Below are 56,149 nucleotides of genomic sequence, written 5' to 3'. Positions count from 1 at the left end.
CATCGGAGTAGCGTCAAACGCTCACCTTGCCGCTCAAAAACGCGCGTGCTAAGATCACATTTCCGAGAATTGCGGAGAGGTGCGAGAGTGGACGAATCGACATGCTTGGAAAGCATGCGTCCCGGCAACGGGACCGTGGGTTCGAATCCCACCCTCTCCGCCAAACCACACTTCGTGTGAACCGTTCGCTCTTAGTCGCAGTATCGTGATCGTTGCGGGCGGATAGACACCTCGGTATGAGTGAGTTTTGACCCGGAGCCTCACTGATTGTGAGGATGGTATCGGACTTCAGTGTTCAGTGCCGGGTAGCAAGTGCTGTGTGCTGAGTTTCAACGACGCGAGGGTGGGCTCAATAGGGCTAGGCTCAGAACTCGTTCCTCCGGACTCAGCACCTTGAAAAAGGGGCCAGGCCCTGTGCAACGGAACCCTGTGAACCCCGCCAGGTCCGGAAGGAAGCAACGGTAAGCAATCAGTTCTGGGTGCCGCAGGATCACCTGGCCCCGCTATGCAGGATGTTGAAACGTACCCCAAAACCGTACGCCTCGGAGTTCTCAGTCCCTGCGACCTTGTCGGATAGCCTGTTTGAATATCCTGCCATGTGGTGGAAGGGCTACTGAGTAATCGCAATGGATTACCAAGTCTCTGCCCGCAAATACCGGCCCGGCACCTTCGACGATGTGATCGGTCAGCCGCATGTCGTGCAGACGCTGATGAACGCCATTGAGTCGAAGCGGGTGGCGCAGGCCTATCTGTTTTCCGGGACACGAGGTGTCGGCAAGACCACGGTTGCCAGGATTCTTGCCAAGGCGCTTAACTGCGAGCGCGGGCCGACGGGCTCGCCATGTGCCGTCTGCGTCAATTGCTGCGAGATCGCGCAGGGAAATTCGGTCGATGTGATCGAGATCGACGGCGCCTCCAATACGAGCGTGGACGATGTGCGGGAGATCCGGGAAAACGTCAAGTTTGCTCCGTTCAGAGGACAGTACCGGATCTACATCATCGACGAAGTCCACATGCTGTCGAACTCCGCGTTCAACGCGCTGCTGAAGACTTTGGAGGAACCTCCGGGGCACGTAGTGTTCATCTTCGCGACCACGGAAATCCACAAGATACCGGCGACCATCCTGTCGCGCTGCCAGCATTACAATTTTCGGCGGATCGCCCGAACCGAGATCGTGGAGCGGCTTCTTCACGTGGCGGCGCAGGATGGCATTACGGTAGAAGATCGAAGTCTCGCAGCCTTGGCTCGGGCCAGTGAAGGCAGCATGCGCGACGCCTTGAGTTTACTCGACCAGGCGATGGCATTCGGGGGAAAGACGGTTGTCCATGCAGATCTCGAACTCCTGCTGGGTGCGGTACCTCAAGAGTTGGTCCGAGCCATGATCCAAACCCTTATCGCACAGGACAGCGCTGGCGCGCTGCACGTCTTGTCGACCCTGTTGGATCGAGGACACGACCTGCGGGCCTATTGCGCGGAGATCGTTGAGTACCTGCGAAACATGCTCGTGGTCTCGGTCACTGCGCCGCATGAATGGCCGCGGTTAATCGAAACCTCTTCGGAGGACCTCGCGCAATTCGAGTCGGATAAAGGTGCGTTTAACCCTGACCAACTGCAACAGCTCTTCGCTATCTTTACCCAGGCTGAGGATAGTCTTCGGAGCAGCGCCCATCCTCGGTTCGTGCTGGAGACAGCATCGGTGAAGGCGACCCGCCTCCTTCGAAAAGGCGAAGCATCCGCGGGACAACCCGCTCGCCCGCTCGCAGCGGAGCGCCGGCCCATCCCGGCGGCGCCGCGTACGGAGAAAGGTCTCGGGCCGGAGCTGCGCGCGGGCCCTGCGTCGTCGCCGACACGTCAGGTGTCCGCAACGGCCAAAGCGGCGGCCACACAAGACCCCTTTGCCTCTACTGCGGCAAAGACGGGGACTTCGTCCGCGCAGTCCGCGAATGCAAAAGAGGACGCCGTGCGTGCCCCTATAGAGGCGGCACCTGGATCGCCCCCGAGCGGCGTTGTGGTGACGCTGGAGTGGGAGCAGTTCCAGGACGAAGTGGGGCGAGCGTTTCCCAACGTCGCACCCTTTCTCGAGAGAGGGCGTTTGGTCGGCATTGAGGGCGGCGTGATCACGATCGGATTCGACAAGCAGGCCACTGTGGCGCGAGCCATGCTTGAGAAACCGGACAACATGCAGGCGCTGACCGCGCTCTGCACGAGACTCAGCGGTCAATCGATGCGACTTCGCATCGTTGAGCAGACGGAGGAGGCTCCGCCGGGGCCCACGATGGCGCAGATCAGAGCGGCAAGGGAGCAGGATCGGCGGCTGGTGCTGTTCGAGCAGGCGCGCGCCCATCCGGTCGTGAAACGGGCGTTGGAAATCTTCGGAGCAGAACTCACCGACGTCAGACCGGTGACGCGGCAGAAAGAGGTGGAGGAATGAAGAATCCGTTTGGAAACATGGCCAACATCATGAAGCAGGCGCAGGCCATGCAGCAGCAAATGGCGAAGCTGCAGGAAGAGGCGGCGAATAAAACCACCACCGGTTCCGCTGGCGGCGGGACCGTCACCGTGACGGCCAATGGCGCCATGCAACTCGTCGGGATCAGCATTAATCCCGAAGCGGTCAAGCCCGACGACGTGGAGATGCTGCAGGATTTGATTTTGGCTGCGACGAACGAAGCGCTTCGGAGGGCCCATGACATGATGGCCGAGCAGATGAAAGCCGTGACCGGCGGCATGAACATGCCTGGATTGTTTTAGGGCCGAACGACCATGGCTGTCGATCAACAGGGATTGCTGGCGCGGCTGGTTCGGGAGCTGGTTCGCCTTCCGGGTATCGGACAGAAGACTGCTCAACGACTGGCGTTCCATCTGTTGAAGGCTGAGCGAGACGACGCGCTGCGATTGGCTGACGCGGTGCGGGCGGTCAAAGACGGCCTTTCGTTTTGCCGTCAGTGTCGGAACATCGCCGAAGGCGATTTGTGCGAGTTCTGTCTCGACCCGAAGCGTGACCGTTCGCGGATCCTGGTGGTGGAGGAGCCCAGTACGCTCTATGCGATCGAACGTGCGGGAGGGTATCGCGGCCTGTATCACGTCCTCCTAGGGGCGCTGTCGCCGCTCGACGGCGTGGGACCGTCGGACATTCGCGCCGAGGAACTCATCGACCGGGTCAAGTTGGGGGGCGTTGTGGAAGTGATTCTGGCGACCAATCCGACGATCGAAGGAGAGGCCACGGCGATCTACCTCACCAATCAACTCAAGCCGTTGGGAACTCGGGTTTCGCGCATTGCCTACGGGATCCCGGTCGGGATGGATATTGAGTATGCCGATGAGGTCACGCTGCTGAAATCCATCGAGGGCCGGCGGGAACTGTAGAAATTCCGCGCCGCGCGTTCCCGCGTCCCATTGACCCTCTTTTGGCCCCCCTGGTATAGTCCGTACTGGTGCCGTCAGGAAGCAATTTTGGTATGAAAGCACGCCCCCACGTCAGACGCACCGGCAGCGCTTCAGTGAAACCTTCCGTTCCCAAACGAAAGGTTCAATCTTCCGGCGGCGCCGGGAAGTATTCCGCCATACGCAAGGAACTCCAAAAACAGCGGGCTGCCATCTTGGAGGAGGCCGGAGAGGGTCTCACCAAGCGAGACGGTCAAGAGGCGTTTCCGGATGTCAGCGACCAGGCTTCGGCCGAGGTCGATCAGAATTTTACGATGCGTATCAAGGAGCGCGAACAGAAGCTCCTCAAGAAAATCGATGAAGCGTTGGAACGGATGAAGAAGAGCACCTATGGGATCTGCGAACGGTGCGAAGAAGAAATCCCCTACCAACGGTTGAAGGCCCGTCCTGTCACCACCCTCTGTATCGCGTGCAAGACCCTGCAGGAAGAAGAAGAACAAGCCCGCCGGTAAACGGTCCAACCCGTCAGTGTTTCAATTTTTTGACGCGTTGTTGCACGAGGGCAATGCGGTCGGCTTCCTCGGGAATGCCATCCGCCAATGCCAGGTAGGTCTCATACTCGGTGAGGGCCCGTTTAGGATTCACGGGCTCGACGGTCTCCGCCAGGTTGAAGCGAGCGATCGCATAGTTGGGTCGCAGGATGATGGCTTTTTCGAATGCCGTCTGGGCCGCCGTCTTGTCGCCGAGCTTGAGGTATACCGAGCCGAGATTGTTGAAGGTATCCGGCGTATTGGGCCGGATCGCCAACGACTGCAGCATTTCGCTTTTCGCCTTTTCGTATTGTCCGAGTCCAAAGAGCGCTTGACCGTATTTGTGGTGGACTTCCGCCTGCCACACCTTATTTGTGAATCCGCCCGAAATAGCCTTCTGGTAGGCATCCGCCGCAACACGATAATTCTGTGGTCCGCAGTATGAGAGTTGAGCGGTCTGTCCCCTGGCGAACTGCTGGAGCGATGCAAACGGCTCTTTGTCCTCTGATCCCTGTGGTTCGATCCGTTGTCCTTCTTTCTGGGTGCCGGTCGACTTCAGACGGGCCAGGAACTCCCGGCGGTAGGGAGAGAAAAGTCTGACGTAGGGATCGGTCGTGACCGAAGCCTGCAACAAGGTCGGGTGCTCCCTGAAGCCGATCACCAGATACTGCGTGGTCGTTTTCTCGTCGCCCGTTTCGTAGAGGGCGGAAGAATCGAAACTCGATTCGGTCGACAAGCCCGGAACGTGGAGATAGAATTCCGTGACCGGTTTGAGCAGAGACAGAGTATGCCGGAGCGTCGGGTACGGTTTCAGATCCAGACCGCTGCGAAACGTGTAGAGGACGCCGGCGAGAATTCCATCTTCGTCGAAAAAATACGACTCGTCGCCGTGGAGAGGGCTTTGATCGGCGGGGACCATGATCTCCTGCCCCGTGCCCCACGGCGTCACTTTCAGGGACGAGAGCGCGTGTCGTTGGAGAAAATGCTCCTTGCGCTCGCAGAGCGACTCCGATTTCAGAAGTGCAAGGTCACTTTCTGACGGAGGAAGGTTGGCTTGCCGTGGATTCGGCGTTTCACAGGCCCCTAGCAACAAGGCCAGCCCGACGAGGCATACGACAACGACACCGGTTCCGCGAGGAGGTGCGTAGCGCGCTTCCGGAAGAATCATGCAGCCGAGGATACAGAAACTCTATCTTGATTGCCAGCCGCACAACGGCCGGCGACTGCGTCCCCTTGAAGGAACGAGCCGACGGCGCTGACACGTTTAGTACAAATAGAAGGGAGTCGAATCAGCGACGCTGGTTGTCCAACATCGAGTCTTCGCTGGTGTAACCGAAGAGATAGGGCATCTTGCTCGACAAGCCGTAGAAGATCGGCCGGTTGATCCCGTAGTCAAGCGCCTGCCCGGCTGGATGGATAACAAAGGCCGTCCACCGCAATGGGTGGTCGTTCAACGGCGCGCCTGCCGCAACATCGGTGTAGACCAGTGAGGTACTGTCCATGACACTGTAGATACTGGCAGGTGCGACGTAATCCCCATTCGTATCGACCGTCTGTTTGTTGGCTGTGCACCCTGCGAGCGCCAGCAGCAGGAGGGCTCCCATGGCACGAGCTGTCGTCTTCATGTGCATCCCTCTTAGTCGGTAGAGTTCGATGTAGACGAACTGAAGTGTAACCGACCTCCGGAGATCTGTCCAGAATTCGAGAGATTTCGGTCGGGAGAGCTCAAACCGGCAGTGGCACAGCCCCGTGCGCAGCAGATGGTGGGCGATACAGGTATCGAACCTGTGGCCTCTTCCGTGTGAAGGAAGCGCTCTGCCACTGAGCTAATCGCCCACAGGCCGCGAGTCTAGCATGGCCCTGACCGCCGTTCAACGCAAGAACGCCTGTTCTTCGAGTTTTCGCGGGATCTCGCGAGGCATCTGGAGCATGATCGCCTTGACATCGTCAAAATGAGATTCCTACAATGCGCGTCCGCCTTAAAAATCCCTCTTTGGGACTCCTCTCTCATGCGTCAAGACATCGTCATTATTGGCGGCGGGTTAGCCGGATCCGAAGCAGCTTGGCAGGCAGCCAACCGCGGTGCCAGAGTGACGCTCTATGAAATGCGTCCGAAGGAGATGACGCCGGCTCACAAGACGGGGAGCCTGGCCGAACTGGTCTGCTCGAACTCGCTTGGATCCGCGGATTCCACAACGGCCCCGGGAATCCTGAAGGAGGAAATGCGCCGGCTTGATTCGCTGGTGATTCGAGCCGCGGAACAGGCGCGCGTTCCGGCCGGAGCGGCGCTGGCGGTCGATCGTCAACGGTTTTCCTCCCACGTGACTCAGGCTCTTGAGAGCCATGCCAACATTCGGATCCTGCATGAAGAGATCACCGAGATTCCTCAGGACTGCGTCTGTGTCATCGCGTCGGGACCGTTGACGTCCGACAAACTTTCGCGGGCGATCGGAGCCCTCGCCCACTCACGCCATCTGTACTTCTATGACGCGATCTCGCCGATCGTCGATGCCGACTCCATCGACATGAAGGTGGTCTTTCGTGCTTCGCGCTACCAGAAGGGGGGAGACGACTATCTGAACTGCCCGATGGACGAATCGAGGTACGACAAGTTTTACGAGGCCTTGCTCGCGGCTGAAAAAGTGCAGCCGAAGGAATTTGAAAAAACTCCGTATTTCGAGGCCTGTCTCCCGATCGAAGTCATGGCGGAACGCGGGCGTCTGACCATGCAGTTCGGGCCGATGAAACCGGTGGGACTCGTGGATCCCCGCACGGGGCGACGGCCGTTCGCAGTCGTGCAGTTGCGCACGGAGAACAGCCATGGGTCCTGTTATAACCTGGTCGGGTTCCAGACGAAGTTGACCTATGGCGAGCAGAAGCGGGTGTTCCGAATGATACCGGGCTTGGAACAAGCGGAATTTCTCCGTTATGGCAGTCTTCACCGCAATACGTTTATCAACGCGCCCCAATTGCTTCGCAACACGCTTCAGCTCAAGGCCCGCGAGTCGTTGCTGTTCGCCGGGCAGTTGGTCGGGGTCGAAGGCTATACGGATTCGGCTGCGATGGGAGGGCTCGCGGGAATCAACGCGGCTCGCGCGTTGGCCGGGGAGGCCTTGCTGTCGCCTCCGCCGACAACGGCTCACGGCAGTCTCGTAGCTCATATCACCACCTCAGATCCCGGGCGTTTTCAGCCGATGAACGCGAATTTCGGCCTCTTCCCACCGCTGGCCGCGGTGGTGAGGGATAAATCGCAGAAGCGTGGTCTCATCGCCCAGCGTGCGCTGACGGACTTTGCCGCATGGATGGCGCAATCCGGGCTTTCATAGCCTTCCTCCGCGCGGAGCGACGCGCCTCGCCCGAGACACTGCGCGGCTATACGTCGGATCTCCGTCAATTTCACAGCTTTCTCCTTGCCCATCGCCTTGCCGTGCCCCCCGTGGATCCCGGAACTCTATCCCGCGAGACCGTCCGCGCCTACCTTCGGTGGCTGGATCGAGGCGGGATACGGCGCAGTTCCCTGGCGCGGAAGCTGGCCAGTCTCCGGAGCTTCTACCGATTCCTGGTACGCGACGGATTCGTCACGCGCGATCCCACGCAGGATATCCGGACGCCGAAGCAGCCCAAGCTGCTTCCCCGGGTTCTGACGAAGGAGGAGGCGGCCGCCGTGATGACAGGTTCCCCCGTCAACCCCCCGCAATCGGCGAGAGACTGCGCGCTGCTGGAGACGCTCTATTCGACAGGCGCTCGAGTCAGCGAGGTGGTCGCGCTGGACTTGGAAGATGTCCGCCGCTCGGATGGGATCGTTCATCTACGGGGAAAGGGGCAAAAGGAACGGCTCGTGCCGATCGGGGATGTGGCGCTTCGAGCGATCGGCGCATACTTGAAGCAGGCCCCGATTCCCTCGCGACCGGCCGGTTCCTCGAAGCAGTCTCGGGTGCCCCTGTTTCGCAATCGCCTGGGAGGACGATTGACGACCAGGAGCGTCGCCCGCATCGTGGCGCAGCATTCCAGCGGCTTGACCGGCGGTTCGGTCAGCCCCCATACATTGCGCCATTCGTTTGCGACGCATCTTCTCGACGAAGGAGCGGATTTGCGGTCGATCCAAGAAATGTTGGGGCATGCATCGCTGAGTACGACTCAGAAGTATACGCATGTCACGATGGACCAACTCCTGGCCGTCTACGACAAGGCGCATCCGCGAGCCGACGCAGCCACGCCAGGCCAAGAGCGGAAGGCGGCCAGGCGGCGCTAGGATTGCCGGAGGTCGGGCCTGTGTCCGTCATGCTGATCGTGGTAAGGTAGCGTTCCGAGGACACGCCCACCGTCTGTGAGGAGTACGGAATGAACAAGCTGATCAAGAAGGCCAATGTCCTGATTGAGGCGTTGCCCTACATCCGCACGTTTCGGGGCAAGACCGTCGTGATCAAGTACGGCGGCAATGCGATGATCGAATCCTCGCTCAAAGAACGGTTCGCGCAGGACGTCGTGCTTCTCAAGTATGTCGGTCTCAACCCGGTGATCATCCACGGCGGCGGCCCTCAGATCGACAAGATGCTCGATCGACTCGGCATCGAATCCAAGTTTCTCCACGGCGTCCGGGTGACCAGCGAGGCCACGATGGAGATCGTGGAAATGGTGTTGGCGGGAAAGATCAACATGGAGATCACCGATCTCATCACCCGGCACGGCGGCAGCGCGGTCGGTCTCAGCGGTAAGGACGGTGGTCTCATTCTGAGCAAGCCGCTGACGGCCAAGGCTTGGGCGGAAAGCCTGGAGCGGGATTTTGACGGAGACGACGCCGAAAGCGATTTCGGATTCGTCGGTGATATTGAAAAGGTGGACCCCAGCCTGCTGCTGAAACTCCAGGGCGATCATTATATCCCCGTGATCGCTCCGATCGGGACCGATCGAGAAGGAAATACCTACAACATCAACGCCGATTTGGTGGCGGGAGCCATCGCCGGGGCGTTGCGCGCCGAGAAACTGGTGATGATGACGGACATCAAAGGGATTCGAGATGCGAACGGTCGCCATCTCTCGACCGTTTCCCGGAAAGATGTGCAGCGCATGGTGAAGAAGGGCACGATCACAGAAGGCATGCTTCCGAAAGTCCACGCTTGTTTGGATGCCCTCGAGCAGGGTGCCGCCAAGGCCCACATCATCGACGGGCGGACCCCGCATGCCGTCCTCCTGGAGATCTTTACCCACAAAGGCATCGGAACCGAGATCACGTCGTAAGCGGACGCGATCACTATCTTGTGTCGACCCGGCGCGTCACCATCCTCCGCCACCTTCGGGCGCTCGTGCGTGAACGCCACCCCGACACCGCTCCGCAGGCGTTGCGGCAGACTGCTGAGTACCTGGCAGACGAATTTTCCAGGTACGGCTGGGCGACGACCCGACGGACGTTTCACGCAAGAGGCCGAACCTTCGACAACATTCTTGCCGTCTCCGCTCCCATCGATCGCCGGGAACGGCAGACTGAGGCGCCACTCCTCATCGGCGCGCATTACGACACCGTGGTCGGGTGTCCCGGCGCTGACGACAACGCGAGCGGATTGGTCGTGTTGCTGGAGTTGGCGAATCTCCTGCGGAAGGTCCCGTTACCCAGGCCCGTCTGGCTGGCGGCTTTCAACCTTGAAGAAGAGGGTCTGGTCGGGAGCAAGGCCTTTGCGGGCGAGCTTCGAAGGGCGAAGCACCCCTTCCGCGGAGCGATCATCCTTGAATGTGTCGGGTACGCGAGGAACGAGGCGGGATCGCAGCACCAGCCGCCCGGCATCCCCGTCGCGGTTCCCACGGTGGGGAATTTTCTCGGCATGGTCGGAAACGAGGCTTCTCGTGGCCTGCTCGACGCCATGGCCAGGAGCGCGCGGAACCCGGAGCGGGTGCTCGAGACGGTAAGCATGATCGTACCGGGGCGCGGAGAACAACTGCCCGATACCCGCCGGAGCGACCATGCCGCGTTTTGGGATGAGGGGTTCCCAGCGGTCATGCTGACGGACACGGCGAACTTCAGAAATCCGCACTATCATCGACCGACGGACGAGATTGAAACCTTGAATCTCGATTTCCTTGAGCGAGTGGTCGACGCCGTCGCCGGGATGGCTCAGTTGCCCGTGGAGCGGGATTCGGAATGAAGAATCGTCGAGTGATCCGATCCTCGACCCGGGCGGTCATCCGGCGGATGTTCGATCGTCTAGAATATCGGACGCTCGGGGCGATCTATTGCTACGAGGGAGGCGATGAATTCTGGCGTGCCAAACGAGAGCCTTGCCGGAGGTTGGGGCTTCGCGTGGCCCATGCCCTCGTCGCACGATTGCCTCGGGTAGGACGAAGTCTGTACGTCGGAGCGGGAGTGGCGGAACTGCCGGTGCTGCTGGCGGAAAGCCTTGAACTGGGACGCCAGACCATGGCGCATAATCTTCGTCGGCTGGAAGTGGCCGCGCTCAATCGCGCCTGCCGCGGAACCGGCGTGCGGTTCAGGGCGACGGATGCGGCGACGGCCTCAGGTTCCTACGATCACATCTGGATCGTCAGCGTCTTGAACGACCCCGAGCGATTTCCCCACCTTGCCCCGTTGTCCTATGGTCGAGCCGATCCCGTGACGTTCGACCCTGTCGCGTTCGGGAAAGAACGTCGAGTCGTGCAGTCGATCGTGGATCGATGCCTGCCTAAACTGCGATTGCCCGGAGTCGTGACCACGTCGGTCGAGGAAGTGGTTTGGATTGCCGATTGGTGTCACCGGCATCGGATTCCCTATCTCGTGGAGCGGCGCCAGTATCCCGCCGCGCTGGTCGGGGATCCCATCTGTATCATGAAAATCGGAGTCCGACGGAACAGAAACCCGTCAAATCGCTACAGGCGGAAGCCGGGCGGCGATGTCGAAGCGCCGCCCATGTAGAGCCGCGCATACCTGACATAGTTCTGAGCGGACTCCCTGATCCAGGCCAATTCCTTCTCCGTCACCGAGCGCTTGACTTTCGCCGGGGAACCCAGGACCAGACTCTTTGGCGGCACGACAGTTCCTTCGGTGATCAATGAACCGGCGCCGATGACGGAATCTTCGCCGATCTCCGCCCCGTCCATCACGATGGATCCCATGCCGACCAGAACGCGATCCCTGATTGTGCACCCGTGCAGCACCGCACTGTGGCCGACCGTGACGTCATCGCCGATGAGCAGCGGATGCGTGTCGTGCGTGACGTGCAACATGGAGAGATCTTGAACGTTGGTGCGATGTCCGATGCGGATGAAGTGGACGTCGCCTCGGATGACGGCATGAAACCACACACTGCAGTCCTCCCCCATCACGACGTCGCCGATGACGATCCCGGTGTCTTCGATGAAGCAGGAGGCGGGAACGGTCGGCATCGTTCCTTGGAAGGTGCGAAGCATGGTCTCACGATAGGGGAAGCGGCCGCGGTCTGCAAGCGCTATTTGACAGCCTTTTCGGCGGTCCCGTAGACTGATCGGCTATGGCATCGCTCATTCAGATCAGCGGCGCAGGGAAGAGATCCCCGCTCGCGGGAGCCGGGTCAGCAGAAGGGGACAGGCACCGGCCTTCACGGAAGGTGTCGCCCGGAGCCAGCCCCCGGAAGACGACCATCGGCTTCGTCAATTTGGGCTGCTCTAAGAATCAGGTCGATTCCGAGATCATGCTCGGGACGCTCGTTCGCGAGGGATTTGAACTGACCGCCGATCCGAAGAAGGCCGAGGTGGTCATCATCAACACGTGCGGCTTTATCGAGGAGGCCAAGCAGGAATCGATCGACACTATTCTCGAACACGGCACGTTAAAGACGAAAGGAAGTTGTCGGATCCTGATTGCAGCCGGCTGTCTGGCGCAACGCTATCAAGGCGATCTCCTGAAAGAGTTGCCGGAATTGGACGGCGTGGTGGGAACGGGTGAGTTCGGACGGATCGCCGAGATTTGCCGGGAGCTCCTGGCGCCGAAGCGGCGGCACCGGCGCTTGTGGCTCAGCAAACCACCGTATTTGTACGACGAGCTGGCTCCGCGCCTGCGGCTCGGCGCCGGCCACAGCGCCTACGTCAAGATCGCGGAGGGTTGTAACCGCAACTGCGCGTTCTGCGCGATTCCGCTGATGAGAGGGAAGCAGCGCAGCCGGCCGGTGGAGTCCATTGTGGCCGAAGCGCATCGGCTTGTGTCCGAGGGTGTGGAAGAGATCAACCTGATCTCGCAGGACACCGTCAACTACGGCGTCGATCTCGCACTCCGCAACGGGCTGGTGACGCTCCTGCGGGAGTTGGTGGAGGTGAACGGTCTGCTCTGGATCAGACCGTTCTACCTCTATCCGCAGCAAGTCACTGATGAGTTGCTCGACCTCTATGCCGGCGAGGAAAAAATCACGAAATATATCGACATGCCGTTGCAGCATATCACCGATCGCATGCTGAATCGGATGCATCGGTTGGGAGATCGTGCGGCAATCGAACGGTTGGTGGAACGTATTCGACGGCGCATTCCCGGCGCGACTTTTCGAACGGCGTTCATCGTCGGGTTTCCCGGTGAAACGGAGGCCGATTTTGACGCGCTCAAGCGTTATGTGGAGCGTACCGAGTTCGATCGGGTGGCGGCGTTTCTCTACTCCGATGAGGAAGACACTCCCGCGGTCGCCCTGGACGACAAAGTCGACCGGGCGGCTATGGAAGAACGCCGCAACGAATTGCTGGCCATCCAAGAATCCATCGCGGCTGCGAAGAGCCGGGAAAAAATCGGCACGGTGATGGAGGTGTTGGTCGACGGACCTTCAGAAGAGACGGAGCATCTGCTCCAAGGCCGCCACCAGGGTTTGGCACCGGAGATCGACGGAGTCGTGTACATCAATGACGGGCTCGCCGCGGCCGGAGACAGGGTCAAGGTCGAGATCACCGATTCGGGAATTTACGATCTCGTCGGGCACATCGTCGACGATCGACCCTCACCGGCGCCTCGCGCACGGACTGTGCGGGAACGGGGCGCCCGCTGACGGCGCGCCCCGTTCCCGCCGAAGTCCTCATACCTTGGCGCTCAAAAACAGAGCATTGCCCCGGCGACTGATGAGGATCAGAATATTGTCGCCCTTTTTGACGGCGGAGGAAACCTTCTCAAACTCCTTCACCGACTTGATCGGCTGACGGTTGAGTTCCCGGATTACGTCGCCCGGCATCAGGCCCGCCTTGTCCGCGCCGCTGTCCGGCTCGACGCTGGTCACCACCACCCCCTGTGCCTTGCCCTTCAGGCCCAATTCTCGGGCCGTCTCCCTGTCCAGATCCTGCACGGCCAGGCCGGCGAAGGCGTAGTCCTTTTCAACGGATTCCGCTTTGGCGACCTTTGACGTGTCGGGCTGCTCCCCGATCGTGACGGTCACCTCCCGCTCATGACCTTCGCGGACGAGTTTGAGCATCGTCTTGGCGCCGACCGGCGTTCTCGTGACCATCCGCTGCAACGCCATGGCGTCTTCCACGGGCGAGCCCTGATAGGAGACGATCACGTCGCCCTGCTTGAGACCTCCATGGTCGGCGGGGCTGTCCTCTCTGACGTCGCTGACCAGCGCGCCCTTGGCGTCCTTGATGCCGAAGGATGCAGCCAGGTCGCCGTTCAAATCCTGAATGCCGATCCCGAGAAAACCGCGCACGACCTTGCCGTTTTTGATCAGGCTATCGTAAATCGGTTTGCTCATGCTGGTCGGGACGGCAAACCCCACGCCTTGATAGCCGCCTGTCTGGGAAAAGATCGCGGTGTTGATGCCGACGAGTTCGCCTTTGGTGTTCACGAGCGCGCCGCCGGAATTGCCCGGATTGATCGCCGCGTCGGTTTGAATGAAATCTTCGTATTGAGTGATACCCATGCGGCCTCGTCCCAACGCGCTGACGATGCCGAGCGTCACGGTGGAGTTGAGACCGAAGGGATTCCCCACGGCGAGAACATACTCACCGACCTGCAACTTGGACGCATCTCCCCAGATGACGGTCGGCAGGTTCCGTGCGTCGATCTTGACGACCGCGAGGTCCGTCTTCGGATCGGTCCCGACGATCTTGCCTTTGAACTCCCGTTTGTCCGGCAGGGTCACGGTGACTTCTCGGGCTCCGTCGATCACGTGATTGTTGGTCAGAATATAGCCGTCGGCCGAGACGATGACGCCCGAACCTTGTCCGCCGCCACGGTGGCCTCGCGGCTCACCAGGGCCTTGAGGTCCTCGAAAGCCCCGCGGTCCGAACGGACCGTTCGGACCGCCGAAAAATTCCTCCATACGCTCGCGCGACTCGTCCGGGCCGTTCCGACCGTCCCCTCCCTTGTCCGTCAGGACCGTCGTGATGTTCACGACGGCGGGAGTCACGGCTTTGGCCACCTCTGTGAATCCCGCTGCGGGAGGTGCCATGGGAGCCGCCGTTGCAACCGCAGCGGCGCCCGGCGATTCCGATGCGTGGGAAGCCATGAACGGCTGAGCGCTCAAGAGCAGGGTCGCGCCGAGCACAACGATACCGACCCCAAGACCAGCTTTCCTGCTGACTACATGAAGCGAGGACATTGCGACCTCCTTGCTGATAATGACCAAACGATGGGTTGACCCGCAGGAAGACACTAACAACCGGCAATGAGAAGCGGATTAGGAAGGAATTAAAAGGCGTTAAGCGAAAGGCAGCAGGACGGTAAAGGTCGAGCCCTTGCCGAGATCACTCTGCACCTCAATGCGACCGTGGTGCGACTCGACGATCCAGGCGCAAATCGACAGGCCGAGACCGGTGCCTTTCTTGGTGTGTGCACGCGCGTCATCGGTGCGATAGAACCGATCGAAAATGCGTTCGAGATCGCCGGGACCGATGCCGATGCCCTGGTCGGTGACGGTGACCTTGGCGAACTCGGGTACCGTCGTCATCGTCACCTCGACCGTTCCTCTCTTTCGGGAATATTTCACCGCATTGTCCACCAGGTTCAGGAACAGTTCGCGCAGACGCAGCTCGTCGCCGCGTACGACGACGGGCGTGATCCGCCCAAGCACCACCTGAATGTCCCGCTCCTGCCCCAGCAACGAAGCCTGTCGTGAGATGTCCTCAAGCAAGCCTTCGAGGTCGACCGGCAGGTGCTCCATCTTGACTTCGCCCATGTCGGCTCTGGAAAGGAACAGCAGTTCATCGACGATGCGGGTCATGCGATCGATCTCCTCCAAGTTGCTTTCCAATACGACGGTATAGGCCGCCGCCTCGCGAGGCCGTCTCAAGGCGAGTTCTGTCTCTCCCTTCATGACGGTCAAAGGGGTTCGCAGTTCGTGGGATGCGTTGCTGCTGAATTGGCGGATCTGGCGAAAGGACGTTTCCAGCCGAGCGATCATGTTATTGAAGGTGTCGGCGAGCCGACCGATCTCATCGGCCGACGCGGGAACGTTCAGTCGTTGGGTGAGATCTCCTGCGGCAATCCGTTGAGCGGCCAACGTGATGGCGTCGACAGGACGGAGTGCCCGCCCGGCGAGGAACCAGCCGCCGGCCAGGGAGACGGTCAGGGCGACGGGCGTGGTGACCAACAGCACGAGCAACAGCCGGTTCAGGGTCTGCTCGACCGATTCCATGGACGTTCCGACCTGGACGATGTAGAGCAAGTTACCGCGATAGATGATCGGGACCGAGATCAGCCGCAGCGGGGGTTCCTTCGGATACTTGGCCGACTCAAAAATCGTCCGCCCCGAAAAAGCCACCTCCAAGGCTTGGCGGCTCAAGGGCAACTCGTGCTGTTTCACGTTCGGCGAGCGGATGGTGATGGTGCCGGATGGACTGAAGATCTGGAAGAATTTGTCGATGCGTGCCAATTCGGGGAACTGCGACATCAGCTCTTCTTCGTTGATCAAGGGAAGAAACCCGCGTTCCTCCAGCGATCGCACCGCGGCCGCCGCGGTCTCTTCCAGCGATTGATCGACGGAGTCTCGAAGGTTGCGGGCGGTGACCAGGTAGAGGACGGTCGAGAAGATGATAAGCACAAGCGCCAAGGCGCTTCCGTACCACAGCGTAAGGCGAAGGCGCAGCGGCATCAACAGACTCCTAGGCTGAGGTCGAGGTAGAGGTTGATCAACGCCCTGCCAAAGTGCCGGAAACCCGTTGGAGCGTCCTGCTAGTCCGCCTTCAGCATGTACCCGCTGCCTCGGATGGTATGGATGAGTTTTTTCGCACGTCCACGGTCGATCTTGTTGCGCAGATAATTCACATAGACGTCGATGACGTTGGTGAAGGTATCGAAGTCCTGATTCCACACGTGCTCGGAAATCATGGGACGGGTGAGGACCCGACCGCTGTGCCGCATGAGATACTCGAGCAGCGCATATTCCTTCAAGGTCAAGTCGATGCGTTGTCCCCCTCTGGTGACTTCACGCGTCGCCGGGTTCAGGATCAGATCGTCGACCTGCAGTACTCCGGGGCTATCCGTGGCGCCCCGCCGAAGCAGCGCACGGATTCTCGCGAGCAGTTCATCGATGGCAAAGGGCTTCGTCAGGTAGTCGTCAGCCCCGGCATCGAGCCCTGCCACGCGCTGATCAACTTGGGATTGGGCGGTCAGAATGAGAATGGGCGTCTGGATCCGTTCGCGGCGGACGGCCCTCAGAATGTCCAGTCCGGACAGCGAGGGGAGCATCAGGTCGACGACGATGGTGTCATAGCTCGTCACCAGCGCCATTTCGAGCCCCTTGGCGCCGTCCTCGCACAGATCGACCGCGTAACTCTCCTCTTCGAGCGCGCGCTTGATAAAGCAGCCGACCTTGGTCTCGTCTTCGATCACTAAAATACGCATGGCTGGTGGGTGTGGATTATATCAAAACCTCCGGCTCCCGATCTTCAAGCGCGGAATGGTCGTGACAGAACACTTGGATAAGCAGGGGGCGCCGTGATAACCTCATTCCGTACGTCTGAACCGCGACGAGTCTCTCAGAAGGGCGAATCACTTCCATGTCTGAACCAGATGTCTTGAAATCGACCGATACGTTTATCCGCCGGCATCTCGGCCCGACGGAAGCCGATATTCGCGAAATGCTCGCGCTGCTCGGCCATCAATCTCTCCGCACCCTCAGTGAGTGCATCGTCCCGGGCGATATTCAACTCAATCGGGGTCTGGACTTGCCGTCGAATCGGGGCGAACGGGCGACCCTCCAGGATCTGCATGGTCTGGCGGCGGAAAACCGAGTGTACCGGTCGTTGATCGGGATGGGGTACTACGACTGCGTGACGCCCGGCGTCATCCAGCGAAATGTATTGGAGAATCCCGGGTGGTACACGCAGTACACCCCGTATCAGGCCGAGATCGCGCAGGGACGGCTGGAGGCGTTGCTCAATTTTCAGACCATGGTCGCCGATCTGACCGGTCTGCCGTTGGCCAACGCGTCTCTGCTGGACGAGGCGACGGCGGCAGCCGAAGCGATGGCGATGTGCATGGCCGTCGCGCGGAGTGCCGGACAGGACCGTCAGGGGTTCTTTGTCTCACAGGACTGCCATCCTCAAACGATCGCCGTCTTGCAGACCAGGGCCGAACCGTCGGGAATCGCGCTTCACGTGGGACGGACCGGTGCCATCGACTTCGGGAAGGAAAAGTTCGCCGGCATTCTGCTGCAATATCCCGCCACCGACGGGTATGTCGGGGACTACAGCGACGTCGTGACTCGGGCGCATGAGGCGGACATACTGGTGGTGGTCGCCACGGATCTCCTCGCCCTCTCATTGCTTCGGCCGCCCGGAGAATTCGGGGCGGACATTGCCGTGGGTTCCTGCCAACGATTCGGCGTGCCGCTCGGATTCGGCGGACCTCATGCGGCCTTTCTATCGACCAGGGAGGAATACAAACGGCAAATACCGGGTCGGATTGTGGGCGTTTCCAAGGATCGAGACGGACATGTGGCCTATCGGTTGTCGTTGCAGACACGGGAGCAACACATTCGGCGGGAGAAGGCGACCAGCAACATCTGCACCGCTCAGGTGCTGCTGGCCATCATGGCGGGCTTCTATGCGGCCTACCACGGTCCGGAGGGGCTGCGCCGCATCGCCGAGCGCGTTCACAGTCTTGCAGTCACGTTGGCCGCCGGGCTACGGCGATTGGATTTCGAGCTCGACACCGAGGTTTTCTTCGATACGCTCCGGGTACGAACGACAAAAGCGCAGGCAGATCAGGTGGTGCTTCGAGCCGATGAGCAACGCATCAACTTGCGGCGGTATGACGATGACTCCCTCGGGATGTCGCTGGATGAAATGAGCACAGAGGACGAAGTCCGCCGCCTCATGGAGATTTTTGCGGGACACGAGCGGCTGCCGTTTACCGTCCCGGACCTGGCGGGAGGTGCGGCGACGTCGTTTCCATCCAACCTGGCTCGTATGACTCCCTATCTGACTCATGAAGTCTTCAATCGATACCATGCCGAACATGAGATGCTGCGCTATCTGCACCGGTTGCAGTCTCGGGATCTGTCGCTGACCCATTCCATGATCCCCCTGGGGTCCTGCACGATGAAGCTCAACGCGACGACGGAGATGCTGCCGGTGACGTGGCCCGAATTCTCCCGCATGCACCCGTTCGTCCCGGCCGAGCAGTCGAAGGGATATCAGGAACTTTTTCGCCAACTGGAGGGTTGGCTGGCCGAAATCACGGGATTCTCCGCGGTGTCGCTGCAGCCGAACGCGGGTTCCCAAGGAGAATATTCAGGCCTGATGGTGATCAGAGCCTACCATCGAAGCCTGGGTGAATTTCATCGCGACGTGTGTCTGATACCTGTCTCCGCGCACGGAACGAATCCAGCCAGCGCGGCCATGGTGGGTTTTACGGTGGTACCCGTGGCTTGCGACAAACAGGGGAACGTCGATCTGACGGATTTGGAGGCGAAAGCGGTCCAGCATCGCGAGCGCTTGGCGGCGCTGATGCTGACGTATCCTTCCACTCATGGAGTGTTCGAGCCGTCGGTGCGTCGCGTCTGCCAGATCGTCCACACGCACGGCGGCCAGGTGTACATGGACGGGGCCAACATGAACGCGCAGGTGGGGCTCTGCCGGCCCGGCGACATCGGCGCAGACGTTTGCCATCTCAATCTGCATAAGACCTTTTGCATTCCCCATGGTGGCGGCGGCCCCGGCATGGGGCCCATCGGCGTGGCGCGGCATCTCGCTCCGTTTCTGCCGGGGCACCCGGTCACAAAGTTAGGTGGTCCTCAATCGATCGGTCCCGTCTCCGCCGCTCCGTACGGGAGTCCCAGCATATTGACGATCTCCTGGACCTACATCGCCTTGATGGGACGCGACGGCCTGACCAAAGCCACGCAGGTCGCGATGTTGAACGCCAATTACATGGCGAAGCGATTGGAGAAGTACTATCCAATCTTGTTCACCGGTGCGTCGGGGCTCGTGGCGCATGAATTTATCCTGGACCTCCGCCAGTTCAAGGACAGCGCCGGGGTCGAGGCGATGGATGTGGCCAAGCGTTTGATGGATTACGGGTTCCACGCGCCGACGGTGTCCTTTCCCGTCGCCGGCACCTTGATGATCGAGCCGACGGAGAGCGAATCAAAAGCCGAGCTGGATCGGTTTTGCGATGCGATGATCCTCATTCGCGCGGAGCTTCAAGACATCATCGATGGTCGCCAGCCCCGTACGGATAACCTCCTCAAGAATGCCCCGCACACGGCGTCCGTGGTCACGACGTCCAAATGGGATCGTCCTTACGGCCGAGAACAGGCTGCCTATCCCGCGCCATGGGTCCGGGACCGGAAGTTCTGGCCGTACGTGGGCCGGATCGACGAGGCCTACGGCGACCGCCATCTCGTCTGCACCTGCCCCCCGATGGATCAATACTGAAGTAAGGTCAACCCGCCGTCTGCATGCGCCGGATGCCTCCGTCGCCCTTCCCGCTTTGCAGTAGTCCAGTGATTGGTCCTCTCCACTTCACCGCGAAGCCCGTAGGGAGCGCCGGCTCTTGCTCGGTCTCCGGTCGTCGCGGTAGTGTGGGATATTGGATCTTCCTGCTCAAGGGAGGCTCTCATGGCCATGATCGATCGTCGACGCTTCTTGATCCGAACCGGCCTGGCCCTCGGCTCCGCCGCCCTTGCCCGCCATGCGGCGCTGGCCATGCCGGAAACAGAGCCGTCGCCCGTCTCAGGCGGGTCGGACTGGCGGAGCGTGCGAGCACAGTTCCCGCTTGCTCCCGGGCTCATCCATCTTGCGGGATTTTTCCTTGCCTCTCATCCGCTACCGGTGAGGCAGGCGATCGAACGCCATCGTCAAGGGCTCGATTTGGATCCGATCGGATATTGGTTCGAACATGAGGCGAAGCAGGAGGCGGCGGTGCTTCAGGCGGCGGCTGGGTACCTGGGCGTAGACCCGAGCGAAATCGCCCTGACCGACAGTACGACAATGGGGCTCGGTCTGTTGTATGGGGGGCTCTCGCTTGGCGAAGGGCAGGAGATTTTAACGACCACGCACGACCATTATTCCACCGAAACCTCTTTGAATCAGCGGGCGGCGCGTACCGGAGCCGGCGTGCGCCGGATTCCGCTCTATCAGGATCTGCGGGCCGTCTCGCGAGACAGCCTGGTCGAGGTTCTTGTCCGGCATGTCCGTCCCCGCACCAGAATCGTGGCGGTCACCTGGGTGCATTCCAGTACGGGCCTCAAACTGCCGATCGCGGAGATGGCCAGGGCGTTGGCGGCATTGAATGCCTCGCGGGCCAAAGAAGATCGGATCATCTTCTGTGTCGACGGCGTGCATGCATTGGGCGTTGAGGATATGCGACCCACCGAGGTGGGGTGTGATTTTTTCGTCGCAGGGACGCATAAGTGGATGTTCGGTCCGCGTGGTACGGGATTGGTATGGGGAAGGCAGGAGGCCTGGCCCGCTGCTCAAGCCATCATTCCCACGTTCAACACGGAGGCGTACGACATGTGGATGAACGTGATACCGCGGAGAGCGTTGCCACAATCCGTCTACATGACGCCGGGCGGCTTTCATTCGTTTGAGCACCGGTGGGCGCTGGACGAAGCCTTCAAGTTTCATCAGGCGCTTGGCAAATCGCGCGTGACGCAGCGGATCTACGAGCTGAACCAGCAACTCAAGCACGGGCTTGCGGAGATGTCTCACATCACGCTTCACACGCCGCTGTCACAGGAGCTGTCGGCCGGGATCGTCTGCTTCGAGGTGGCGGGCTTGCCGCCGCAGCAGGCGGTCAAGAAGTTGCGTGAAAAGGGAATCATCGGCAGTGTGACGCCCTACGCCACGCAGTACGTACGACTCGCTCCAGGGCTCCTGAATGATCCGGGCGAAATCGATACGGTGCTCCAAGAAATACACCGACTTCGCGGGTAGGGTGATACGTCTTTGGACGCCACCGTCTTGCGCAATGGGGGCTGCTCCCCTCCTTTCGGGGCATTGTGAAACGGCGTGCATTTCAGCGATAAGCAACTATCATTTTGGCTTCCTGAAACGAGGCGTTTACATGTCTCAAATCTTGAACCTGAGCGAGCATACGTCTGACGACGAGCTCCAGCGATTGACGACCCTGCTGTTGTTTCATCTCGTTGAACAATGCGGCGGGCAAGTCCAGTTCAAGCTGGAGGATGCTCAGCGAGTGAAGACGAGTCTCACCACGAAGATGGTGCAGATGCAGGTGGGTGACGAGGTCAGGCTCCGTATTATTGATCGCCTGCCGGAGTTGCAATAATCCTTAGCAGCTCCTGACGAATTTCTGAATGACAGGGCTGGGCTGCTTCCCTGCCTTCCTGCCTCCCGGAACCACCCTCCCGGACTCTTCCGGGTGGAATTCTCGCCGCCGTAGATTTCGGCGCCGACCTTCTGGAATTCCCGCGGCCGCGATCACGGATCGCGGTGCCTTGGTCAGTTCCAGCCTTCCTTCCCGGAAGAGTCTCGGTGAGTCCCGGTTCCTGCGGCAACGTCGGCAGGGAAGCGGCCCAGCCGATGGTTGGCTAAGAATCCGGATATGCTGTGAGCTGATAGGCGGGTAGACTGCACGTTCGCCATCTATCCCGACCGGCTGAACAGGACCAATATTGAACAAGTGTTGGATGTTCAGGTAGTGTTGCTTCCTCTTGGACTACTTAGGCAGCAGTGCTATGCCGCACGGTAGCCTGCAGCACATTTGATAGTTAGACCGACCGAAGGGAGACATGCCTCCGAAGGAGAGCAAGAAGGTGGCCTCGCGGTTCGCCCGCTACCTCGGGCCTGTGATTGCCGCAGTCCGGGAATTGGGCGGATCAGGACGGCCAGACGAGGTTCGGGCTGTCATTGCTCGTCGCCTGAGCATTTCGGAAGCGGAGCAGTCGGAACCACTGCCCTCCGGGGTTCAAACTCGATTCGAGAATCAGGTCCATTGGGCTAGGTTCTATCTTGCCAAGGCCGGATACATCGATTCATCGCAGCGGGGTGTTTGGACCCTCACCGACAAGGGCCGGCAGCTTGGTGACGTAAGCGACACCGACATCATCTCAATTGTTCAAGAGGTCAATGCACGGACAAGGGGTGCAGCCGTCGACGATATTGATGCAGCACCCAGTGTAACTGGCACCGTACCAATCGTCGGAAACTATCGCGAGGAGCTGGCTCGAACACTGCAGGATCTTCCGGCATCGGGCTTTGAGCGATTCTGTCAACGCCTCCTCAGAGAATCGGGGTTCCAGGAAGTGACCATCACGGGACGTTCAGGGGATGGCGGCATCGACGGCATCGGTATTCTCCAGGTCAACCCGCTCGTAAGCTTCAAGGTCCTGTTCCAGTGCAAGAAGTACACGGGTTCTGTTTCCCCGAGCCAAGTGCGAGACTTCCGTGGCGCGATGACGGGCCGTGCCGATAAGGGCATCATCATCACAACCGGCTCGTTCACGTCGGAAGCGCGCAAAGAGGCCGTTCGAGACGGTGCCCCTCCAATCGAGTTGGTTGATGGCGAGAAGTTGGCTGGAATGCTTGAGGAACTTCAGCTCGGCCTGAAGCCGAAGCGGACCTACGAACTCGACGAATCGTTCTTCAGCCAGTTCGCCAAGGATGTGGTCTAACTTCCGACCGCAGCCGACGGCGGCTGGTACCATTGTGAGCCACCCGCAGCTGAAGCGGCGCGTTAGCCACTACAGAGCAGCCATGACTGTGGCGGTTGATTTCTTCGCTGACGGGGAAGCCTATCATGCTTTCGCCGCAGAGGTTGACTCGGTACCTGTCTGAGAATCGTCAGAGGTTAATAGGTTAAAAGGCGTTACATAGCTCCATGCTTCACATCTCCTCCCATGTCATCATCCCCGACTCTGAAATCGAGATCCATGCGGTGCGGTCGCAGGGGGCCGGGGGGCAGCACGTCAACAAAGTATCGTCGGCTATTCATCTGCGCTTCGATATCGGCGCGTCTTCGTTGCCGCCGTTCTATAAGCAGGAACTGCTCAAGCTGAAGGATCACCGTATTTCAGACGACGGCGTGATCACGATTAAGGCGCAGGAGCATCGCAGCCAGGAGCAGAATCGCGAAGAGGCGTTGGGTCGCCTGCGAGCCCTCATTCAAAGCGTGGCAGTGCCACGCAAGAAGCGAAGACCGACAAAACCCACCAGGACTTCAAAGCAGCGGCGGCTGGATAACAAGGCCAAACGTGGACGATTGAAAGCTCTGAGGCGAACGCTGGAGTAGACACGACTTGCGTGGGTGATGTCGATCTGGGCCTTGCTGGGCTTGGCAGGGCTGGAATGCCGAGCACGCGACTTGTGCGAAAGCTCGGGTCCCGCACCGGCAAGGAGAGACGGTCGCGAAGCGACAGTGAGGACTGTTCGATGTTCCGTTCAGCGAAGCTCGGAACGGAACGAGTTCCGCAACTGAGTCTCGACGAGCCGCTGAGCGGTCGAGCTGAAGCACTTGGAGCGTGCTGGTGTTCCAGCCCTACGACGCATTGACAGCCACCGCTGCCATGACTCGTCGGCCGATATCTTGCGGGCGGATCGTAACATCGGCTGCCGCCTCCTCTGTAGGTGGGGGACGCCGGACACAGTGATTGCTAAGCCGATGGGTTTGCACTTGACTTGCTCGCGTCACCTCGCTGAGACTGCCTTGCAATGCAACATCGGTAATCTGCAGCACACTCGTAAAGTTAGCCCTCCACAAGAGCGGGAGCGATAATCCATGTTCGTGACGGCGGTGTTCATATGAACAAGGCTACACGGATTACGACCAACCCCCAAGTTATGGGTGGTAAACCTTGTATTCGGGGGCTGCGGGTGACAGTTGGGACCATCGTTGGTTTGGTCGCGGCCGGCCGATCGAACGAAGAGATTCTCAAGCTGTACCCATACCTGGAAGAGCCTGACATTTCAGCGGCTCTTTCCTACGCGGCCTGGCGTGCTGAGGAGATTGAGATTCCTCTGGCGTCCACGTGGAAATTCTCGTTGATATGAATCTGTCGCCCTCATGGGTGTCAGCTCTTGAACGCCACGGCTTTTCGGCAATCCACTGCTCGTCTGTCGGCGACGGGAGGGCTTCAGATTCTGTGATTATGGGGTGGGCACGGGAGAATGAGTATGTGGTGTTCACCAACGATTTGGATTTTGGCGCCATCCTTGCGATTTCGCAGGCAGCAGCTCCAAGCGTTATTCAAATGCGGGCGCAGGATGTAAGCCCTGAACATCTGGCTGATCTGATTGTTCGGGCTCTTCGGCAACATGAGGTAATCCTCCAGCAAGGAGCTCTTATCACGGTCGATGAGGCACGGCTCCGGTCACGCATTCTTCCCCTGGTTCGGTAAACGCAAGAGTTCTGCCGCGATGTACGGGCACCTTTTTCAGAACCATTTCGAGCAAGAAACGAAAACCGACGAAACCCACCAGGACTTCAACACAGCGGCGGTTGGAGAGCAAGACGAAACGAGGGCGACTGAAAGCGCTCGGGCGAACGATCGATTGAGTGCTGCTTACGCCTCAGGCGCAGGCGCCCTGCGGCGCGACTTGTCGAAGAAGCGAGGCATCCGCCGAGGGGGCCAAGCTACTCCATTGAGACCAGCGACCCCAGGATATGATAGCCGCCGTCCACGTAGATCACCTCTCCGGTAATACCCCGGCTGAGCGGGCTGATGAGAAAGAGCGCGGTGTCGCCCACTTCTCCCTGCTCGGTGGCGTGGCGGAGCGGAGCAAACTCCTTGTGATGATCGACCATCTTGCTGATGCCGGATACGCCGCGAGCGGCAAGCGTCTTGATTGGTCCGGCGGAGACGGCGTTGACCCGTACGTTCTTGGGACCCAGGTCGTGCGCGAGGTAGCGAACGGTCGATTCCAGCGCGGCCTTGGCGACGCCCATCACGTTGTAATGCTGGACCACCCGTTCGGCGCCGAGATAGGTGAGCGTGACGATCGAGCCGCCGTTGGTCATCAGCGGCAACGCCGCTCTCGTTACGGCCACGAGGGAGTAGGCGCTGACATCCAGAGCGGTGGCGAACCCTTGTCGCGTGGTGTTGACGAACTGACCGGTCAGTTCCTCCCGGGGAGCAAAGGCGACCGAGTGGACAAGGAAATCGAGGGTGCCGACCTCTTTTTGCACTTGCTGCATCAGAGCGGAGATCTGCGCATCGTCGCCGACATCGCAGGGAAAGGCTTTAGCGCCCGGCATGGTGGCGGCCAATTCCTCGACGTTCTCTTTGAGACGCTCATTTTGATAGTTGAACATGAGCCGAGCCCCCTGGCCTGCGGCTGACTGGGCGATCGCCCAGGCGATGCTGTGCTTGTTGGCGACGCCGACGACCAATCCTTTTTTCCCCTCTAATAGCATGAGGACTACTCCCCTGGTTCTGTGCCCAAACAGGTGAAACGTATCCCGTGAGGCGTGAAGCGAGAGCAACGAGCGAGATGCGAAGGACGCTTCACGAGCGACGGGATACTGAGTCTGCCGGTCGGGAACATAGCATGATTGAGAGGAGTTCTTCCAGGCTACGGGAGGCGGGATCGTCAGTTGTTTCTATTGGCCGCGGCGTGGAGTTGGGCGACGACACGCTTCGCTTCTGGAATAAAATCAGCGCGATGCTGCGCTTCGGCAAGGGTGAGGGCTTCCGACGCAAGGAGGACCGCCTCGTTATGACGGCCTCGCGCACAGTAACTTTTCGCCAGGCTCAAGCGGGCATTGACCGCTTGCGGTTCACTGGCGATCACGCGGCGAAGCAGCTGTTCCCCCCTGTCGGGATTGCCGCCCAGCATGACCGGGAGTCTGACGAGGAAGGTGCCTCTCGCGGAGAGGGCGTCCAGATGATCGGGCGCAAGTTCGAGCGTGCGATCCAATTCTCTCATCATGCGGCGAAAACCCATTACGGAGCCAAGGCTCATTTCTCCGTCGAGGCGCATCAATTCCCCGAGATTGCAAAAAAGGGCAAAATGGGCGTCAGGGGACCTGTCGTCGAGGGAGACGGCCTGCTCTCCTAAGCGCTGACCCTTTTCGAAATGAGCCAGGCGCGAGCCCCGCTCCTGCGCCAGTCGACCCAGGTGGCATTCGTCCATCGATTCATTGATGACCGTATGCAATGTGGGTTGCTCCTGTGCATGCAGGGGGGTAACGGACCATGGACCAAGGACCAGAAAAATCAGCAGGTATCGAACGATCATGAGTCACTCAGCGGAAGAAGCGAACGGTGACTATACAGGAAGGCGGCAAGTGGTGCCAAGGGAAATTGACCGGCCAAGATGAAGGGATGAGGGATGGAGAAAAGTCGTCCCAGATTTGCTCACAAGCGACGGACTACCTGCTCGCCACACGACGTAGCGCGCGGAATGTCCTGAGCATTGTCCGATAGGGATAGTGCGCGTTTCTGCCGCTGGGATTCGGCAGCACAAAGACGGAGGCATCGCCCAGGGTTGTTGTCTGTCGCCCCAGGCCGACCGGCTGCCCGGTGGGAAGAAGAAAGATCTGCCGGTAGGGAGTGATACCGAGGATCGCGACAACCCTTGGGCTGTGGCGACGGACAAGCCGAACCAACCGTGCGGTGCCGAGCGCATAGTCCCGGGTCGTCAGCGAATCGATGCCTGCGGTAGCGCGGGCTACGACGTTGGTCAAGCCTAGGTCCCACTCAAGTAAGCGAAAATCCTGCTCAGGCCCCAGTGGCTCTCCGACCAGTCGCGCGTCGAAGAGGAGTTTCCAAAACCTGTTTGAATAGCCTGCGAAGTGGTGGCCGATGGTGGCGGACCTCAGACCGGGGTTAATCCCCACGAACAAGATGCGCAGCCCCGGGCGAATATAATCTGGAAGGATGAGTCTGGTTCGAGGCAAGGAAACTCCTATGGATAATAGAGTCGCTGAGGCGGTTTAGCAGATTTCCGCTATTCTGCCACAGGGCGACGAAGGAAATGCCCTCAAAAGCGAAGGGGGAGGATTCATCTAACCGAATGAAATCTCAGTGATATGGTATCAAGGCCTACTCGGCACCAAGCTTGCTGATCACCCAGAGCGTGCCGATTGTGCGGCACATCAATTAATCAACCTTAGCGGAGGTGAGGACCTATGAAGCGCATGTTGATGGCAGTCATGGCTGTGGCGGTGGCGATCTCCTTCAGCGCACCGTCTTTCGCGGGCGACGAAAAGAAGGATAAGAAGGACGAGAAGAAGGGTGGCCACGTCCTCGTGTACGGTGAAGAGAAGAAGGATAAGAAGGACGAGAAGAAGGGTGGCCACATGGACACCTTCGGCGACAAGAAGGAAGAGAAGAAGGAAGACAAGAAGCCCCACTGATCGGTTTCTGGCGAGGCAAGCTGGCTTGAGGAGCCTTCCGCAGATGCGGAAGGCTCCTTGGCGTTTCTAGCGGGAGCCGCTTAAGAACACGAGCTGACAGCCGATCATCGTTTTGGCATCTCGAATCCTGCCGTCCTGAATCATCGCCATCACCTCCCGTAGGGACAGCTCCACCACTTCCAACACCTCGTCTGTGTCCAACTGCTGCTGGGTCTTGGTCAGACCGGTGGCTTTGTAGATGTGGATGACTTCGTCTGTGAAGCCAGGCGCGGTCAGGATGCTCGAAAGCAAGGTGAAGTATTCCGCGCGGTAACCGATTTCTTCCTCCAGCTCACGTGCCGCACAGAGTTTTGGATCTTCACCGGGATGGAGTTTGCCCGCGGGAATCTCGTAAATGAACCCACCCGCTGCATGGCGGAACTGGCGGACCAGTATGATCGTGCCGTCCTCTTTGATCGGCACCATGGCGGACGCACCGGGATGTCGAACGATCTCCAAGTCCACGGTGGTATCGTTCGGTAAGCGAACCCGGTCGATGTTCAGCGTGATGACCCGACCTTTATAGATCGACTTGATCACTGATCATCCCTGCGGCATGGTTCGTTTGTAAAATGGCGCTTTCACGACACTGGCTGGCAACACCTTGCCGCGAATGTCGATGGCGATGCCGGTACCGAGAGTCGAATGGGAAACAGGTACATAGCCGAGCCCGATGCCCTTCTGCAGGAGGGGTGAGAGGTTGCCGCTGGTGACCTCCCCGATGGTTAGCGACGAGGAGAGGTCGAGGATGGGAAAGCCGTGCCTGGGTACGCCTTTTTCGGTGAGTTCGAACGCGACGAATCGCCGTTTCACTCCGGAATTCCTTTGGGCGAGCAACGCGTCTCGTCCAAGGAACGGGCCTTTCTGAAAACTGACGGTCCACTCGGCGCCGGCTTCGAGCGGAGATGTCTGTTCATTGATGTCGTTGCCATAGAGCAGATAGCCCATCTCCAATCGCAGCAAGTCTCTGGCTCCGAGCCCCGCCGGTTTCATTCCCTGATCCTCGCCAGCTTCCAGCAGACTGTGCCAGAGCTCCGTTGCGCGCTCGGATGGCATATTCAGCTCGAATCCCAATTCTCCGGTGTAACCGGTCCTTGCGACGAAACAAGGGATTCCTGCGATACGGTCTTCATGAGAACAATGGAGTTTGAGGGCGCCGAGGTCTTTCGTGGACAAGCGCGCAAGCACCGTGCGTGACGAGGGGCCTTGGACGGCGATCTGCGCGACGGTGGACGTGCGGTCCTCGATGGCGCACTGATCCGTGGCGCGATGATGTTGCGTGGTCCACTCCACAATCTTCTCCCGATTCGAGGCGTTGACGCAGAGCAGGAAATCGGTCTCACCGGACCGATACACGAAGACGTCGTCGAGGATGCCGCCGTCCTCACGGCACATCATCGAATAGTGCGCCTGTCCGACTGCGAGTTTGGCCACGTCGTTGGTGGTCAACCGTTGCAAGAACGGGCCGCTGCCGCTTCCGGAGAGGTAGAGGCGTCCCATATGGCTGACGTCGAAGAGCCCGGCGTTGGCCCGTACGGTCTGATACTCCTCGACGACGCTGCCGTACTGGATCGGCATGTCCCACCCGGCGAAATCGACGAGCTTGGCGCCGGCTGCGCGATGCGTCTCGTAGAGCGGGGTACGGTTCATCATGGTGAAAGGAGGGATCAGTGACCGCGTCCGAGATCGTCCACGGTGGTGTCAGTTCAATCCCAGGAGTTCGACTTCGAATATCAACGTCGCGTGCGGAGGGATGACGCCCCCCGCGCCTCTGGCGCCGTATCCAAGGTTGGACGGAATGGTCAGGCGACGCTTGCCACCGATTTTCATTCCCTGCACCCCTTCGTCCCATCCCTTGATGACCCGCCCGGCGCCGAGGGGAAAGGAAAACGGCTGACCTCTGTCCACCGAACTGTCGAACTTGGTTCCGCTCTGCAACCAGCCAGTGTAGTGCACGACGGCGGTTTGCCCCGCCTTCGCGGAGGCGCCGGTTCCCGTTACGACATCGAGATATTGCAGACCTGAAGACGTGGTCACTTCCTTGCCGTCGGGGGTCGCATGCTCCATGGTCGACTCCTTTGTGTCGTGAAATAAGCGGTGTGGCGGCTCCGGTCGGCCCGTCACGCCCGTTCGGATGACTCGGGCTCCGCGAAGAGGGCCAGACTGGCCGTATAGCCGTGCAGAAAATTCCGCCCACCCACTGGACCGATCTCACCCTGGGCGAAAAATCCCGCCAAAGGAATTTGGCCCAGACGTTCCTGCACCACAGTGGTGTCATGATTCGGCCGTCCGAAGAGGCCTTCCCCGCGTCCGCAGCAGCTGAACAAGAGGCTGCCGAGCGGAGGACGCTGATGCTTCTGTCGATCCGCGGCCAGGAGGAAATGAAGATCGTCGCTGGCGGACTTCGCGTCTCGTATGTGGAACTGCACCGTCTGTCCTTCTTGAACTGTGTCGCCAATGGCGATCGCGCCAGACCGTTGGTCGGCCCCGACAAGATTCCGAACGAGGAAATCGCCCTGCTCGAATCGATCGCGATGTTCGTCGATGACGATGCCGATGTGAAGGGCCTGATGCGCATCGCGGCGCTGGGAACCTTGCAATGATTCGAACACGTCTTGAAGGCGTGTGAGGGCGGGTCGGCCGCCGAGTTCATACACCAGATTTTGCTCAGATTTGGTCACGACGAACCGATCGCCGATCGGTCTACACCCTTGGGAGATGATCGTTCGGACCGACAGGGGACCGGACAGCTGGACTCCCACGAGGCCGCCGTCAAACAGTTCGTCGTTTCTGATCAGGCGGTTCTCGCCTCGTCCATGGCCGCCTCCGACGAGACCTCCGACGGCCTTGCCTCCCGGGTACCGCTCGTGCAGCACGGTGAGCACGTCGGTCAGCGGTGTGGTGAAGGGATCGGCCAGGAGAATGAAGGTGGATTCACCGGCTGTCGGCTCCGGCCATCCCGGCATTTGAATCTGATCCTGTGCCTGTGAAAACGACAGACGCAAGGGCTTGACCGAGACGTGGGGCAAGCGCGCGACCCACAGGGTCAACGCCGCCGCCGTCTCCAGCTCTTCGGCGCCGGCGATGACGCCCTCACCGGAACAGCCGAGGCAGGTGTGAACCCGCAATTCCTCGCGAATCATGGGAGCGATCAACTCGGCGTTGGCTGCATGGTGCGGCGAGAAAAAGACGAACGCCAGATCGACCGGAGCCTGTCCGATGTGATCTCGGACCACATCTGCCAGGTCGCGCAACGCCGCTTCGGTATCCGTTTTCCTGGAGAGGGCGACGGCGAAGCGAAGGGCGGTGGAAGCTCCGGTCTGTGTTACGTAGTTCATGATCATGCACGACCGCTCGGCGGTGGGGCTATACGCCGGGATTCATGCGCTCGGCGCGGTCCTTGGCCAATTTCTTATAGTACCGCCACATGTAGTGATAGTAATCGTCGAGTTGGGCGAGAAGATAATGCAATTCAGTCGGATCTTCGGTTTCCAGTGCACGCACCATGCGGGTTTTGAGGAATTCACCGAAGGCGCCGGTTTTCTCCACCGCAGTCAGCAAGCGCAACCCGCCGCCGATCTGATATTCGTTCATCCGAACCTCCGAACGCAAGGCGCGGCGTGAGAATAGCGAGGCCGACGAGGAAATTGCAAGTCAGGGCGACCGGACACGACGCTACGGCGCGCGTCCTTGCAGCAGCGCGCGCAGCCGGGTGAGCGAAATCGCATCGCTTCGGCGATCGTCACGGCCGACGACCGTAGTGGCGGTCGTCAACGCATTGAGAACCGCTTCTTCCGTGGCTTCAATCGTTGCCGTAATCAGCGGGTTGAGATGCGTATCCGCCAAGTGAGTCAGCTGGTAGGTGCGCTCCTTCGGGTAATGGGGAATGACTCCGGCGGAGGAGAAGGCCAGCATAAAATCTCCACTGCCGTGCCGGGCTGTCGCACCGGTCCGGGCGAGTCCGAGCGCGGCCCGCTTGGCCAGACGCGTCAACTGGCGGCTGTCCAGTGGTGCGTCGGTCGCGATGACGGTGATGATCGAGCCTTCTCCGGCTCCAGGTGTCGCGGCCTCCGCGACCGGTATGCGAGGCGCCTCCGACGTCGGTTGGGCGACGTCATAGAATCGACCGACCGGCACTCCATCGACGATCAGTTCCTGCCGCCGCCCGTGGTTGGCGTTGACCAAGACCCCGACGGTGTAACCGCCCTCTTCCGCCGTCAGCCGTCGAGAAGACGTTCCGATCCCGCCTTTGAATCCATAGGAAATCATACCGGTCCCGGCTCCGACGGTTCCTTCCATCACCGAACCGGTCGAGGCGCCGTCCAGGGCCAGGGCTACATCCGCTTCCGAGACATGACGGCCCTGGATGTCGTTCAGGCGGCCATCGTCGCATTCCGCCACGACCGGGGTGAGCGTATCGTCTGTAATCCCGATTTCAGGATAGTGCCGGATCATCCAACTCATGACGCCGTCGGCGACTCGCGGAACGTTCAGCGTATTAGTAAGGGCGATCGGGTATTCCAGAAATCCGGACTCGGCGATCCAGGCTAAGCCGGTCGTCTCTCCGGTGCCGTTCAGGACGAAGAAGCCCGCCGGTACTTTCCGATGCCAGATGTCTTCGCGCGGAATAATGACGGTGACGCCGGTGCGTACCGGCCCGAATCCCGGCTTCAACGGGCCGCTGCCCGTGATCAGCGTCCGGTGCCCGACCTTGACCCCGCTCACGTCCGTGATGGCGTTGAGCGGGCCCGGCTCATAAGAACCGATCGCGATGCCGATTTCTCTGGCACGGTGTCTGGGTTCCTGAGATTCCGCGGCAAAGACGGAGCCGCAACCGGCGGCGGCAACGGACAGGGCGAGGCAGACAAGAGCGACGGAGACGCGAAATTCTTGGATCATCGATGGATTCCGCGGCCCGTTCCCTTGTGCCGCGCCATGATTGAAAACGGACCTTTCACGAACCCGTCACTCCGTTGTCGCGCGCAATAAGATCCCAGGCCTCCTGAGCCGTTTCGGCATACTGAAAGAGGTGAAGATCCTCTGAAGCGATCAAGCCGTTATCGACAAGCCATGACCAGTCGATCAGGCGATCCCAGAAGTCGCGTCCGATGAGCACAATGATAAGGTGCCGGGTCTTCCCGGTTTGGAGCAACGTCAGAGCTTCGAAGAGTTCGTCGAGCGTGCCGAATCCCCCCGGCAAGGCAACCAGCGCCTTGGCTCGGATGAGGAAATGCATCTTTCGCATGGCAAAGTAGCGAAACTGAAAACTGAGGTCCGGCGTGATGTAGGCATTCGGGTATTGTTCGTGCGGCAGGGTGATGTTCAACCCGATCGATTTGGCTCCGACGTCCGAGGCTCCGCGATTGGCTGCTTCCATGATGCCCGGCCCGCCCCCGGTGATGATCACATAGTCGCAGCGGCCGTTGACCTGACAGGTCGAAGAGACGAGGCGGCCGAATTCGCGCGCGACATCGTAATACTTGGAGAGGGTCAATTGGCGTCGGGCGATCTCCAGCCGCCGGCGCCTGATCCGATCATCCGGAAACCGTGCGGAGTCTTCCTCCGCCATGCGAAGCGCCTGACCGGCGGTGACCGGATCCGACACCCTTGCGCTGCCGAAGACTACGATGGTCGACTGAATGCCATGCTCGCGCTGGACCAATTCGGGTTTCAGTAATTCCAGGCCTACGCGCACGGCGCGCAGGTCGTCCCGCTGCAGAAATTCAAGATCGCGATCGGCAGGAATGTAGGAGGAACTCGTTGGAAGACGGTCCATACGCGGGGGATTATAGCTGGACCTGCATGGACCGGCAATGCGAAGGCTATGAAAGTGTGAAGGATGTGTTAGAAAGGATACGGCGTAAATTGCGGGCCGGCGAAGTGTCGAAGGAAACTTCGGTGTTGGACGACCAAATTGGAGTCGCAGAGCACCTGGAAGGCATCCACGCCCAACCCGAGGCGGGAAAAAATCAGGTCCGGATCGACCGGCGACCAGGGCTTGGCCAGCCAACCGAAATTGACTCGTGAGTAGCGCACGTCCAGAAACCGATAGGTCACGACGATGCCGTTGTCGGAGTCCGTCATGGAATCCGGAGCTCCGAGTTTCGCGATCACATCGGATAGGTTGGTGCGACCCGGCTCGATGAACGTCACGTCGTTCAGCGTGATCGGTGTATTCAACGTGATGCGGACGACATTGCAGGCCCCCATGGCGAGCGCCAGCGCCACGATCGGCAGCACGAGGAGTTGGCTCCGAGGTCGCGGCATCGTGATCGCCTAGTCGCCGAAGGGCCAGAAACGGAATTCCAAGGCCTCCGTTCGTCGGGACGAGATCACGTCCTCGACGAGACCCTCGCGGTTGAGCAGGATGAACAAATCGTCACTCTTGACGGAAAGGCGAGAAAAATTCAGGATGATGAGGAGCAAGCTGCCGGCTTTCGCATCGTAGCGGTAGTACTGAAACACGTCGCGGCCGTTGACCTGAAGGATCCGATCCGGGGCGCCCAGCAGGGCGAGGACTTCCGTTTTTGTGGTGGTGGATTTCTTGATGCTGTTGACGACGTCCGGTTTGATGTCGTCGCCCAACGTCCCTCGGTTGAAGGCGCAGGCGCTCACGGCGAGAAGCAGGAGCACACCGAGGTTCCGCAACACGGTCATACCACCTCCTTGTGAGCGTGCCGTCTCCATCCTTACCGTGGATGGAGATTACTGTGCTTCGGCCATGTGAAGTCCGTTTCGTACACCTCGTATCCCGACGAGGCCAAACCCACACGGCCGTACACGCGCTTGGCGGCGTGATTGGCTTTTTCCACATACAGTCGAATGCCGCACACGCCCGGGTCAGACGTGGCTTCCCGCATGACGGTGTCGTGCAGCCGCCTGAAGACGCCTTGTCGTCTCCAGGCTGGATCCACATAGACGCTCTGAATCCACCAAAACACTCCGTTCCGCCAGTCGCTCCATTCGTAGGTGATCATCAATTGACCGACCAAGCGTCGGTCGGGATGGGAGATTTCGGCGACCATGAAGAATCCGTAGGTCGGTAAGCCAAGCAACGCCTGCGTGCCGTGACGGAGACGGGCCGGATCCAGCTCGCGGCCTTCGGTTTCGAGCGCCAGGGCGGCGCTGAACCCGATGATGGACGAGACATCGGACTCACGCCCTCGCCTGATGATGAATTGGTGCGATGCATGCCTGGGCGTCATGTCGAGGATCTCGGGACGCTCAACCAGCCGGTCGTCGGCTTGTAAAAGCCCGCGGAGAACTCCATCTTCATGGCTTCTTCCGGCAAGAGATTGAGGTGATGCAACTTGTTCTCTGGGATAAAGGCCAGGTAACCGGTGAAGGGGTGAATGGCAGTCGGAACGAAGATCGTCGTCAGGGTGACCGCGGGGTCCACCTGAACCGCAGCCGGTGCCACTCCCATCACGAAACCCAGCGCCCATAAGCCGTCGCGGGGAAACGGAAAGGCCACGACCGTACTGCGACCAAATCGGGAGCGGAACTGAAAGAGATCCGTCATGCCCTTGAGCGTCAGGTAAATGCTGCGGATGAGCGGGAGGCTTTCAATCCACCGTTCCGCCCTGGTCAAGACCTGTCGGCCCAACATCCGCGTGGCCAAGGCGCCGGTCAAGAGCACCAGGAGGCAGAACAGCGCCAGGCCCATCAGCGGTGTCTCGGAAAGGCCGATATTTTGCATCAGCTCCCCGATTATCTGATTGACGGTCGAGATGAGGGCAGAAAGGATCAAGAACGTGATCCAAGCCGGCACCAGGATCAACAGGCCGGCGAGGGAATACCGCCACCAGGTGTTCATGAAGTCTCCGTGTTCGTCGTAGTGTAACAGAAACGTCTATGGAATGGAGCGATGTATGAGACTTGCACTTAGGGGAGCAGTACCCTATTCTATCGACCGATTGATCGTGACCGCACCCGTTGCAGGAGTGACGTATGACGGAAGATGGAGGGAACCGACGCTCCGCGCACCTCGATAAAGAGCTGTTGTCGATTCTCTGCTGTCCGGAAACCAAGCTCGATGTGAGTTTGGCCGATCAAGTCTTGATCGACAGGATCAACGAGGCGGTGGGTCGGGGAACCGTGAAGAACAAGGGGAAGAAACCTGTGACGGAACCGCTGGATGGAGGGCTGGTCCGGGCCGACCGAAAGCTCCTCTACCCGATTCGCGAAGACATCCCCGTCATGCTGATCGAAGAAGCGATCCCGCTCGACGACTTCGCCTAGATCCGGTTCTTCTCCACCACGGCGAACCTTACGGCCCTTGCACGACCTGGCTTACGATGCAGTCTTCGATCCGGTGGACGTTCCGCACTGCTGGCACAAATACTCGTAAAGATCCCCCGTCGGCAACACCAGGAGCAGTCGCTCGCGTGTCGGTGTGGCCACACGGCAACGGGGGCAGTAGAGCAGCGACGCATTCAGGGATCGGAACTGCTCGGGTTGCTCAGACGCCCCGGGTCGTAGCGGTTGGTTCGGCTGGAGCGACCTTCCGGGGATGACGGGACGACCGGGGCGTCGGGGTGGTATAGACATGAACAGGATTGTAAATCGGTCGTCCCGAGCGGGTCAACTTCAGGGCTCTGCTGACGGCCGTCACCACGAGAAGGGATCTGGTCGTTCCTTGGATCGAACTTGGGAATCCCGACGAGCCATCTTCCAGATAAGCCGCCCGCATTGGACGACCGCGTAGACCAAGAGCCCGCTGAGCAGGCCATAGAACCCAGCCGTACTCCAGGGCCAGAGGTCCGGGGCGTGGAGCATCACGCCGAGTGCGATATGGCCGCCCACTCCGAGACAGAGAGCGAAGATGATCCACTCGCGCAACATGGCGTTTTCGGCGCGCCGGGTGCTCTAGATGAAGCAAGGCTGACGCGAGGATTATACCGCTGGGGTCTTGGCTGATTCGATCTCTGTGGCCGTGATCAGGCTGGAGAGGTAATCGGCAACAAAATTCAGGGCTTCCTCTCGACCATCCGCCCGGCGTCCCTTCTCGCGACGCTGGACCGACAATTCGTGATCAAGATCTGATTTCACCTCGGTAAGCACCCGCTGCAACGACGAGGGAGTCAGGTTGGCGTCCATGTCCTCCAGCTCTTGGCATCGATCCAGTACCCAGTTGAGCCCCTCAATCCGCCCGGCGTAATGCTCCTGTTCGGCCGTATCGATTCGGGCCATGGCAGTGGCGAAGGTCTGGGCTTCGTACACCAGATTGTAGAAGCTCGTAACAGCCCGCTGTAACGTCGGATTCATAGCACTCCTTTAGAGGTTCAAACGCAACGAGTTAACCACCCAATTATACACGAGAGTTCGACGGCAACAAGGGAAATTTTCGGGGAACTTTTTTAGGTGAACAGCAGCGAGTGGAATTCGTTCATGAAGCCGTAATAGAGAGGCGCGAAGTCTTTGAGGCTGTCGGGACTGGTTTCTTTGAGGCGCTTGAAGAAAAATACCTGCGCCCTGGGGTCGAGTTGCTCGAGGAGATGGCTCAGTTGCGCCATCGTGTAGCTGCCGGCCGGGACACTGAGCACGTAATGGACGAGCCGTTCGACGAATTGTTGAGCCAGATATTCCGTCGGAAGGTATCCGTCCGGCAATTTTCCTGCAGCCAAAAATTCATCGAAGGGAATGGCCTGAGCGGCAAATGGAATTGACTGCTCCTGACGGAAGGTCACGCTTTCGGCCCCTCAGGGATCAACGTCCGCCTTCAATTGCTCGGATCAACTCTACTGGACCCCTCGGAGACGGTCAAGTGCACAGAAGCAGCAGAGGCGCCTGAGCCGAAAGACCGGTGTCTCGGAGCATCCAGGTCCGGTCGCCCGGGCGCTCCGCTGCTCCGTTCATCCTCAGGCTTCTTTGGTGGAGCCGATCCCTTAGACCGATCTCGTTGTCTCGTCCGGTATACCGGGCGTGTTTCGGTAGCGGGTCAGTTTCCTGTTGCGTCATGCCCGCCCCCGATCGCAGTCGAGGGCAGGCTTCGGCGGGCATCCACTGCTCGATCCAGACTCGATGCTGAGGAGAAGGCCTTGACTGGATTCCCGCTTCCGCGGGAATGGCACACGTCAGGGCGGCTGATGGCAAATTGACCCACCACCCCTGTTCCGGCTTGCTTGACAGTCTATGCGGCCCTCAGTAGAATCCACTCCTTCTCAACAACTCTGGTTTTGAGCGGGAATAGCTCAGTGGTAGAGCATCGCCTTGCCAAGGCGAGGGTCGAGGGTTCAAATCCCTTTTCCCGCTCCAATTTTTCCTGCCAGGCCGCCACAACCGACAAGGATTTCAGTACCGCTCGGTGGTCCATTCCCGCGTTGCCTCGCCGTGTTGTCTCTGGCTCATGTGCTTGAGGGGAGGCCCGTTGATCGTGCCGTCCGTTCGGTGCGGTCGACCATGGATCACAACGCTCAACGGCTAGGAAGGTTTGCCGGGGAGTCGCTGAAGCGCGCGCAGCTGCTGTTCGGCATGCGCCAGTTCCTCAGCCGTGAGTTGGATTTTACTGAATCGTCCACGGCTATAGAGTTCCGTCAGTTGCGAAACCGTTTCGGCGGCGTTCGCCCACCTGGTCGCGACCAATCTTGCGAATTCGAGCGGTGTCGTGGTGGGGGCCTTTGCGAACCCAGCCTGCCCGACCGTCTGGACCATCTGTTTGTAGATCTTGGTGATCCTCGACTGCTGCCGCTGTGTGTGATGCTCCGGCGAAGTGAGAACGCGGAGCATCTTCCGCAGCAGGATGGCAACGGTGCCGACACCCAGCAGACCCATGACGATGAGCGTGACGACGCCGTTCTCCGACGCCCGCGCCGGTAAGCGCTCCAAGACGGTGAGAACTCTGTTCCCGGTCAGATCCATCGCGGCGATCCATCGGCCGGTCAGATCGCGAACGGTGTCGCCGCTGTCTCGGAGGCCCTGAATCATCGCAAACTGGTCCCTCACGCTGTATCGGATGAAGAGGCGATCCCAGTAGAGCCGCAGTGACTCACCGGCCCGAAACAGCGCGCTCAAACTTGATGGGGCGGGGGACGCTCCCGTCGGTGGAGTAGGGTCGAACGTCGTCCAGCCTGATTGAGGAAAATAGACTTCCACCCAGGCATGAGCATCACGCTGCCGGACGGTGAAATACCCGCCGAACTGGTTCCATTCCGTGGCCAGAAATCCCGTGACCAGACGCGCTGGGATGCCGAGGGATCGCAGCATGACGACCATCGCCGTGGCGTAGTGTTCGCAGTACCCGGACTTGCGGATAAAAAGGAAATCTTCAAGGGGGTGGAGCGACGTCGTCGTTTCGAGATCGAGGCTGTAACGATAGGTATGGAGGAGGTGCTGCTGGATCGCCAGGATTTGATCGAATGGCGCGGGGGTATCCCGTACGATGTGCTGCGTCAGTTTGAGAATTCCATCGGAAAGTTCGGGAAGCGACAGGTACCGTTCCGCCACGGGGCGAGGATAGTCCATTACCACGGCATGTCTCTCATGATCGTCGACGTTGTGCACCCGCGATGTGACGGAATATCTGACGCGGGAGGAGGCGGGAAACGGCAGATAAAGCGCTCCCATCCCGTCTGATTGTACGCCGGCAAGGTCGCCGCTCAGGTACTCCGCAAAGGGGACCGCGAAGAGCACCGCGGTGTCCAGGGCTTCCAGCAAAATGTCCTGTTGGATGGAGACGGAGGCAACCTGTGCATGTCGCCCTCCGGACGGACGGACGACAAATGTCCCGTCGCCGAAGGTGCCGAGATTACGGCGTCGTATATTCCCGGCGCTCCAGGATCTCCCGTCATATTGATCGTAAGCCACACCTCGCAGATACAACCGGTCCGGTACGCTGGCGGGGCGATCTGGAAGTTCGACCCGCATGACCACCTGAGGGTCCTGCTTCACTGATCCGATCATGCCCAGGTCGACCCGTTCCGCGAAGCCCGTGGTTTTCAGTCCCTCGCCGCGGGACTTCTGAAGGATCCCGACACCGATGCGCGGTAGCAGGAAGAAGATGACGAGCGTCAGGCTGAACGTGGCGACGGCGATACCGTTTGTCAACCAGAAGAAGCGGCCGCTAATGCTCAGGGACGGCGCGGCGGGCGCGCCGGTGCGAGTTGCTGCCGTCGTACCGGCCGGATGCGCGCCCGTCAGATGGTAGAGCAGCAGCGTCCACACCGCGGTGAGGAGATACAAAACAAATACGGGAATGAACCAGGCCTCCGTCGTCGAGGCTGCGGAAGCCAGAATGGCCATAAGGCTGATCGCGTATAGTTGGCGGAAGTCGCGGCGTTCTTCCAGCGAGGTCAGTTTGATGATGAGCAGGACGACCAGGAAATGAATGCCCGCCGTCAGGAGTTCGCGAGACACCGCGATCAAATCGACAAGGAAGAACGCGAATGCCGAGAGCAAGGCCAGGCTCCGTAAACGGGCCGGGGTCACGGCATGTCGAGAGGACCGAGGAACGACCGCGATCCCTGCGGCATCGAGCACCGCAAGGGTCAACGCGAATCCCGTCAAGAGGGCGACCCAGGCAGGGATGCCGTGGCTCAGGATCACTCCAGAGAAGGCGGCGGCCGCCAACAGCAGCGAGCTTAATTTGAAGGCTTGCTCAAAAGGCATGGGTCAAGTCCTCGAGCTGTGCTCCCTCGACGATCCGATCAGCCGCGACCGTCGTCCCGCCCCCGTCCGGATCCATCCATGGGACGACGGCCAACGTATAGCCTGGATCGCCGTCCAGAAGTGCCGACACATCCGGTCCGTTGCCCTGTGACCCTGTCGGACGGCGCCGGCACAAGGCCAGCAGCCGCATCATGGCCAACAAATGCTCGGAGCCGACTCCCGGGCCGGAATCCTCTTCCCCGATGAGGAGCCGAAGAGGAAAATTCCGCTGAGTCAATTGCCAGAGCAGCGAGGCGACGAGCGTGACGCTCCGTTCGAACAAGGCATCGAGATGGTCGGGAGCCGTGCAGGACAGGATAATGGTAACACGTCGCTGGTCCTCGGCTTCGGTCTCGCGCACGATCAGCTGCGCCGTCCGCGCCGTCGTCATCCAGTGAATCGCCCGGGAGTCGTCTCCCGGTTGGTACAAACGCAGGTTATAGAGCTGCGTCCCGTGGCCCCGGCGGGGCAGGGACCGGCCCTGTCCTTCACTGACCAGCTCGTCGACAAAGCGGACCGACAGCGGTTTAACCGGCGGTCCGACCAGGACCTCGGTGGCCACAGGATAGAGCGCGCGTTTCAAGAACAGTCCGAACGGGAACAGTGTCTCGGCCCGGATCTGCTCCAGGACAATGCGTCCCCGCTTCGTCGCCAGCAGAGGGTAGGACAAGAGGACGGAGTGCCGGGCGGGCAACTGTCGGACGAAGAGCCCCCGATCGACGTCCGATCCGCCGAGGACATCGAACAGGCGCAGTGAAAAACTGGGCAGATATCTGTTGCGGTTCGTCACCGAGAGGGACACTGTCGCGGGGTCATGAGCCATGATGAGCTCCGGAGCATGTCGGTGAAACGCGAGACGCCGGAGGCAATGTTCGGAGAGGAATCCGGAGATGATGATCACGCTCAGCATCAGAGCCAGCAACAGGTAGAACAGGTTGTTTCCCGTATTGATGGCGGCGACGCCGATGGCCACGGTGAAGAGGAGAAAGCGGATGCCCTCGGGAGTCAGACGGATCGACCGGCGGGTGGCGAATAGGCGAAGGCTCGCGCAGAGGAGATCCCAGTCATGTCGGAGGCCGTGCGTCATCAAGATCTCCCTGATGCGATCACCGTAGAGAGGCCGGAGTCTGGCAGTTGTCGCGAGACGGCCGGGGCGATGGACGCCGAGCGGCGGCGAAGCGCTATGCCGTGGAATCAGGGCGAGCGTCCATTTGTGTTCAGACGGGCACGGGAACCGTGTCCACGATATCGAGAATGATGCGCTCGGCCTGATCGAAGCCGTGCGTGCGCATTCCGTGGGCGCGATTGAGCATGACTCGATGCGACAACACGATGGGGGACAATTCCTTGATGTCGTCCGGCAGGCAATAGTCTCTGCCTCGCACACAGGCCAGGGCTTTCGCGGTCTTGCTGAGAGCCAGCGCTCCTCTCGTGCTGACACCCAGGGAGAGGAGCTCACTGTGACGCGTCGCCTGCACGATGGCCAACAGATAATCGGTCAGCGTGTCATCCATATGGATCTGATCGACGCGCCGTTGCAGGGCCAGTACCTCCTCCACCGAGAGGACGGGATCGAGTACTTCCGCCGGATGCAGGGCTTGAGGCCTGTCCAGCACCTTGCGCTCTTCTTCCGGCGACGGATACCCGAGACGGAGACGCATGAGGAATCGGTCGAGCTGGGATTCCGGAAGCGGGAAGGTGCCGTGGTACTCGGCGGGATTCTGCGTGGCGATGACCATAAACGGCTGCTGGAGGGGATGGGTCTGGTTGTCGACGGAGATTTGCGCTTCGCTCATCGCCTCCAACAGGCTGCTTTGGGTTTTCGGGGTCGTACGATTGATTTCATCCGCGAGGACGATATTTGAGAAAATGGGGCCGGGCATGAATTCGAAGCCCTGTTTTTGGCGGTTGAAGATCGAGACTCCGACGATGTCGGAGGGCAGCAGATCACTGGTGAACTGGATCCGCTTGAACGAGCAAGCCAGCGATCGGGCCAGGCTGTGCGCCAGGGTCGTTTTCCCGACACCGGGGACGTCCTCCAGCAGCAGATGGCCGCGCGCCAGCAGACAGACCACCGCCATCTCGATGGCCTGTGCCTTCCCCTTGATGACGCGGGCAATATTGTCCTGAATAGCTTGAATGGTCCGGGATGAATTCATGTCGAGGATGGGGTGCGGTGAAGAACCTGGAATTGACACGGCCGTGACACCGCTGGAGTCTAACAAAGGGGGTGGAGACGGTCAATTTAACCGCTGATTTGCGCAGTGCAACGGACAGGGTGCGGCGGTGACGAGGAGGATCTGTGGAGGCTCCGCGGTCAGCGCGCGGGAATGAGCGTCAGCATCCAAGGAGGGGATTCTTCTATCATGTCGGGGAATTTGCGGGCGGTGCTGCTGGCCGGCATCCCACTGAACAAGGCGCCGCGTCGAACCCGGATCGACTGGAAGGCATAGTGGGCGGCGTGAGGAGAGTGAACGGGCAGTACGCGGGGGATCTGGCGACGCAACGGCGCACAATCGGCCAAACTCAACGATGCGCCAAGGGCAAGCTGCGAGAGGCGCGGGTAGATGTCCGCGAAGACCGTCTTGATCGTGTCTGGCGTGAAGGGGCGATTCGGCGGTCGATACTGCGGCCCCTCGAGCACCTGGGACAGGAGTTCCCAGAACACCTGATCATCCACGGCGCCAAGGATGCAGATCTGCCCCCGCCGAGAGAGGAGATCGAGCAATGCCAACGGGCCGCGGATGTCGAACTTCCACGGCGGAAAAAGCAAGGACCTCTCGCCGTGGCGTACCTCAAGCGCCGGTTCTCCGCCGTAGTCCGTCTGATGATAGAGTCCCTTGGTCCGTTGCAACTCTCCGGCAATGACGCCCTGGTCAAGACGCGTGGGTTCGTAGGCGAACGCCGGCGTCGCCGGCGCCCAGCAGGTGACGAGGGTATAGCAGGGGACGAGCTTACCGGATCGGTCCAGACGCTCCAGTGCAAACATGTCCTGACCGGAAAAGAATTGAAAGGAAAGGTCCGGGCGGGACCGCAGCCGATCCAGCGTCGTTCGATCCGGGTGCAGAGGGCCACCGAGCTTGGATTGAGCATGAAGTCGATCGACAGCATGAAGTACCAACGTCTTGCCTTCCGCTCGCACCGCCGCGGCGTAACCATCCGCCAATTCGCCTGCGAACGAGAGATCGCCGGCACCGAGGTCCAGCAGAGAGGGGGCATCGGCGGCAAGGAGGGCGGCGAATGGGCTGGCTTCGTCTAGGAGCGCGGCCTCCAGGACTGTCGCGGGCAAGGAGGAGGCGGTCGCGCGGAACTCGGAACTACCGGCCAGATCGAACCAGACGCAAAGCGCCCTCACCGCCTTGGTAGGAGGCAGTCCGGTCAGTTCCTTCAACCTGGGACCAGGGAGATCCTGGATCCGTTCGACGTGACCGAAACTCAACGCGGTCAGGATCGCCTCGCAAATGGAAGGCGGAAGGTCCACGCGACGGATCTCTTCGGTCAAACGCCGGAGTGTCTCCGGCAGCCGACCGGCCCCGACCAATTTGCGGGAGATCTCCCATTCAAGGTCGCGCTCCTGCAAGAGTCTGGTCACCTGTGAGCGAAAGTCTGCCAATGCCTGGGCTTGGGGATTCATGACGATCGGGGTGTTTCGCGGGGTCCAGGGATGAGACGCGCTTCACAGGGCATTCGGCAGCATAGCGATCCTCGCAATGGAGGGTCAAGGTCGGCAGTTGCCGTCGACGGGAACCTATGTTAGGGGTGAAAGTCATGAGAGCCATACTGGCAATGTCGATCCTTCCGTCCGGCGGTTGGTGGCGGACCGCGATCGGGTTTGTGCTCTTGTCCTGGACGACGGCCTGTGCCGGCGTCGAACGGCACGAGTCGGCTCTGTCGGGCGAACCGGCGCCCGCCTTTCAGATGGGCCAGATCATCGAGACGGTCACCGGCCGGACTCTGTCATTGGAACAGCTGGGGCCGATGCTGCGCGAACAGGAGGTCATTTATCTCGGAGAGGAACATCACAACCGGTTCCATATCGACGCGGCCCGCATGGTCATCGACAGTTTGATCACCGATGGGCGCCGGCCCGTCCTTGCCATGGAAATGTTCGGCTGGGACGGTCAGGGCGCACTCGATCAGTATCTTGGTCCTGAGAATCTCGGCCGTGAGGAGTTCCTTACGGCGGTCCGATGGAAGCAAAATTGGGGCGGTCCGTTCGAAGATTATGAGCCGTTGGTCCGGCTTGCCAAGGAGCAGCATCTTGCGCTGATCGCGATGAATCCTCCGAAGATGGTGGTGAGGAATGTGGCCAAACAGGGACTCGAGGAGGTTCGACGGAGCGCTGAGATGGAGCAGTGGGGCCTGCAGGACGAGAGCTTCGTCGAGGACCCGGCGTACCGCGCCCGCATCCTCCATCAATTGAAGGCCTGTCATGACGGCGGGCAGGACGTCATGTATCAGGCGATGTACGAGGCATCCATGGTGCGAGACGAAGGGATGGCCAAGACCCTCGCGATACAGGTCCGGCGTCTACGGGAGGGAAGTGATCGTGCGGCCGGTCCGGTGGTGAGCTACACCGGAGGCGGCCATGTGCAATACAACCTGCCCGTTCCCAAGAGGGTTGCGCGGCGGCTGGAGTGGGAGGTTCGGCAGGTGAGCCTCTATATGACGTCGTTCGATCATGGCCGCACCGAAGAGATCCGTGAGATGCTCAGCGACAAGATCGCGGACTATGTGTGGCTCACGGCCGTCAGCCCACAGGGGCCCCCTCGCCGTTGCCGGTAGTAGAATCCGGCAGCCAAACGTGAGGAAGCGCCGAATGCTTGACAGCTTTACCCGAGCCGTTTCACACTAAGCCCGGGCGGCAGGGCCACGGCTGCCGCAGCGGATACTGACCTTATGCGAAACAAGATTCCCTGTTCCGCCGAACGTCTGAGCCTCTTGGATCCTCCGATGATCCAAGGCGTCGTCGACCGTAATGCCTTCCACATCGGCAATCAGTACCTTTCCGAGAACCGCGTTCGGATCGTCGAGGCCGACGATTCCCAGATCTCCTCCGCCGTGATCGGCAATTCGGGCCTCTACGAGCAGACGATCAAGCTGAAGGACGGGCACCTCGTGTCGCGGTGTAGTTGCTCCTTGCCGGAGGAACCGATGTGCCGGCATTGTATCGCCGTGTTGCTGGAGTATCACCGCTGGGTTCAGCCGAAGTCTCAGAGCAAAAGGTCGAAGCAGCCGTCGGCCTCCCCCGTCGCCGCCGCATCGGAGGCAAACGGCGGCGGAGCGCCGGCCGCGGCCTCCCACGGCGGACCGGATCTGAAGCTCAGTGAGGTCATGGCGTTTATCGAATGGCTTCAGTCGGCGATGACGGCGATAGGAGAGGGACAGGCTCTCCCCGATTCAAGTCGGGCTTCTGGCGAGGTCGGAACTTGGATTCAGACCATTCGAGGTCTTGATGAACGACGGCGGGAGAGTGAAGACCGTCAATCGACGATGGAGTTGGAGCGGCGCGACAGAGAGGCCTACGTCGGGCGCTTGACTCAGCAATTGCAGACCTCAATGGCCGAGGTCCAGGCCGCGCAGCAGGCGAGCCAGCAGTTGCAGGAGGAAATCACCCGGTATCAGGACATGTTTGCCAAGATTACCGACCTTGCCTCGGAGGTCGCCGGCTACGACAGCCAGATTAAGTCGATTTCCGGTGAGTTGTTGGCGAAGGGGGCTCAACTCGACAAGCTTGCCGCCTCCTTTCGGGAGGTCGCGACGGCCTTGAAGACCGGTCAGCGATCCGGTTCCCAAGCCTCCTGACGCGTCCCTACCCCTCGCCCCTGTCCCCTTGCGTCCCAGCGTCCAAATTCAGTAGAATGCGGCGTCTTTTCACTTCTCGAATCTGAGGAGGACGGTATTATGAGAAATCTGATGACGCAAGTGGGTTGGACGACGTTCGTGATCCTGGCTGCAGCGGCCCCGGTGCTGGCCAATGCGCCGGCGGGTGAAGGACCGCCGGACTATTCCGGGATCACCGGTATGTATTACGTGCTGATCGGGATCGTCCTTGCCTACGGGGTTTACGATACGTTCTTGAAAAAGAACTGACGAGTGTCTTGACGACAGCGAAGCGGACATCCGGCTCGGAGGCCTCCGGCCGGTGTCCGTACTGCCGTCCCCACCGACGTCTTTCTCCTCCTTGTGCTATTTCTTCAGAAGCGGTTTCAGCGGTTCGATCATGTTTCCCACGATGATGCGGTAACCCTCGGCCGTGGGATGGATGCCATCCGCCTGATTGAGATCGGTCTCGCCCGCAATCCCGTCCAGAAAGAAGGGGATCAGCGTGAGGTGATAGCGGCGCGCCAGCGCCGGATAGATCTCTTCGAACCCTCGTGTATAGTCTTGCCCGTAGTTGGGCGGAAGTTTCATACCGGCCAGCACGACCGTAACCGAGGCCTGCTGCAACTGCTCAATGATCAGCTCAAGATTGTGTCTGGTTTCGGCGAGACTCAGCCCGCGCAGCCCGTCGTTGGCGCCCAATTCAAGAATAACCAGAGTCGGCTTGCTGTTGAGGATCCAACGCACGCGCCGCAGGCCGCCCGCAGTCGTTTCTCCACTGACTCCGGCATTGATCACACGGTAGCGAAATCCGGCTTCATCCAACCGGTGCTGGAGTTGAGCGGGATAGGCATCCTCCGCTGCCACCCCCGATCCGGCCGTCAAGCTGTTTCCGAATGCCACGAGCCTGGGGCGAGCATCGATCGGCGCTTCGGCGAGGGTCGGAGCGGCTGCCGCACCGGCGAGCGACGCGACAGCGATGACGATACAGCCGGTGGCGGTTGCGATGTGCAGAGGGACCATAAGAACTTCAGTATAATAACATCGGACGACAGACTTTGGAGAACCGGCTTATGATCGACATCGTCCGTGTGTCTATGCGGCTGACGGCGGGAGGAAGACCGGTCAATATTCTTCACGATGTGACGCTGGACATTCCGAGCAAGCAGATGGTGGCCATCGTCGGGCCATCAGGGAGCGGAAAGTCCACACTGCTGGGGCTCATTGCGGGGTTGGACCGGCCCACCTCGGGAACCATTCGGCTCAACGGCCTGGATATCACCCGGATGAGAGAGGGAGATCTCGCGAAGTATCGACGTGCGCAGATCGGCTACATTTTTCAATCCTTTCACCTGATTCCCACCCTGACGGCCTTGGAAAATGTGCTGGTGCCGTTGGAGCTTGCCGGTGCGTCGGCGGCCGGAGAGCGTGCGGCCGAGTTATTGTCCGCAGTAGGTCTGGGCGATCGACTCCATCATTATCCTGTGCAGCTGTCGGGAGGCGAACAGCAACGGGTGGCCGTCGCCAGGGCGTATGCCTGTCGGCCGGCTGCCCTGTTAGCCGACGAACCGACCGGGAACTTGGATTCAACAACGGGACAACACGTCATGGATCTGCTCCTCGCGCTCCAACGAGACCACGGGACCACCTTGGTCCTGGTCACGCATGATCCCTCGATCGCGTCATTGATGCAACGCGTCATCACCTTGCGCGATGGACGCGTGGAATCCGACGAAATCAAGACCCCATGACAGCGCGGTCGACTTCATGGTCCGGTTCACCGACGCACAATCGTCGGAACGCGAAATGGCGCTCAGTAAAGGGAAACGGGTGAGCTCCGATGTTTGAACTCCGAATGGCCTGGAGAGAAACCCGAGGCGCCTGGCGGCATTTTGCCTATTTTTTTGTCTGCATCGCGGTCGGAGTCGGAGCCTTGGTCGCCGTGGGCCTCTTCGCCGATCACGTGAATCGCGCGGTCACCAAGGAGGCCAGGGGACTTCTCGGAGGCGACATCGAAATCCGTTCGTCCCATCGGCTCACTGACAGCGGCGAGCGACTGCTGGCCGACTTGGCGGAACGACGGATCGCGTCTACGCGCGTGAGCGAATTGGTGGCCATGGCCGTGCGTGAGTCGCCCGCGGCCGGGGCGACATCACAGACGACTCAGATCGTCGAACTGAAGGCCGTTGAGGCGGCCTATCCGTTCTACGGCACGTTGAAACTGGAGCCCGCTCAACCGTTGGACCGGTTGCTCCATCCGGACCGGGAGACCTGCGGGCAGTCGGCCTGTGTGGGCGCGGTGGTTCAGGAGACGTTGCTGCTCCGCATGGGGCTCGCCGTCGGTGAGCGGTTGAAGATCGGACAGGCCGTATTCCTGATCACCGGCATCGTGCGTCTTGAACCGGATCGTATGGCGAACGCGTTCAGCCTCGGCCCGCGGGTCATCATTTCTCGGCAGGGGTTGGAGAGGGCGGACCTGATCAAGCGGGGAAGCCGTGTGCGCGAACGTCACTTGCTGAAAGTGCCCGAGGGCATCGAGTTGGAGCCGCTCCGCGCTGAGCTGCGAGTGCGCCTCAAGTCCGAGTCCGTACGCGTGACCAGCTATCGGGAAGCCCAACCGCAGCTGAAGCAGTTTCTTGCGCAGCTGTCGCGGTATCTCGGCCTCATCGGTCTGACCGCGTTGTTCATCGGCGGTGTAGGGGTTGCGATGTCCATCCGAGCGTTCATTCGCGAGAAGCTCAAGACCATCGCGATTCTGAAGTCCCTCGGAGCCGATTCCGCCGCTGTCGTGAGGATCTACCTCCTGCAGGCCCTGGGCTTGGGACTGCTCGGCAGCCTCGTCGGGATGGCGGCCGGTTACGCGCTGCAGGTCGTGCTTCCTCCTTTGTTGAGTAATGCGGTGGCTTCCGAAGTGCTGCAGCAACTTGGGGTATCGACCGGACTGTCTGCTGCGTCCATCGTCCCCTTGGTCAAGGGAGGGCTTCTGGGTCTGCTGGCGACGGTCCTCTTTGCCGCATGGCCGCTGCTGACCATCAGAGAAATCAAGCCGGCCGTCATTCTGCGGCAGGACGTGGAGACGAACGCAGATGGCGGGCGGTCCGTACGGGCGACCGGCGTTGTCCGTTGGATCATGAGAGAGCGGCTCAAGGTATTCACGGCCTCGACGTTGGGAGCCGGCTTGGGAGGTCTTGCGATCTGGCAGGCCGGAAGCTGGAACGTCGGCCTCTTGTTCATCGGCGGCTTGGCACTGGCCGTAGCGTTGTTGTTTCTGGCGGCGAAGGGCCTGCTCTACTGGCTGACGCGTCTGCCCAGGCCCGGCTCGGTCTGTCTGCGCTATGCCGTGGGAAACGTCACGCGCCCGGGCGGCGATAGTACGGGCATTCTGATTGCGATCGGTCTGGGCGTTACGATTATCGTCACCGTGTCGCTCATCGAGAAGGCGCTGGTTCGGGAAGTGGGCGAGGCCAGACCGAACGATGCCCCGACCTTCTTTTTTATCGACATACAGCCGGACCAGACGGAGGGATTCGTACGGCTTGTGGAAAAGCAGACAGGCGGCTCGAAGCCGGATCTGACTCCGCTGGTTCGATCTCGGCTTCATCGCGTCGGCGGAGAGGCGGTCACGGTCGACGAGGCGCAGGGGCAGGACGAGGAGCGCGACGAAACCAAGGAAGAGCGGCGAAGACAATGGTATGTCTCGCGCGAGTATGCGCTGACCTACCTGGAACGACTACCGAAGGGCAATGAGATCGTTCGAGGACGATGGTGGACAGCGGGGCAAACCTTCTCCAAACCGTTGGTGTCGATCGAGGAAGAGGCCGCCAAGGCGATGGGATTGGATATCGGTTCGACGGTGGAATTCGATATTCAAGGCACCACCGTCGCCGCCGAAATCTCCAGTATTCGAAAGGTGGACTGGGGGACCTTTTCGACGAATTTCTACATGATTTTGTCGCCGGGGTCGTTGGATGGGGCTCCGCTGACGTATGTCGGCACGATACATGTGGCGGCGGCACAGGAAATTCCGCTGCAGCAAGCGGTCGTGGCGGCCTTCCCCAACATGAGCGCCATTCATGTCGGCGATGTGCTGGACAATTTCGGGCGTGTATTGGACCGACTGTCGCTGGCGATCCGAGCTGTGGCGTTGTTTTGCCTCGTCTCAGGCGCGCTGGTGATGGCGGCGGCATTGGCGACGACCAGATATCGACGACTCTATGAAGCGGTGATTCTGAAGGCACTGGGAGCGACGAGAGCCTTGTTGGCCGGGACGTTCGCCGTCGAATACCTTCTGCTCGGATTGGTCGGCGGGGCCGTCGCGGTCTGGCTATCGAGCGCCTTGTCGTGGCTGATCCTGACCTATGTCTTCGAGTTATCCTGGAGCCTGCATTTGGGCGTGTTGCTCCTGGGCGTGCTGCTCACCATGACGCTGACCTTGAGCGTCGGGTTTCTCAGCACCTTTCGCATGTTGGGAGAGCGGCCGCTTTCCATCTTGCGACACGAGTAAGGCTGCTGAAACAGCCCGTCGTCGCTCGGGGGCAGGCGTTCAGCCATGGTCGTGGCCGCGAACGTGCCTTCTCCGGGTCGTATTCGATCCAGGCTCTTCCGAAGTCTCGAGCGCGGGCAAGATCCGTGGAGGGAGACGTCGTGAGCGGGATGGACTTGATCATGGGATGTCTTCCCTGTCGGTGTGGGCAAGCAGATACTCGTGAAGCGTCGAGGCGTGTCGTTCGCGGAAACGCACGGCGATGCGCAGCTGTTCCAAGTATTGCTCCAAGGTCTTTCCCCCCAGATCGATCTTTCGCGAGGAAAAGAAAGCCCTGACGTCGGCCTCGAGCGCCGGGGTTGCGAGCGCGGTGATGCCTCCGCACATGCGGCGAAGGCCTTGCTTGGGAAACTCACGGTCCATCCGGTCCCAGTGGGTCTTCACGAAGTCCCATCCGAGATGCTTGCCGTAGACGTTTCCCATGACGGCGCTGACGATCGCAGGGGCATCCTGGAGTCGAATGTGTCCGTCGAGCGTGTGTTCCAGTGTCTTCTCCAGCAATTCAGGCTGGCGGAAGGCGGTCAAGGAGAAGAGGTAGCGTCGTTCTTCCTGGGGGGTCTTGGCCGTCCGGAACCGTTCTGCAAACTCCGCGTATCGTGCTTCGTCGCCGGTAAACGCCAGGATGGAGACCAGCGCCGGGAGGAGATTGGGATCGACGGCGGCCGGATCCTGCTTGGTCGTCTCGTACAACTCCGCGGCACGCGTCTGGGTCACCGGGTCGTTGCCGAGACGGCCCATCCCCGCGGCCAATTCGCTGCGCAGTTGCCGGATCAGGTCGTCTTCGCCCGGCTCCGCCGTCCATCCGACGGCTGAGAATGCGGGGTGCACCCGTCGTCGGACGAACGCTTGGAGGGCCGGGCGCTGCTCCGGCTCAATGAGTCGGTTGAGGAAGGCGAATGAATCGAGGAGGATGGCCCACACGTTCTTGTCGCGATCCTCGGAAAATCCCGCCGTCAGGTCAAGATAGTCAACCAGCGAGGTGAGGCCGGCGACCGTGGTGGCCCATGAGTCGTTTATGAGATTGAAGCGTTCGGTCGCGGCCAGGCGAGCCACGCCGGCCGCAAGGAGTTTGCCGCGCAGCACGGGACCGTACCGTACCCGGTAGAAGCCGTGGCCGCCTTCGTTGACGAGCACGGATTCCGGCGCCGTCGCCATCGTCAGATGCGTGTCCTGTTCGGTGATGAGGAGTCTCATGGTTTCGCTCTTGCCCTCCGACCGCACGCGAAGCTGGATCGGCACGTGCCAACTCGGTGAGACAGACGATGAGGAGCGGGAGTCGGGCGACAGGTAGGTAAACCGTTCCTGTTTGAGCGTCAACGTCGTCTCGCCGCTGAGTTCGGCGGTGACCAGGGGATATCCGGGCTGAAAAATCCAACCGTTCATCATCGCCGGCACCGGGTGTTTCGCCGCATTCCCCAGGGCAACCCACAAGTCGTTGGTGTCCGCGTTGCCGTATGCGTGTCGTCGGAGGTAGTCGCGCACACCGGTGCGAAACACGTCGGGGCCGATATGTTGTTCGAGCATCCGGAGGACCGAGGCACCCTTTTCATACGTTAGGACGTCGAACATCGCATCCGCGTCCTTGGGCGCGTGAACGGGATATTCGACGGGTCTGGTGCTGAGTAGGCCGTCGACGGACAGGGCGGCGGCCCTGGAAATACAGAACGTCTCCCAGCGCTTCCAGTTCGGCTTCCACGCGTCGACGGCCAACATTTCCATAAATGTGGCGAAGGCTTCGTTGAGCCAGAGACCATTCCACCAGGCCATGGTCACGAGATCGCCGAACCACATATGGGCGTTCTCGTGGGCGACCACGTCGGCGACGCGCTCCAGCTCCCCGTGCGTCCCGTGGCGTTGATCGACGAGCAATGCGGTCTCACGAAAGGTGATGGCGCCGAGATTTTCCATGGCTCCCGACGCAAAGTCCGGAATGGCGAGCAGGTCCAATTTGCCCCCCGGATAGGGAATGCCGTAATACTCCTCGAAGAACTTGAGCGAGGCGGTGGCGATGTCCTGGCCGAACGAGGCGAGATGCTGTTTGCCCGGCACGCACCAGACGCGAATGGGGGTCCTCCCGACGAACGTCGGGGCGGTAGACTCGATGTGTCCGACCACGAACGCGACCAGATACGTCGACATGTTGATCGTGTCGGCGAATCGAACCACCTTCTTGCCCCGATCCAGGGTTTCAGCCTCGACTCGGCCGTTCGACACGGCGGCCATCGCGGGGTCGACGACCAACGTAACGGAGAAGACCGCTTTGAAGTCCGGTTCATCCCAACAGGGGAACCCCCGTCTGGCATCGGTCGCCTCGAATTGGGTGGCCGCCAGAGTCCTGGTCCTGCCCGAGGCGTCCGTATAGGTGCTGCGATAGAAGCCTCGAAGTTTGTCGTTGAGTGTGCCACGAAACGACACATGTAGCCGCCATTGCCCAGGGGTGATCCCTACGGGAAACGTCAACCGACAGCGCTCCAAGGGTTCTTCCAACTCAATCATACCGTCCAACCGTTCGCCCCGCGGCCCTTCCAATTGCGCGCCCTCGATGAGGAGGTCGGCGGCATTCAAGAGCATCGAGGTCGTGGGTTCCAGGACCGACAGCGTGACGGTTTCTTGACCGTGAAACGAGGCTGCGATCAAATCCGGCTCGAGGCGCAAGTCGTACTTGAGGGGTACCACGTGGCGCGGCAGTCGATAGGGGTCAGCGCCGCGGGTCGGCGTCTGAAGGTTCATGGAGTTCTCCTTTGGCGGTGCCGTCCTGCCCGGCCCGGCGGCTCGTACGGACGACGGCCGTAGGTCCGACGTGAGCGCAGCAGTGAACAGAACGGAACCCGTCCGGCTGATGATACGGAGCAGATCTCGTCGACCGACGAGATCACGGCCTTGTGGCATTGTACGTTTCGACGCCCTCGGGGGTGCCGACGATCAAGACATCCGTGCGGCCGACGAACAGGCCGGTGTCGACGATTCCCGGGATGTGGTGAAGGGCCGCTTCAAGTTCGCGCGGATCGTCGATGCGGGCCATGTGGACATCCACGATCAGATTCCCGGATTCGGTTCGAAAAGGCGATCCGGCTTGTTCCCGCACGGTGACGCGGCTGCGTGTGAGCGCTTCAATCGCGCGCGCGGTATTGTGCCAGCCGAACGGAACGATTTCGACGGGCAGCGGAGCGCTCTTTCCCAAGACCGGCACTCGCTTGGTGTAATCGACCAGAACGATAAACTGCTTCGCCGAGGCCGCGACGATCTTTTCCTTCAACAGAGCCCCTCCCCCTCCCTTGATCAGGTTGAACGAGGGATCGACCTGGTCTGCGCCGTCGACGGCGACGTCGATGGGCCAATGGTCGTTCTCGTCCAGTAAGGTAATGCCCGACCGGTCGGCAAGCGCGGCCGTCTCACGGGAAGTCGGCACCGCGCGCAGTTTCACGCCCGATGCAGCTTTCGCACCCAATGCGATGACGAATTCTTTGGCGGTGGATCCCGTGCCCAGACCCACGACCATGCCGTCCTTCACATAGTCCAACGCCTTCAAGGCGGCGGAGCGCTTCAACGAACCGAGATCGGTGCCGCTCATGATTGGGCCAACCGCGCCGCGGTGGCGGCGGCACCGATGAGACCGGTCCGGTCGTTCAGTACGATGTAGACCGGAATCGCACTCATCAGACGTTTGTAGCGGCCTTTGTTCGTAAAGGCGCGCATGAAGGTGCCGTCCGTAAGCTTCGGCAGGAGTTTGGGCGCGATGCCTCCTCCGACATAGACGCCGTTGAGCGTCATGGCTTTCAACGCGAGGTTTCCCGCTTCGGCGCCGAATATCGATGCAAACATGTCCAGGGTCTGCTTGGCGATCTCCGCCTGTCCCTTCAAGCCGGCGGCGGCGATTTCCGCGGCGGGATCGCCGGCCGCGATCTTCTCAGCCAGCCAAGTCGGTTCATTTCTTTTGGTATCACGGAGATACTCATAGATCATATGGATACCCGGGCCGGACACCACGCGCTCGTAACTCACGTGGAGGTAGTGACTTCGCACGTGCCGCAACAATTCGATTTCGTTGTCGTTATTGGGCGCGAAATCGGCGTGGCCTCCCTCCGAGGGCATGGGCCGGTACCGGGTGCCGTCCCAGAAGAGAATGGATTCTCCCAAGCCAGTCCCTGCCGCGATCAGCGCAATCGCTTGACGATGGGTGGGAGGGATTCCGGTATTGAGGGTGTGGAGCTCCTCCGGGCGAAGAAGCAGAATCCCATGGGCGGTTGCCTCCAGGTCGTTCAGCAGCCGGACGACGGGAATGTCGAAACGCTTGGCCAGTGCTTCTCCGTCCAAGACCCAGGGGAGATTGGTCGTGCTGCTGTGGTTTTGAATCACGGGTCCGGCGACCCCGAAGCAGGCGGCGGCGATGCGCGCCGGTTCAGGAAGAGGCGGCACGGGTTGCTCACCAGAGGCGGCTGAGGGAGCCTCGATTTCGTGAGGTGTCGTTGTAGGGGTGCGGGGGATGAGGAATTCTTCCAGAATCTCTTCCAGCGATGCGTATTCCTTGCTCGGGAAGGATTCAGTGCGGATGGGTTCGGTTCGTTCGTCCTTCCAGTCGAAGAGAGCCAGATGTGTCTTGGTTCCTCCGATATCTCCAGCAAGGATCATGACGGCCTCTCGTCAAACGGGTTTGTTCAGCTTATACGGCTTGTCAATTCGGATGCGGCCGCTTGGTCCAGCATCCAGACCAGATGCCCCTGATCCGGTGTCACCAGAGCAGCCGGCAGTGTGCGATCGGCGGCGTTCTGCGGTTCCAAGATCCGGCGAACGATCCCGGCCTTCGATGAGCCGGTGACTAGAAACAGTATCACATTCGCCCGGTTGATCACACCCAGGGTCAGGGTAAGTCGCGAAGGAACACCCTTTGGAGATCGGCCGACAGCCACAAGCCGATGGGGCTCATGCAGCGCAGCGGTGCCCGGAAACAGCGAGGCCGTATGGCCGTCTTCCCCCAACCCGAGAAGAACGACATCAAGGCGTGGGATTTCCGGCACGGCGCAGCCCGTGACGGTACGGAGCACACGTTCATAGTCGTCGGCGGCCGAGCGAGGATCCGGATTCTCGCCCGTCATTCTATGCACCTGTCCCGGGGCGATGCCTAACGGGGCAAAGAGCGAGGTGCGAGCCATTCCATAATTGCTGTCTGGATCGCTGGGGCCCACGCAGCGTTCGTCACCGAACAAAAAGACGGTGCGGTGCCAGTCCATCTGCTGCGCCTCGGTCGATCGGGTCAACATCTCATAGAGACGCTGAGGCGTCGATCCGCCTGAGAGCGTGAGGAGAAAGCGGCTGCGGAGCCGGATGGCTTGTCGGCCGTGGTCACACAGGAACTCTGCCGTGTCGTCCGCCCACCGGGCTTCTCGGCTGATGCGTATGTCGGATGGCATAGTCGCGGCATTCCTTACAACTGGAATGGGCCAGTGACTCCTGACGGAACGATCGCGTCTGTCGGCGTCACGGCAAGTGGA

At 60.4% G+C, this 56,149-nt stretch carries 56 protein-coding genes, 3 tRNA genes and 1 other RNA gene; 27 read left to right on the top strand and 33 right to left on the bottom strand.

The window, feature by feature from the left end; genetic code table 11:
• Window positions 1-73: 73 nt before the first annotated feature.
• The 6 genes from P0111_16945 to P0111_16920 all read left to right on the top strand — a co-directional run bounded on the left by P0111_16945 (window position 74) and on the right by P0111_16920 (window position 3,897).
• A tRNA-Ser gene (locus tag P0111_16945) sits at window positions 74-163 on the top strand.
• Between the two features lie 240 nt (window positions 164-403).
• An RNA gene (ffs, locus tag P0111_16940) (signal recognition particle sRNA small type) lies at window positions 404-503 on the top strand.
• A gap of 123 nt (window positions 504-626) precedes the next feature.
• Entirely contained in the window at window positions 627-2,432 is a 1,806-nt protein-coding gene (gene dnaX, locus P0111_16935; protein MDF0645717.1) for a DNA polymerase III subunit gamma/tau, read from the top strand.
• Window positions 2,429-2,752: a YbaB/EbfC family nucleoid-associated protein gene (locus P0111_16930; protein ID MDF0645716.1), complete on the top strand. Its 324-nt coding sequence runs from the start codon at window positions 2,429-2,431 to the stop codon at window positions 2,750-2,752. The genes dnaX and P0111_16930 overlap by 4 nt, the downstream gene beginning before the upstream one ends.
• Before the next feature lie 12 nt (window positions 2,753-2,764).
• The gene (gene recR, locus P0111_16925) at window positions 2,765-3,367 is read left to right on the top strand and encodes a recombination mediator RecR (GenBank protein MDF0645715.1); all 603 of its coding nucleotides are present in this window, start codon (window positions 2,765-2,767) and stop codon (window positions 3,365-3,367) included.
• A gap of 92 nt (window positions 3,368-3,459) precedes the next feature.
• On the top strand, window positions 3,460-3,897 hold the full coding sequence (locus P0111_16920; protein ID MDF0645714.1) for a TraR/DksA C4-type zinc finger protein: 438 nt from the start codon (window positions 3,460-3,462) through the stop codon (window positions 3,895-3,897).
• A 13-nt stretch (window positions 3,898-3,910) separates the two neighbouring features.
• Here the strand turns inward: P0111_16920 and P0111_16915 are convergent, their stop codons facing one another.
• The 3 genes from P0111_16915 to P0111_16905 all read right to left on the bottom strand — a co-directional run bounded on the left by P0111_16915 (window position 3,911) and on the right by P0111_16905 (window position 5,751).
• Complete coding sequence (locus tag P0111_16915; GenBank protein ID MDF0645713.1) at window positions 3,911-4,834, bottom strand: tetratricopeptide repeat protein; 924 nt, start codon at window positions 4,832-4,834, stop codon at window positions 3,911-3,913.
• 370 nt (window positions 4,835-5,204) lie between these two features.
• Window positions 5,205-5,540, bottom strand: coding sequence for a hypothetical protein (locus P0111_16910; protein ID MDF0645712.1), 336 nt, complete (start codon window positions 5,538-5,540; stop codon window positions 5,205-5,207).
• A gap of 136 nt (window positions 5,541-5,676) precedes the next feature.
• Window positions 5,677-5,751: transfer RNA gene (locus P0111_16905), tRNA-Val, on the bottom strand.
• 173 nt (window positions 5,752-5,924) lie between these two features.
• Here P0111_16905 and trmFO point away from each other — a divergent pair.
• The 5 genes from trmFO to P0111_16880 all read left to right on the top strand — a co-directional run bounded on the left by trmFO (window position 5,925) and on the right by P0111_16880 (window position 10,816).
• Window positions 5,925-7,241: a methylenetetrahydrofolate--tRNA-(uracil(54)-C(5))-methyltransferase (FADH(2)-oxidizing) TrmFO gene (gene trmFO / locus P0111_16900; protein ID MDF0645711.1), complete on the top strand. Its 1,317-nt coding sequence runs from the start codon at window positions 5,925-5,927 to the stop codon at window positions 7,239-7,241.
• Entirely contained in the window at window positions 7,214-8,167 is a 954-nt protein-coding gene (locus P0111_16895; GenBank protein ID MDF0645710.1) for a tyrosine recombinase XerC, read from the top strand. The genes trmFO and P0111_16895 overlap by 28 nt, the downstream gene beginning before the upstream one ends.
• A gap of 89 nt (window positions 8,168-8,256) precedes the next feature.
• Window positions 8,257-9,153 carry an acetylglutamate kinase gene (gene argB / locus P0111_16890; GenBank protein MDF0645709.1) on the top strand — a complete coding sequence of 299 codons (897 nt, stop codon included), beginning with the start codon at window positions 8,257-8,259 and terminating at the stop codon, window positions 9,151-9,153.
• A gap of 20 nt (window positions 9,154-9,173) precedes the next feature.
• Entirely contained in the window at window positions 9,174-10,052 is an 879-nt protein-coding gene (locus P0111_16885) for a M28 family peptidase (GenBank protein MDF0645708.1), read from the top strand.
• On the top strand, window positions 10,049-10,816 hold the full coding sequence (locus P0111_16880; GenBank protein ID MDF0645707.1) for a hypothetical protein: 768 nt from the start codon (window positions 10,049-10,051) through the stop codon (window positions 10,814-10,816). Before P0111_16885 ends, P0111_16880 begins: the two co-directional genes overlap by 4 nt.
• Here P0111_16880 and P0111_16875 read toward each other — a convergent pair.
• Window positions 10,771-11,286: a gamma carbonic anhydrase family protein gene (locus tag P0111_16875; protein ID MDF0645706.1), complete on the bottom strand. Its 516-nt coding sequence runs from the start codon at window positions 11,284-11,286 to the stop codon at window positions 10,771-10,773. The genes P0111_16880 and P0111_16875 overlap by 46 nt on opposite strands.
• A gap of 104 nt (window positions 11,287-11,390) precedes the next feature.
• Here P0111_16875 and rimO point away from each other — a divergent pair, with 104 nt between their 5' ends.
• Window positions 11,391-12,902, top strand: coding sequence for a 30S ribosomal protein S12 methylthiotransferase RimO (gene rimO / locus P0111_16870; GenBank protein MDF0645705.1), 1,512 nt, complete (start codon window positions 11,391-11,393; stop codon window positions 12,900-12,902).
• Window positions 12,903-12,929: 27 nt separating this feature from the next.
• Here the strand turns inward: rimO and P0111_16865 are convergent, their stop codons facing one another.
• The 3 genes from P0111_16865 to P0111_16855 all read right to left on the bottom strand — a co-directional run bounded on the left by P0111_16865 (window position 12,930) and on the right by P0111_16855 (window position 16,687).
• Entirely contained in the window at window positions 12,930-14,444 is a 1,515-nt protein-coding gene (locus P0111_16865) for a DegQ family serine endoprotease (protein MDF0645704.1), read from the bottom strand.
• 99 nt (window positions 14,445-14,543) lie between these two features.
• Entirely contained in the window at window positions 14,544-15,935 is a 1,392-nt protein-coding gene (locus P0111_16860; protein ID MDF0645703.1) for a heavy metal sensor histidine kinase, read from the bottom strand.
• 80 nt (window positions 15,936-16,015) lie between these two features.
• Window positions 16,016-16,687 carry a response regulator transcription factor gene (locus P0111_16855; protein ID MDF0645702.1) on the bottom strand — a complete coding sequence of 224 codons (672 nt, stop codon included), beginning with the start codon at window positions 16,685-16,687 and terminating at the stop codon, window positions 16,016-16,018.
• A gap of 155 nt (window positions 16,688-16,842) precedes the next feature.
• Between P0111_16855 and gcvP the strand changes: the two genes are divergently transcribed.
• From gcvP to P0111_16820, 7 genes are all read left to right on the top strand, one after another.
• Complete coding sequence (gcvP, locus tag P0111_16850) at window positions 16,843-19,725, top strand: aminomethyl-transferring glycine dehydrogenase (protein MDF0645701.1); 2,883 nt, start codon at window positions 16,843-16,845, stop codon at window positions 19,723-19,725.
• Between the two features lie 183 nt (window positions 19,726-19,908).
• Window positions 19,909-21,228 carry an aminotransferase class V-fold PLP-dependent enzyme gene (locus P0111_16845; GenBank protein ID MDF0645700.1) on the top strand — a complete coding sequence of 440 codons (1,320 nt, stop codon included), beginning with the start codon at window positions 19,909-19,911 and terminating at the stop codon, window positions 21,226-21,228.
• 130 nt (window positions 21,229-21,358) lie between these two features.
• On the top strand, window positions 21,359-21,583 hold the full coding sequence (locus P0111_16840; protein ID MDF0645699.1) for a hypothetical protein: 225 nt from the start codon (window positions 21,359-21,361) through the stop codon (window positions 21,581-21,583).
• Between the two features lie 463 nt (window positions 21,584-22,046).
• Window positions 22,047-22,928 (top strand): restriction endonuclease, encoded by an 882-nt coding sequence (locus P0111_16835; protein MDF0645698.1) that lies wholly within the window; start codon window positions 22,047-22,049, stop codon window positions 22,926-22,928.
• A gap of 206 nt (window positions 22,929-23,134) precedes the next feature.
• Complete coding sequence (arfB, locus tag P0111_16830) at window positions 23,135-23,545, top strand: alternative ribosome rescue aminoacyl-tRNA hydrolase ArfB (GenBank protein MDF0645697.1); 411 nt, start codon at window positions 23,135-23,137, stop codon at window positions 23,543-23,545.
• 509 nt (window positions 23,546-24,054) lie between these two features.
• Window positions 24,055-24,303 carry a DUF433 domain-containing protein gene (locus tag P0111_16825; GenBank protein MDF0645696.1) on the top strand — a complete coding sequence of 83 codons (249 nt, stop codon included), beginning with the start codon at window positions 24,055-24,057 and terminating at the stop codon, window positions 24,301-24,303.
• A complete protein-coding gene (locus tag P0111_16820; GenBank protein MDF0645695.1) occupies window positions 24,282-24,650 on the top strand; it encodes a DUF5615 family PIN-like protein in 369 nt (122 codons plus the stop codon). The genes P0111_16825 and P0111_16820 overlap by 22 nt, the downstream gene beginning before the upstream one ends.
• Before the next feature lie 236 nt (window positions 24,651-24,886).
• On the opposite strand, the gene P0111_16815 is transcribed toward P0111_16820, so the two are convergent.
• The 3 genes from P0111_16815 to P0111_16805 form a co-directional block, all read right to left on the bottom strand.
• Window positions 24,887-25,666: an enoyl-ACP reductase gene (locus tag P0111_16815; protein ID MDF0645694.1), complete on the bottom strand. Its 780-nt coding sequence runs from the start codon at window positions 25,664-25,666 to the stop codon at window positions 24,887-24,889.
• Window positions 25,667-25,842: 176 nt separating this feature from the next.
• Complete coding sequence (locus tag P0111_16810) at window positions 25,843-26,490, bottom strand: hypothetical protein (protein ID MDF0645693.1); 648 nt, start codon at window positions 26,488-26,490, stop codon at window positions 25,843-25,845.
• Between the two features lie 133 nt (window positions 26,491-26,623).
• The gene (locus tag P0111_16805; protein MDF0645692.1) at window positions 26,624-27,151 is read right to left on the bottom strand and encodes a mismatch-specific DNA-glycosylase; all 528 of its coding nucleotides are present in this window, start codon (window positions 27,149-27,151) and stop codon (window positions 26,624-26,626) included.
• A gap of 231 nt (window positions 27,152-27,382) precedes the next feature.
• Here P0111_16805 and P0111_16800 point away from each other — a divergent pair, with 231 nt between their 5' ends.
• On the top strand, window positions 27,383-27,610 hold the full coding sequence (locus tag P0111_16800; GenBank protein MDF0645691.1) for a hypothetical protein: 228 nt from the start codon (window positions 27,383-27,385) through the stop codon (window positions 27,608-27,610).
• Window positions 27,611-27,676: 66 nt separating this feature from the next.
• Here P0111_16800 and P0111_16795 read toward each other — a convergent pair whose 3' ends face one another.
• From P0111_16795 to P0111_16745, 11 genes are all read right to left on the bottom strand, one after another.
• Window positions 27,677-28,189: an NUDIX hydrolase gene (locus P0111_16795; protein ID MDF0645690.1), complete on the bottom strand. Its 513-nt coding sequence runs from the start codon at window positions 28,187-28,189 to the stop codon at window positions 27,677-27,679.
• 3 nt (window positions 28,190-28,192) lie between these two features.
• The gene (gene gcvT, locus P0111_16790; GenBank protein MDF0645689.1) at window positions 28,193-29,302 is read right to left on the bottom strand and encodes a glycine cleavage system aminomethyltransferase GcvT; all 1,110 of its coding nucleotides are present in this window, start codon (window positions 29,300-29,302) and stop codon (window positions 28,193-28,195) included.
• Window positions 29,303-29,350: 48 nt separating this feature from the next.
• Window positions 29,351-29,716 (bottom strand): FKBP-type peptidyl-prolyl cis-trans isomerase, encoded by a 366-nt coding sequence (locus tag P0111_16785; protein ID MDF0645688.1) that lies wholly within the window; start codon window positions 29,714-29,716, stop codon window positions 29,351-29,353.
• Window positions 29,717-29,769: 53 nt separating this feature from the next.
• Window positions 29,770-30,987, bottom strand: coding sequence for an FIST N-terminal domain-containing protein (locus tag P0111_16780; GenBank protein ID MDF0645687.1), 1,218 nt, complete (start codon window positions 30,985-30,987; stop codon window positions 29,770-29,772).
• Window positions 30,988-31,015: 28 nt separating this feature from the next.
• Window positions 31,016-31,243, bottom strand: coding sequence for a hypothetical protein (locus tag P0111_16775; protein ID MDF0645686.1), 228 nt, complete (start codon window positions 31,241-31,243; stop codon window positions 31,016-31,018).
• An 81-nt stretch (window positions 31,244-31,324) separates the two neighbouring features.
• Window positions 31,325-32,548: a P1 family peptidase gene (locus P0111_16770; GenBank protein ID MDF0645685.1), complete on the bottom strand. Its 1,224-nt coding sequence runs from the start codon at window positions 32,546-32,548 to the stop codon at window positions 31,325-31,327.
• A gap of 55 nt (window positions 32,549-32,603) precedes the next feature.
• Window positions 32,604-33,425, bottom strand: coding sequence for a TIGR00730 family Rossman fold protein (locus P0111_16765; GenBank protein ID MDF0645684.1), 822 nt, complete (start codon window positions 33,423-33,425; stop codon window positions 32,604-32,606).
• A 68-nt stretch (window positions 33,426-33,493) separates the two neighbouring features.
• A complete protein-coding gene (locus tag P0111_16760; protein MDF0645683.1) occupies window positions 33,494-33,916 on the bottom strand; it encodes a hypothetical protein in 423 nt (140 codons plus the stop codon).
• Between the two features lie 9 nt (window positions 33,917-33,925).
• Window positions 33,926-34,306: a hypothetical protein gene (locus tag P0111_16755; GenBank protein ID MDF0645682.1), complete on the bottom strand. Its 381-nt coding sequence runs from the start codon at window positions 34,304-34,306 to the stop codon at window positions 33,926-33,928.
• Window positions 34,307-34,338: 32 nt separating this feature from the next.
• Window positions 34,339-34,854: a GNAT family N-acetyltransferase gene (locus P0111_16750; protein ID MDF0645681.1), complete on the bottom strand. Its 516-nt coding sequence runs from the start codon at window positions 34,852-34,854 to the stop codon at window positions 34,339-34,341.
• Window positions 34,851-35,465 (bottom strand): DUF502 domain-containing protein, encoded by a 615-nt coding sequence (locus P0111_16745; protein MDF0645680.1) that lies wholly within the window; start codon window positions 35,463-35,465, stop codon window positions 34,851-34,853. The genes P0111_16750 and P0111_16745 overlap by 4 nt, the downstream gene beginning before the upstream one ends.
• A 134-nt stretch (window positions 35,466-35,599) precedes the next feature.
• On the opposite strand from P0111_16745, the gene P0111_16740 reads away from it, so the two are divergent.
• Window positions 35,600-35,890 carry a Trm112 family protein gene (locus P0111_16740; protein MDF0645679.1) on the top strand — a complete coding sequence of 97 codons (291 nt, stop codon included), beginning with the start codon at window positions 35,600-35,602 and terminating at the stop codon, window positions 35,888-35,890.
• Window positions 35,891-36,259: 369 nt separating this feature from the next.
• On the opposite strand, the gene P0111_16735 is transcribed toward P0111_16740, so the two are convergent.
• From P0111_16735 to P0111_16725, 3 genes are all read right to left on the bottom strand, one after another.
• Window positions 36,260-36,493: a hypothetical protein gene (locus P0111_16735; GenBank protein MDF0645678.1), complete on the bottom strand. Its 234-nt coding sequence runs from the start codon at window positions 36,491-36,493 to the stop codon at window positions 36,260-36,262.
• A gap of 51 nt (window positions 36,494-36,544) precedes the next feature.
• Entirely contained in the window at window positions 36,545-36,916 is a 372-nt protein-coding gene (locus P0111_16730) for a hypothetical protein (GenBank protein MDF0645677.1), read from the bottom strand.
• A gap of 92 nt (window positions 36,917-37,008) precedes the next feature.
• Window positions 37,009-37,338 (bottom strand): hypothetical protein, encoded by a 330-nt coding sequence (locus tag P0111_16725; protein ID MDF0645676.1) that lies wholly within the window; start codon window positions 37,336-37,338, stop codon window positions 37,009-37,011.
• A 493-nt stretch (window positions 37,339-37,831) separates the two neighbouring features.
• On the opposite strand from P0111_16725, the gene P0111_16720 reads away from it, so the two are divergent.
• A tRNA-Gly gene (locus tag P0111_16720) sits at window positions 37,832-37,906 on the top strand.
• Between the two features lie 165 nt (window positions 37,907-38,071).
• Here the strand turns inward: P0111_16720 and P0111_16715 are convergent.
• The 4 genes from P0111_16715 to P0111_16700 form a co-directional block, all read right to left on the bottom strand.
• Window positions 38,072-40,255 (bottom strand): DUF3488 and transglutaminase-like domain-containing protein, encoded by a 2,184-nt coding sequence (locus tag P0111_16715; protein MDF0645675.1) that lies wholly within the window; start codon window positions 40,253-40,255, stop codon window positions 38,072-38,074.
• A complete protein-coding gene (locus P0111_16710) occupies window positions 40,245-41,381 on the bottom strand; it encodes a DUF58 domain-containing protein (protein MDF0645674.1) in 1,137 nt (378 codons plus the stop codon). The genes P0111_16715 and P0111_16710 overlap by 11 nt, the downstream gene beginning before the upstream one ends.
• Before the next feature lie 130 nt (window positions 41,382-41,511).
• On the bottom strand, window positions 41,512-42,453 hold the full coding sequence (locus P0111_16705; protein ID MDF0645673.1) for a MoxR family ATPase: 942 nt from the start codon (window positions 42,451-42,453) through the stop codon (window positions 41,512-41,514).
• 158 nt (window positions 42,454-42,611) lie between these two features.
• Window positions 42,612-43,928 carry a hypothetical protein gene (locus P0111_16700; GenBank protein ID MDF0645672.1) on the bottom strand — a complete coding sequence of 439 codons (1,317 nt, stop codon included), beginning with the start codon at window positions 43,926-43,928 and terminating at the stop codon, window positions 42,612-42,614.
• A gap of 134 nt (window positions 43,929-44,062) precedes the next feature.
• Here P0111_16700 and P0111_16695 point away from each other — a divergent pair, with 134 nt between their 5' ends.
• The 3 genes from P0111_16695 (at window position 44,063) to P0111_16685 (ending at window position 46,387) form a co-directional block, all read left to right on the top strand.
• Window positions 44,063-45,079, top strand: coding sequence for a ChaN family lipoprotein (locus P0111_16695; GenBank protein ID MDF0645671.1), 1,017 nt, complete (start codon window positions 44,063-44,065; stop codon window positions 45,077-45,079).
• A gap of 114 nt (window positions 45,080-45,193) precedes the next feature.
• On the top strand, window positions 45,194-46,099 hold the full coding sequence (locus P0111_16690) for a hypothetical protein (protein MDF0645670.1): 906 nt from the start codon (window positions 45,194-45,196) through the stop codon (window positions 46,097-46,099).
• A 99-nt stretch (window positions 46,100-46,198) separates the two neighbouring features.
• Complete coding sequence (locus tag P0111_16685; GenBank protein MDF0645669.1) at window positions 46,199-46,387, top strand: hypothetical protein; 189 nt, start codon at window positions 46,199-46,201, stop codon at window positions 46,385-46,387.
• Window positions 46,388-46,483: 96 nt separating this feature from the next.
• Here the strand turns inward: P0111_16685 and P0111_16680 are convergent, their stop codons facing one another.
• The gene (locus tag P0111_16680) at window positions 46,484-47,140 is read right to left on the bottom strand and encodes an arylesterase (protein ID MDF0645668.1); all 657 of its coding nucleotides are present in this window, start codon (window positions 47,138-47,140) and stop codon (window positions 46,484-46,486) included.
• A 50-nt stretch (window positions 47,141-47,190) separates the two neighbouring features.
• On the opposite strand from P0111_16680, the gene P0111_16675 reads away from it, so the two are divergent.
• Both P0111_16675 and P0111_16670 read left to right on the top strand, forming a co-directional pair.
• A complete protein-coding gene (locus tag P0111_16675) occupies window positions 47,191-47,868 on the top strand; it encodes an ABC transporter ATP-binding protein (protein MDF0645667.1) in 678 nt (225 codons plus the stop codon).
• A gap of 89 nt (window positions 47,869-47,957) precedes the next feature.
• Window positions 47,958-50,621, top strand: a complete 2,664-nt coding sequence (locus tag P0111_16670; GenBank protein MDF0645666.1) for an ABC transporter permease — start codon at window positions 47,958-47,960, stop codon at window positions 50,619-50,621.
• A gap of 159 nt (window positions 50,622-50,780) precedes the next feature.
• Here the strand turns inward: P0111_16670 and P0111_16665 are convergent, their stop codons facing one another.
• From P0111_16665 to pgl, 4 genes are all read right to left on the bottom strand, one after another.
• Window positions 50,781-53,390: a M1 family metallopeptidase gene (locus P0111_16665; protein ID MDF0645665.1), complete on the bottom strand. Its 2,610-nt coding sequence runs from the start codon at window positions 53,388-53,390 to the stop codon at window positions 50,781-50,783.
• 142 nt (window positions 53,391-53,532) lie between these two features.
• Window positions 53,533-54,231, bottom strand: a complete 699-nt coding sequence (gene rpiA, locus P0111_16660; GenBank protein MDF0645664.1) for a ribose-5-phosphate isomerase RpiA — start codon at window positions 54,229-54,231, stop codon at window positions 53,533-53,535.
• Window positions 54,228-55,289 (bottom strand): glucokinase, encoded by a 1,062-nt coding sequence (glk, locus tag P0111_16655; GenBank protein MDF0645663.1) that lies wholly within the window; start codon window positions 55,287-55,289, stop codon window positions 54,228-54,230. Before glk ends, rpiA begins: the two co-directional genes overlap by 4 nt.
• Window positions 55,290-55,315: 26 nt before the next feature.
• Window positions 55,316-56,068, bottom strand: a complete 753-nt coding sequence (gene pgl / locus P0111_16650; GenBank protein ID MDF0645662.1) for a 6-phosphogluconolactonase — start codon at window positions 56,066-56,068, stop codon at window positions 55,316-55,318.
• Window positions 56,069-56,149 lie beyond the last annotated feature (81 nt).

Origin of the sequence: Nitrospira sp. (assembly GCA_029194535.1) — a bacterium.
Classification (GTDB): Bacteria; Nitrospirota; Nitrospiria; order Nitrospirales; family Nitrospiraceae; genus Nitrospira_C.
Note: the sequence above shows the minus strand (reverse complement) of the source record. Positions and strands in the feature narration are given on the sequence as shown.

Bases quoted from the DNA above. Each gene is read 5' to 3' on its own strand.
- dnaX (MDF0645717.1), top strand. From the start codon at position 627: ATGGATTACCAAGTCTCTGCCCGCAAATACCGGCCCGGCACCTTCGAC.
- P0111_16930 (MDF0645716.1), top strand. From the start codon at position 2,429: ATGAAGAATCCGTTTGGAAACATGGCCAACATCATGAAGCAGGCGCAG.
- recR (MDF0645715.1), top strand. From the start codon at position 2,765: ATGGCTGTCGATCAACAGGGATTGCTGGCGCGGCTGGTTCGGGAGCTG.
- P0111_16920 (MDF0645714.1), top strand. From the start codon at position 3,460: ATGAAAGCACGCCCCCACGTCAGACGCACCGGCAGCGCTTCAGTGAAA.
- P0111_16915 (MDF0645713.1), bottom strand. From the start codon at position 4,834: ATGGTCCCCGCCGATCAAAGCCCTCTCCACGGCGACGAGTCGTATTTT.
- P0111_16910 (MDF0645712.1), bottom strand. From the start codon at position 5,540: ATGAAGACGACAGCTCGTGCCATGGGAGCCCTCCTGCTGCTGGCGCTC.
- trmFO (MDF0645711.1), top strand. From the start codon at position 5,925: ATGCGTCAAGACATCGTCATTATTGGCGGCGGGTTAGCCGGATCCGAA.
- P0111_16895 (MDF0645710.1), top strand. From the start codon at position 7,214: ATGGATGGCGCAATCCGGGCTTTCATAGCCTTCCTCCGCGCGGAGCGA.
- argB (MDF0645709.1), top strand. From the start codon at position 8,257: ATGAACAAGCTGATCAAGAAGGCCAATGTCCTGATTGAGGCGTTGCCC.
- P0111_16880 (MDF0645707.1), top strand. From the start codon at position 10,049: ATGAAGAATCGTCGAGTGATCCGATCCTCGACCCGGGCGGTCATCCGG.
- P0111_16875 (MDF0645706.1), bottom strand. From the start codon at position 11,286: ATGCCGACCGTTCCCGCCTCCTGCTTCATCGAAGACACCGGGATCGTC.
- rimO (MDF0645705.1), top strand. From the start codon at position 11,391: ATGGCATCGCTCATTCAGATCAGCGGCGCAGGGAAGAGATCCCCGCTC.
- P0111_16865 (MDF0645704.1), bottom strand. From the start codon at position 14,444: ATGTCCTCGCTTCATGTAGTCAGCAGGAAAGCTGGTCTTGGGGTCGGT.
- P0111_16860 (MDF0645703.1), bottom strand. From the start codon at position 15,935: ATGCCGCTGCGCCTTCGCCTTACGCTGTGGTACGGAAGCGCCTTGGCG.
- P0111_16855 (MDF0645702.1), bottom strand. From the start codon at position 16,687: ATGCGTATTTTAGTGATCGAAGACGAGACCAAGGTCGGCTGCTTTATC.
- gcvP (MDF0645701.1), top strand. From the start codon at position 16,843: ATGTCTGAACCAGATGTCTTGAAATCGACCGATACGTTTATCCGCCGG.
- P0111_16845 (MDF0645700.1), top strand. From the start codon at position 19,909: ATGGCCATGATCGATCGTCGACGCTTCTTGATCCGAACCGGCCTGGCC.
- P0111_16840 (MDF0645699.1), top strand. From the start codon at position 21,359: ATGTCTCAAATCTTGAACCTGAGCGAGCATACGTCTGACGACGAGCTC.
- P0111_16835 (MDF0645698.1), top strand. From the start codon at position 22,047: ATGCCTCCGAAGGAGAGCAAGAAGGTGGCCTCGCGGTTCGCCCGCTAC.
- arfB (MDF0645697.1), top strand. From the start codon at position 23,135: ATGCTTCACATCTCCTCCCATGTCATCATCCCCGACTCTGAAATCGAG.
- P0111_16825 (MDF0645696.1), top strand. From the start codon at position 24,055: ATGAACAAGGCTACACGGATTACGACCAACCCCCAAGTTATGGGTGGT.
- P0111_16815 (MDF0645694.1), bottom strand. From the start codon at position 25,666: ATGCTATTAGAGGGGAAAAAAGGATTGGTCGTCGGCGTCGCCAACAAG.
- P0111_16810 (MDF0645693.1), bottom strand. From the start codon at position 26,490: ATGATCGTTCGATACCTGCTGATTTTTCTGGTCCTTGGTCCATGGTCC.
- P0111_16800 (MDF0645691.1), top strand. From the start codon at position 27,383: ATGAAGCGCATGTTGATGGCAGTCATGGCTGTGGCGGTGGCGATCTCC.
- gcvT (MDF0645689.1), bottom strand. From the start codon at position 29,302: ATGATGAACCGTACCCCGCTCTACGAGACGCATCGCGCAGCCGGCGCC.
- P0111_16785 (MDF0645688.1), bottom strand. From the start codon at position 29,716: ATGGAGCATGCGACCCCCGACGGCAAGGAAGTGACCACGTCTTCAGGT.
- P0111_16780 (MDF0645687.1), bottom strand. From the start codon at position 30,987: ATGAACTACGTAACACAGACCGGAGCTTCCACCGCCCTTCGCTTCGCC.
- P0111_16775 (MDF0645686.1), bottom strand. From the start codon at position 31,243: ATGAACGAATATCAGATCGGCGGCGGGTTGCGCTTGCTGACTGCGGTG.
- P0111_16770 (MDF0645685.1), bottom strand. From the start codon at position 32,548: ATGATCCAAGAATTTCGCGTCTCCGTCGCTCTTGTCTGCCTCGCCCTG.
- P0111_16765 (MDF0645684.1), bottom strand. From the start codon at position 33,425: ATGGACCGTCTTCCAACGAGTTCCTCCTACATTCCTGCCGATCGCGAT.
- P0111_16760 (MDF0645683.1), bottom strand. From the start codon at position 33,916: ATGCCGCGACCTCGGAGCCAACTCCTCGTGCTGCCGATCGTGGCGCTG.
- P0111_16755 (MDF0645682.1), bottom strand. From the start codon at position 34,306: ATGACCGTGTTGCGGAACCTCGGTGTGCTCCTGCTTCTCGCCGTGAGC.
- P0111_16750 (MDF0645681.1), bottom strand. From the start codon at position 34,854: ATGACGCCCAGGCATGCATCGCACCAATTCATCATCAGGCGAGGGCGT.
- P0111_16745 (MDF0645680.1), bottom strand. From the start codon at position 35,465: ATGAACACCTGGTGGCGGTATTCCCTCGCCGGCCTGTTGATCCTGGTG.
- P0111_16740 (MDF0645679.1), top strand. From the start codon at position 35,600: ATGACGGAAGATGGAGGGAACCGACGCTCCGCGCACCTCGATAAAGAG.
- P0111_16735 (MDF0645678.1), bottom strand. From the start codon at position 36,493: ATGTTGCGCGAGTGGATCATCTTCGCTCTCTGTCTCGGAGTGGGCGGC.
- P0111_16730 (MDF0645677.1), bottom strand. From the start codon at position 36,916: ATGAATCCGACGTTACAGCGGGCTGTTACGAGCTTCTACAATCTGGTG.
- P0111_16715 (MDF0645675.1), bottom strand. From the start codon at position 40,255: ATGCCTTTTGAGCAAGCCTTCAAATTAAGCTCGCTGCTGTTGGCGGCC.
- P0111_16710 (MDF0645674.1), bottom strand. From the start codon at position 41,381: ATGACGCACGGCCTCCGACATGACTGGGATCTCCTCTGCGCGAGCCTT.
- P0111_16705 (MDF0645673.1), bottom strand. From the start codon at position 42,453: ATGAATTCATCCCGGACCATTCAAGCTATTCAGGACAATATTGCCCGC.
- P0111_16700 (MDF0645672.1), bottom strand. From the start codon at position 43,928: ATGAATCCCCAAGCCCAGGCATTGGCAGACTTTCGCTCACAGGTGACC.
- P0111_16695 (MDF0645671.1), top strand. From the start codon at position 44,063: ATGAGAGCCATACTGGCAATGTCGATCCTTCCGTCCGGCGGTTGGTGG.
- P0111_16690 (MDF0645670.1), top strand. From the start codon at position 45,194: ATGCGAAACAAGATTCCCTGTTCCGCCGAACGTCTGAGCCTCTTGGAT.
- P0111_16685 (MDF0645669.1), top strand. From the start codon at position 46,199: ATGAGAAATCTGATGACGCAAGTGGGTTGGACGACGTTCGTGATCCTG.
- P0111_16680 (MDF0645668.1), bottom strand. From the start codon at position 47,140: ATGGTCCCTCTGCACATCGCAACCGCCACCGGCTGTATCGTCATCGCT.
- P0111_16675 (MDF0645667.1), top strand. From the start codon at position 47,191: ATGATCGACATCGTCCGTGTGTCTATGCGGCTGACGGCGGGAGGAAGA.
- P0111_16670 (MDF0645666.1), top strand. From the start codon at position 47,958: ATGTTTGAACTCCGAATGGCCTGGAGAGAAACCCGAGGCGCCTGGCGG.
- P0111_16665 (MDF0645665.1), bottom strand. From the start codon at position 53,390: ATGAACCTTCAGACGCCGACCCGCGGCGCTGACCCCTATCGACTGCCG.
- rpiA (MDF0645664.1), bottom strand. From the start codon at position 54,231: ATGAGCGGCACCGATCTCGGTTCGTTGAAGCGCTCCGCCGCCTTGAAG.
- glk (MDF0645663.1), bottom strand. From the start codon at position 55,289: ATGATCCTTGCTGGAGATATCGGAGGAACCAAGACACATCTGGCTCTC.
- pgl (MDF0645662.1), bottom strand. From the start codon at position 56,068: ATGCCATCCGACATACGCATCAGCCGAGAAGCCCGGTGGGCGGACGAC.